This window comes from Desulfonatronospira thiodismutans ASO3-1 (assembly GCF_000174435.1).
In the GTDB taxonomy this organism is placed as follows: domain Bacteria; phylum Desulfobacterota; class Desulfovibrionia; order Desulfovibrionales; family Desulfonatronovibrionaceae; genus Desulfonatronospira; species Desulfonatronospira thiodismutans.
This window is the reverse complement of record NZ_ACJN02000004.1, coordinates 57,672-115,342: the sequence shown is the minus strand read 5'-3', so window position 1 is coordinate 115,342 and position 57,671 is coordinate 57,672. Positions and strand designations below refer to the sequence as shown.

The following is a 57,671-nucleotide window of genomic DNA, read 5'->3' as shown; positions in this document are numbered from 1 at the left end:
TGCTCATATCCGTGCCGGTTTTAAAGCGCCATTCCCTGGCCGGGGTTACCCTGGCCATGAAAAACCTCATGGGGCTGGCTCCGCCAAAGCACTATCAGCAGGGTGGCAGCTGGAAAAAATCTTATTTTCACAGCCGGATGCAGCGCAGCATATTTGATCTCAACTGTTACCGCAAACCGGACCTGTCCATTGTGGATGCCAGGGTGGGCCTGGCTCAGTATCATCTGGGCGGTGCAGAGTGTTCCCCGCCGGTAAACAGAATACTGGCCGGTTTTGATCCCGTGGCCGTGGATGCGGCCGGGGCAAAGCTGCTCGGGCTTTCATGGCAGGATGTGGGACATATCCGCATGGCACACGGGGTGCTGGGAAATGCCCAGTGGTAAGCCACCAGGCTTTTTACACGGCCCTGCGCGAAAAAAGAGGTCCCCTGGGGGCAAATTCCGAAAAAGGATGGGATTTCATGCAACCACCCCCGGCCTTAAGAAGTATGGAGGGGAATTAATACCGTGCCCGTAATCCCATACCAAGTAGCAGACAGGGCATCAGAAATCAGCTGCCCAATGTTGTTTTGAAATTTTTGCTAAGGGCCTCACATGAAAAGCAGCTTATGCAGGTTCGCTTTTGAGACGCGACTGCAGAAAGTCTTTTTTGCCACGCGTCTTCGCGTGACAGGAATCAGTAAAAACAAAGAGTGATATAATTGGTTCGTTCCTGAATTCCTGATTGCCTGACTGTTTGCAGGCGTATCATGGCAGGCAATCTTTGCAGAAGCGTTCACCTAACCATCTCTTGGTGAACCGAACACGGCCATCCTGCCAGTTTTTGCATTCCATGCGGCCAGGGCCAGCCAGAGCAAAGGCACAGCCAGAAAAAACAGAAATGACAGGGGCCAGCCCATGAGTTCAGGCAGAAAAAAAGCCTCTCCCAGGAACCCGGCAGGCTCAAACTTCTGTACCAGGAAAAAACCAAGAGAGCTGAACACGGCAAAGGCAAGCATGCTGAGCATCACCCGCACATGCCCCTCGCCTGCACGCCACAGAGTGCCTGTTGCGCAGGTTCCGGCCTGCAGCATGCCAAAGCCGAAAATTACTCCCCCTGAGAAGCTGCCCAGCCAGAAAGGATGCTGCACTCCTGCGGACTCCGGCTGAATAAGCGCCAGTTTGAGCAGGCCGGCACCCAGACCGTAAATCACCAGGCTAAACGCGATGACTTTGACCATGGCATAATCGCCGTTTATGAATGGCTCCCTGAAGGCCTGGGCAAAGCAGAGCCTTGAACGCTGCAAAGTTATGCCTATCAGTGCTCCCAGGAGCAGAAGACCTGCTTCCCGGGCATGTCCCTGGAAAAGATAGTATAGAAATAGCCCTGCCAGAAAAAAGACAAAACACCATCCCGCCAGGACGCCCAGAGATGAAACCTGCTCCGGCGCATTGTCCGACTTGCCCTCTGTCTTGCACGGGCACTGTGCCCTGAGCCTTGTTGCAATATTATAAAGCTCCCAGCGCAGAAATCGTACCCCCAGGTAACCGCCAAGGATCAGTCCCGGCAGCATGGCGTATCCACCCAGGGAAAACATGGCGGTTGCATTGTAAAAGCCGCCGACATTGCACCCTGCAGCCAGAGCAGCGCCGATCCCCATCAAAGTCCCTCCTGTGAGGCTTTTGACATACCCGTACCATGAAGAGCGCCTCAACCTGATCCGGCCGGATAAAAACGCAGCCGCCACGGCCCCTGCCAGCAGACCGGCATTGGTTATGGACCCTGGATGCAGCCAGACTTTCTCGGGGCGTTCCGGGTAAAGCCCGACACCGTAGAAAAACCAGTCCCCCCAGTTGCGGAATCCGGCTGTTATCCCCCACATGTCATGCCAGACGAAAACGCCCAGGGCCAGCAAAGCCAGAAGAACTCCTCCGGTCCATACAGACCAGTCCCGGATAAAAAATCCTTCAGGAAGGAAAGAACCTTTGAGTTTGCTCATATCTGCTCCTTTCTTGCAGCAATAGTCTGAAGGGCTTAAAATTGACAGTTTCTACCCAAAAGTAACAGTAAATATATTTCTTGCAGGCCATGGACCCCAAAAATGCTGACAATGCCTGCTGACTGTTTCAGACAGCAACGCCTGTGCCACCTGCTTATGGGCATTGCCGCATCCATGCAGGCAGATCCAAGGTATGCAGAATCAATGGTGTTTATCTGCAAACCCCCAATTATTTAAACGACTGTTTAAACACATCCACAGTCTTCTCCCGCAAAACGATTTCTTGCTGGCACACCCAAATAAGGCCCTGCCTGCGGTTTGCAAAATAATCATTACATTATTATCATGGATACATGGACGATAATTTCATCAAGGCAGAAGAAGATCGATTGCAGGATGTCTGCCGCATAGCTGACATATATGCCCGGAGCCGGCTGGAAAAAGCATCTGAGTTTGCTGAAGAAGTAAAACAGCTGGAGGAAGAAAGACTCAAGTCTCAATCCTCCCTGGAAAAAGACCGTCTGACCAGAGAGATCAGGCAGCGAGCACCCCTTGATCCATCCAGATTCAATCCTGCATTCGAGTACCCGGATGCACCCTACCTGGCCGGACTGGTCATAAAAGACGACGATGCCAAAATCGGGCGTAGACATTACCTCTTCGGTAAACAGGGCCTTGCCGACGTGCGCACCCAGGCCCAGGTGGTGATTGACTGGCGCGATGCCAGGATATCCCGCCTGTACTACGAATGGGAAGAAGGAGAAGAATACGAGGAAGATATAAACGGCAAAGAGCGCACCGGGGTGATCCAGAAAAAGATCTCCTACGGCATCAGGCAGAGAGAGCTTTTGTCCATCAGGACCGGCCGGGAATTCATAGAAAAAAGAAACGGCTCCTGGAAACCGGAAGACGGTGAAAACATCTCCATTACCAGGAAGGAGGAATCCGGGGATCACCGGCTCACGGATATAATCTCGCTTATCTCTCCGGAACAGTTTTCCCTGATCACCAGGGAACATGAGGGCTGCTTTTACCTTACCGGCGGGGCTGGTTCAGGCAAGACAACCGTGGCCCTGCACCGGCTGTCCTATCTTCTGTACAATTACCCGGACAGGTTCAGGCCACAGCGCTGCTTAGTGGTCATGTTCAACCGCAGCCTGCGGGACTATATCGCCCAGACATCAAAAGACCTGCTTACGGACAGGATGCCGGTGGAGACTTTTCACTCATGGGCGGACAAGGCGCTCAAGGCCATGGGAATCAAGGTCAATTTTTCATCCAGGGAAGGCCAGGGACTGAGCTACATCAAAAAATCAGCCTCTTTTTTCCAGGCGCTCTGCGCGCACATTGAACAACAGCCTTTCCCCGGAGACTATCTGCAGGACCTGGGAATGTTTCTAAAGAACAGGAGCCTGTTGCAGCAGCACCTAAAGAAGTCCAGGCGGCTGGATGAGCTTGTCCGGGAGGGAGAAAATATCCTTACAGGCACGAGAAAGGCTCTTTCCTTTGATGATGCCGGGATTCTTCTTTATCTGGCCGGCCAGAGAAATAAAGAAAGCTGCATTCCCGGTGTGCTTGGATGGTATGACCATGTCCTGGTGGACGAGGCCCAGGACCTTTCCCTGACTGAACTTAAGGCCTTGTCCATGGCTTCGTCCAGTTCCCGGAGCATGACCGTATGCGCCGACAGGAAGCAAAAGATCCTGGATTTCGTGGATTCCGGCGGCTTCGATGCCTTTCAGCTTGATCTCAAGAAAAATAACCTCCTGTCCGGGGAACTCAGCGTCAGCTACCGCTCCACCGCCCAGATCATGAAGCTGGCCTCTCAGGTGTCCGGGTACAACCCCGGCCGTATCGCCCACGAGGGTCCGGAGCCCAAATTTCACTCCTTCCCTGACGAACAATCCGCACTGCAATCTCTCAGGCGGGGCATGGAAAATATTGTCCGCTCTGAACCCGGAGGTCTTTTTGCAGTGATCTGTCGCTACAAAAAGGAAGCCCTGACCGTAATCAAGGCCTTGCAGGGCATACCCGGGGCCAGGCTGCAGACCCAGGAGCCCAGTTTCAAGCCGGGCATCCTGGTTACCAACGTCCATCAGGTCAAGGGGCTGGAATTTTCAGGGGTAATCATCTGGAACCCGCATCAAAAAGCCTACCCGGATACACCAGCCGGGCGCAACCTGCTTTACGTGGCCCTGACCAGGGCCGGCAAAAAGCTGGCCGTATATTACTACCAGCCCCTTGCTACTTTGCTGTTGCCGCATTGACAGGTCGCGATACCCGACTTTTTGCAGGTGCATCGAGTCAGGAAACAGGTGACAGGAATCCCTGGTGAAATCTTTTCGGGAACTCCAAGGAGTTATTTCATCACGCCACAGACGTGACAGGCAGTTAAAACAAAGAGTTATAGAATTGTTTTTTTCTGGATTTTAAGTGCCTGACTTTTTGCAGGCGTATCAGGCGTAACCATTCAGGGGGTCCTTGGTATTGATTGCTGGCACCAGGCTTGGGGACTGTCCCCCGCTAAGTACTAACTGTGCACGTTCACAAAACTTCGCGTCTGTAATTTTTGCATTTGTGCAGAAAAGGTGTCGCGGGGACTGTCCCCAGGCCGATTGAGGCATCCCCTGAATGGTTACTATCAGGCCAAGTGCTCTGAGAGTCTAAACCAGTTCCCTGGGTATGTCTTCATCCCAGCTTTTGCTGAAGATCCTGGCGTCTCCCTCAAAAGCGTCCAGAGTGGCTGTGATTTTAAAATGTGTTCTGGTGGAGGTCAGTACCGTCCTGGTTATGGTTGACATTTCCAGACCGTCTCTTTGAAAGCTTCTCCTGGAAACCACCTCTCCCCGCACTGTATCGTAGTTGTTGCTGGAGTAGGAGAAAGCTTCGTGGACATCCTTCTGTATGGCGAGGTTGATGGGTTCCAGTAGTATTTTGGGGTCGTTGTTGATTACGTTTACCTTGACTGTATTGTCGGCCAGGTTGTGCGTCACGGTCCATTCCCTTTTTGCCGGCACCAGCAGGGTTGTCTTTATGCCCTCCAGGGCAGGCGGAGGATCAAAAGGGACAAGGGTCTGATCCAGTTTTGAGGGCTTTCTTGCAGGCAGGACCAGTCTGGAGCTGCCCGGATAAAGGGCTATTTTCACCGGTTCCGGAGAGGGCCAGGCCACAGGCCAGTAGGAAGTGGAGACCGACAGCCTGATCCTGTGTCCGGCGGGAAAGCTCTGGGCTATAAAATTCATGGGGACTTGAACCTGGTATCGCTGATCCGGCACAAGCTCTTCCGGGTTTTCATGGCTTTTTCTGTGGGTCAGGTTCAGCAGGCCGAAGGTTACCCTGGTTCCTCTGCCGTCGTTGCCAATGTCCGAGAGCCTGACAGCCACCATGGCCTGGGGCTTATTTGAGGACAGCTCCAGCAGGGCTACGGGTCTGCCCAGGATCTCGGTCCTTTTTTCGAGAGGGGGTGTCTCGAAGACCAGGGCTCCGCCGTCTTCTTCGCGCTGGTCCCAGGGCAGGTCGGTGGATTCAGAGTAAGAGCACCATTTGCCACCGAAGAGACCCACACTCAAAGGGCTTTGTATCTCCATGCAGCGGTCGCGGTTATTCATGCCGGGCTGAGTTTCCAGCCCGTAAGAGGTGATGCACAGTTCAAGGTTTTCGATGTCTGGTGAGGGCCATTTTTCTTCAGCCACCCATCTCCCGGGCCTTTCGGAAACCAGGGGAGAAACTGTATCCTGCATCCAGACCCGCAGTGGTGGTTCGTCCATGATGCTGGTTTCAACGCCTTTCAGCCATTTGTCCCACCACCTGAGGCATTCCCCGGGAAAATCGATTTCCGGACCCAGTTCGACCATGTGCGGGTATTTGTGTCCCCATGGTCCCACAAGGCCCTTGACCGGAGATGAAAGGTTCTCAAGCAGCCTGAAGACAGGGTTGGAATAGCCGTCAGCCCAGCCGCTGACTGCGAATACAGGTATCTTGATAGAACTGTAATCTTGACATATGGATGCGTGTTTCCAGTAGGAGTCCTTCTTCTGGTGGCCCAGCCAGTTTTTAAGCCACAGTCCGCTACCCTCCAGCCTTTCCATCCACCTGTCTTTCCAGTTTTCTCCGGCTATCTGCGGGTCAGGAGGACAGGAGTTGTAGGCGAACATGGTGGAGGCCCAGGAGAGCTGGTCCGTAAGCAGGCAGCCGCCCATGTAGTGGATGTCGTCGGCATACCTGTCGTCCGAGGAACAGACCGAGATCACGGCTTTGAGCTGAGGAGGCTGCATTGCGGCGATCTGCAGGGCATTGAAGCCGCCCCAGGAAATACCCATCATGCCAATGCGGCCATTGCACCAGGGCTGAGAAGCAATCCAGCTGAGAATTTCCAGCCCGTCGTCGAGTTCCTGTTTCAGGTATTCATCCCTGAGAACTCCTTCCGAATCGCCACTTCCACGCAGGTCGGCCCGGATACAGGCGTAGCCGTGTCCGGCAAAAAAACCGTGTATCTGGGAATCACGCCTGGCCTTGATATCTCTTTTTCTGTAAGGGATGTACTCCAGGATGGCTGGTACGGGGTTTTTTCCGGCTGATTCAGGCAGCCATATCTTGGCTGCTATCCTGCAGCCGTCGCTCATGGAAATCCACTGGTTTTCAATTACATGAAATTTACTTGTCTTGTTCAATCAGGTACACCCAAGTATTGCCGGCTTTTTTGGCAGAGTTTAATAAATTCGGATATTATAAAACTTTACCATTACTTAAGTAAATGCGTTTCTTATTTTAAGCGCATACCTTTGTTTGTCAAGCAGAATACCATGTACTCATGGTTGTAAAATGATAAAATTAAAATAGATTGCAATCCATAAAGCAGCGCCGGCCATGGTGGATGCTCCAGCAAAGAGTCGGCTTTGCAGGTGCACCATGCTTGCCAGGCCAAGAGGTGACCTGATATGTAATGACTATTCGGACAGGAAATAAGGAGGAAGTTGGATGGACGAAAATAAGGAAGAATATATCAGCAGGCTCAAGGCCAAGATGGACGAATTGAACAAGGACCTGGACAAATTGACCGATGAAGCCGCCCAGGCCGAAGGTGGACTCAAGGAAGAGTATCAGCAGCAGATGCTGGACTTGCGCAAAAAACTGAAAGAACTCGAAGGCAAGCTTGCTGCTGTGCAGGACTCGGGCGAATCCGGCTGGGAGGACCTGAAGCAGGGCATGGAAAAATCCTGGGCCACCTGGAAAAAAAGTTTCTCCAGAGCCAAGGAGGAGTTTGAAAAAGCTTACAGGGAAGGACCCGGGAAAAAGTAGTCTGCCATACAAGCACCCCCGGCTCCTCCTTGGCTAAGGAGGGGAGCTGCACCGCGGCTTGGATTTACACAGGGGGATAAGTTCGATATTTGCTGAGGAAAGTCTCTTTGCGGTCTGCATCAGTATGGACAGTTTTTTTGTGCTTTGCATCTTTATCTGGAGGTTTTGATTTCGCATACAGTTAACTGCCTGCTACAGAGTGCAGCCATGCCTCGATCTGCTCCCCTCCTTGGCTAAGGAGGGGTCGGGGGTGGTTCGTTAATCAGCTTCTCACCTTAATATTTGCTGACCGCCTGATTTACTTGAAGCGTTCCCTGGCGGATTTTGCGGCCTGGACCATGGAGTCAACAGCCATTTCCACCCCTGACTTCATGTCCTCCCAGGCACCTTCCCCAGCTTCCTGGAGTTGTTCCATTTTCTGCAGAGCATCATCGCGGTGTTTTTTTATTTCCTCCACCTGCTGCAGGTATTCCATTTTCGCTTCTGCCCCAACCTGTTCAGCCTTGGCGTTCAGACGATCAATTTCAGCGTTCCACTCGTCGATTTTGGCTTTTAGTTTTTGTACAAAAGCATCTCTTTGTTCACTCATGATATCTCCCTGGATTTGATAGTGTAAATAAGCACCCTTTACAATGTCGGCCTCATTGCGCAAACTCAAGTTTAATACGGATGAGCATGCAGCTGCCCATGCTGTTAAAATGTAAACCTGAATTAAAAAGCTCAGCCAGTGTAAAAGCTGTTTTTACTGGATAGCATGCAGAAAATCCCGCAAGCGTTCTGTGGGGGGATTTTCATACAGTTCTTTGGGATCCCCGTCATGTACGACACTTCCGTTGTCCATAAATATAAGCCGGTTGCCTACATTCAGGGCAAAACGAATCTCGTGGGATACTACTATCATGGTCATGCCTTCTTCAGCAAGGGAGCGCATCACCGATAGAACTTCACCTTTGAGTTCCGGGTCCAAAGCGGAGGTTGGCTCGTCAAAGAGCATGAGCTTGGGTTTTACTGCCAGTGCCCTGGCAATGGCCACCCGCTGCTGTTGACCGCCGGAAAGCTGCGAGGGATGATAATGGGCTCTTTCTGCCAGGCCCACCTTGGTCAACAGTTCCATGGCCTGGTCATTGGCCTCCTTTTTATCAGTACCCCTGACTTTTCTTGGACCAAAGGCCACATTTTCCAGGGCGGTCATCTGGGGAAAAAGGTTGAACTGCTGAAAGACCATGCCTGCTTCCTGGCGTATGTGTCGAAGATCGGTCCCGGGATCCACCACGCTTTTACCATCCACCAGCAGATCGCCGGATGTAATGGTCTCCAGGACGTTGATGCATCGAAGCAGGGTGGATTTGCCGGAGCCTGAGGGGCCCAAAACGACCACTACTTCCCCGGAATTTATGGACAGGTCGATATCGTGCAGGACCTGGGAGTCTCCAAAGCTCTTGCACACCTTTCTGCATTCTACGATTTTCATATGATCTTCATTCTCCGTTCGAGCCAGCGAAGTGAAAGCGCCAGAACAGTTGTCAACACGAGATAAATAATGGCCACTGCGGTCCAGACTTCCAGGGCCCTGAAAGATGAAGCCATAATTTCCTGCCCCTGGCGGGTCAGTTCTCCGACTCCTATAACTATAAACAGGGAAGTATCCTTGAGTCCGATAATAAACTGGTTGCCCAGAGGAGGAATCATCCTGCGAAAGGCCAGCGGGCCTACAATGTACCGGGTTACCTGAAACCTGGACAGTCCCAGGGCCAGACCGGCATCAACATAACCTTTATTTATGGACAGAACCGCTCCCCTGACGATTTCCGCAATATAGGCCCCGGCGTTGATGGCCAGAACCAGAATGGCTGCATATACCCCGGTCATTCGTATGCCCATGGCCAGGGGCAGGGCGAAATAGACGAACATGGCCTGGACAACAATGGGCGTACCCCTGACAATCCATACATAAATGGCACCGGCATAATTGATAACAGGTATCCTGTAAGCCAGGATAAGGCCGGTAAGAACTCCAAGCGCCATACCACCCAGAAGACCGTAAACGGTTATGTGGATGGTCAGCTTGACTCCCTGCATCAATTGCGGGAGAGTGGAAAGGACGAATTCGTATTGAAAATCCATAAGTCAACCATAAGGTAAAAGTGGTATTAAAATGAAAGGGAAACTCTATAAGAAACCGGTGAGGGGAAAGCCCCGCAGGAGATTTAACGTAACCATTCAGGGGATGCCTCAAACGGCCCGGGGACAGTCCCGCACTTATTTTTTTCTGATGAACAATTTACAGATGTGAGCGTTAGAAAAATAAGTGCGGGACAGTCCCCAAGGCCTTGTGCAAGTAATCACCACCGAGGAACCCCCTGAATGGTTACGCGGGGACTACAATTGACTACCTCCTGAATGCTTACGATTTAACCTGCGGGGCTCTATGTTATCTGGGGTTGGGGGCTTCACCGAACCATTTTTTGTATATCTCGGCGTATTCACCAGAGTCTACCAGCTCCAGAAAGGCGACATTAACATCGTTTCGCAGTTCGCTGCCCAATGGAAATCCGATGCCGTAGGACTGGGACTGCATGCGGGGTCCCACAGCCTTGACCTGGTCGTCACCAGCAGTCTGGATATAGTACAAAACATTGGGGGTGTCATGCATGGCTGCGTCCACCCTGCCGGCGCGTACTTCCATGTATGCAGCTTCGATATTGGGGAACTGGACAATGTCTGCCGGGTTGAGCCTGGGAGCATGGTCTGCGCTGGTGGTCCCGGTACGCACAGCAATTGTCCTGCCCTCTATGTCTTCAGGTCCCTGAATTTCGTCATTGTCCTTCATGACCATAATGCTTAAGCCACTGTCGTAGTAAGGATGTGAAAAATCTACAACCTTTTCACGTTCTGCAGTAATGGTAATTCCTGCCAGAGCGGCATCTACACTGCCTGTCTGCAATGCCGGAACAATGCCGGAAAAGTCCATGGGCTGCAGTTCATATTCTACGCCAAGTCTATCAGCAATAGCATCCCAGAGATCAATATCAAAACCTACATATTCACCTGTGTCAGAGTCTCTGAATTCAAATGGTACAAATGCTGTGTCCACTGCAACAGTAAGTTTTTTAGCATGCAGCGAAGATGCAAACATACTCATGAACATAAAAACACCTAACAGCAGGCATAAAAAAAATCCACTCCTTTTCATCGATACCTCCATAAAGTAAAAGATAAACACACAACCTAAAGCAGACTAAGAACAAAATCTATAAACAAAAATGATTTAACTGTTTAGACATTTGCATGTGGCATGGGACTGACTCTCACAGCATTTTTTTGATTATTATTTCGCAAAAATATAACAAAGCGGCTGCGGTAACTGCCATCTTCTTTAATTGTAAGTGGTTAGATTGTTGCAAAATGCTGACAAGTGAGGGTGTGCTAAAATTGAATGCCGGCATGTTCATTAAATTATATATTTTTATTATATACCTGGAGCATCAGGTATTTAAAAAGATACAGTAATGGAATGGTTGTGTGAAAAAATGATACTGTTTTTTATCCGACGGTTGGATAACTGTCAAATATTTTTTAATGAGGAGGATGTCCGGGACAAAAGTGGTCAGGAGACAGGTGAGATGTGACTGCAAAAAGTTATTTTTGCAGTCAGAAAAGTCAGAGATCAGTAAAAACAAAGCGTTATGTAGATTGTTGGCTGCTGAATTCTTAATTGCCTGACTTTTTGCAGGTGCATCGTGAAGTTGAGAGGTTAACTCTTTTTTGCAGGCATGGCACTGTTACCTGTATATGAACCCTTGCCTATCGGGGCTATATCTGCCAAAAGGTGCTGTACCCGGGGGGATAATATTTTTTTCAGAGGATGTCCAGACAAAATGAAAAGCTTGATGCGCAACGTGCTTAACTTGAGACAGCACAACAGGGTTGTGGTTACGGGCATAGCCGGGGGCGGCAAGACTGTTTTTCTGACCTCGCTCATTTCTCATCTCATGGAGTTCGGCCAGGGGCAGTTCCATGTGGGCAGGGGAGTGGACATCTCCGATTTCAGGGAGCTTTCCGGCAGGGAGAAATGGCCCCCTTATTTTCCTCATTCCACCTTTCGCGAGGACTTGGCCCGGGGCGACTGGCCGGAAAAGACCACCGACTGTTCCGAGTTTGTATGTCAGTTCAAACGTTCGGACTGGATGCTGCATGCCCAGAAGATGTCTTTTTTTGACTTCCCCGGTGAACGTATATCTGATGCGGCTGTTGCGGCTTTTAACGACTACGGGCAGTGGTCGGATCACATTTTGTCCCACTTTTCCCGTCATCATGACTACGCCAGGGCGGCCGGTCCATATCTTGAGTATATCCGCAGGGAACAGCTGGATCTGGACATACTTCTGTCTCTATACCGGGAGACCCTGGCCCGGCTTATCCTGGACTACAAGCCCCTTGTCACTCCCTCGGTCTTTTTACTGGACCAGCATGGCAGTACTGCTGAACCCGGCAGCGTGGAAGAGATTGCTTCCCGCAGGATTGCAGGCCTGGCTGAAAACCGCCAGTTTGCACCACTGCCTGAAAAGGCCCGCCGGGACAATCCGGAGCTGGCCAGACAATTGGCAGTGGAATATAAAATATACAGAAAGCAGGTAGCCCTGCCGGTTTTTGACAAGATTTCCAGGGCCGGTTCACTGGTGGTGCTTGTGGATATACCGTCTCTGCTTGCCGGAGGGGTGGGGCGCTACAATGACAACCGCCAGATCCTGCTGGATCTCTTCGAGGTAATGAGACCCAGCTCTGATCTGGGGACAATGCTTTTGCGGTATCTGAAATTCTGGCAAAAAAGCTTGAACCGTGTTGCTTTTGTTGCAGCCAAGGCCGATCTGGTGCACCCCATGGACATTGAAAACAGACGTCTTATTGGTCTTTTGAAGATGATGACCGAAAGGGCCAGGAGGATGCTTCCTCATGTAGAAAGCCAGTGGTTTGTGTGCAGCGCCTGCCATTCGACATTCCCGGTAGAGGGTGTACGCAGGCTCAAGGGAAAAATCGCCAGGGACAACCCGGACAGGGAATTCAAGGAATACAGCGTGCCTGAGCTTCCCCGGTCCTGGCCGGAAAACTGGTCTCCAGGGGACTATCCCTTTTTCCGTGTCTATCCAGATGCCCCGGAAAACTATCTTATTCCTCCCAGACATACAGGTCTGGACCAGGTGTTTGAATTTATCTCCGGGTAGAAAAAGGGTAACCATTCAGGGGGTCCTCGATGTTGATAACTGGCAAAAGGCCTGGGGACTGTCCCGCACTTATTTTTTTCCTGATGAACCATTTTCAGCTTTTGGCGCTGGAAAAATAAGTGCGGGACTGTCCCCAGGCCGATTCCGGCACTGAATGGTTACGGAAAAGGTATGCTTTACGGTCCGGGCAGGAGATGCTCTGGTGCTTACCCCAGCCTTGATATTTTCTTTGATTGTTGCCAGTATCCTTACCTTTTCAGGGTACGTGAGTAAAAAGTTTTTTGCCGGCTGCCAGGGCCTCACCCGGGCTCGTTCCGGGATGGAACCTGCGAGCAGCTGGATAGTGGTTATTCATAAAAAAACAAGAGTTAGAGGAGAATGTTATGCATGTAGTGGCGTTTAACGGCAGTGCCCGCAAAGACGGCAACACAGCCGGACTTGTCCGGATGGTCTTAAATACCCTGGAGCAGGAAAACATCACCACCGAGCACATTCAACTGGGCGGCAGCCATATCCAGGGCTGTATCGCCTGTTCCAAATGTTTCAAGAACCAGGACAGGCATTGTTCCGTCAAAGACGACATGCTCAATCAGTACATCGACAAAATGCTGGATGCAGACGGGATAATACTTGGTTCTCCTACATATTTCGCCAATGTAAGTACCAATATCAAGTCCCTTATAGACCGCGCAGGCCTGGTGTCCAAAGCCAACGGCGATATGCTGGCCCGCAAGGTGGGGGCAGCTGTGGTGGCGGTACGCAGGTCCGGGGCCATACACGTTTTCAACTCCATCAATCATTTTTTTCTGATAAACCAGATGATTATTCCCGGGTCCAGTTACTGGAATAATGGCCTTGGGCTGCACCCCGGGGAAGTGGAGAAAGACGATGAAGGCAGGCAGACCATGTACAACCTGGGTAAAAACATGGCCTGGCTGCTGGGCAGAATAAAAGATTAGCACGCATCGTTTGATGCAGCTGGTTGCATTCAGGGCGCGAACAGGTTAATGGTGCGAATTGGACGTGTTGCATGCGATATTTGTCCGGGTTTGATCCCCGTTTTTAAGGCCGGAAAAGAATGCACCTTATAGCAGAGTGGTTTAAACGACATTTTGGAAACCAGCAGGTTGTGATCCTGGTTGGTCTGCTCCTGTTTTTTTTCGGAGTCGTTTATTTTTTCGGCCAGATGCTTCTGCCTTTCTTCGCCGGCTTAGTTATTGCGTACCTTCTGGACGGTATGGTCAAGATGATGACCAAATACGGGATCCCCAGGCTGCTGGCGGTTATCCTGGTTTTTCTCGGGTTCATGCTCATTATGTTTTTCAGCTTTTTCTGGCTGGTGCCTATGCTCATCAAGCAGGTGACCCAGCTGGTGCAACAGCTGCCCTCAATGATCTCCGAGGCCCAGATGCACCTTCTGCAGCTGCCTGAAAGATATCCGCACCTGGTTTCCCAGGAACAGATTCAGGAGGTCATTTCTGCCCTGCGTACGGAAGTGGCCCAGCTGGGCCAGCAGATACTGAGTATTTCCGTGGCATCGGTGGTGGGGCTTATCACCATACTTGTGTATCTGATCATTGTCCCCCTGCTGGTTTTTTTCTTTCTAAAAGACAAGGAGATGCTTCTGGCCTGGTTTACGAGGTTCCTGCCCCGGGAACGCTCCCTGGCTGTTCAAGTCTGGGAAGACGTTAACCGCCAGATTTCCAACTATATCCGCGGCAAGACCTGGGAGATCATTATTGTCTGGGGGGCAACCTTTGCAGTGTTTTCTTTTTTCGGGCTGCAATATTCTGTTCTGCTGAGCCTTGCAGTAGGACTGTCCGTGCTTATTCCTTATATCGGGGCTGCGGTGGTCACGGTTCCCATTGCCCTGGTGGCTTATTTCCAATGGGGATTTGGTTCAGAATTTGTATGGATTCTAGTAGCTTATGCCATCATACAGGCCCTTGACGGCAATGTCCTTGCACCACTTCTTCTTGGCGAGGTGGTAAACATCCATCCAGTGGGGATTGTTGCGGCCATATTTGTTTTTGGAGGTCTCTGGGGTTTCTGGGGCGTTTTTTTCGCCATTCCTCTGGCAACCCTGGTCCAGGCTGTCATCCGGGCCTGGCCCAGGGCAGAGGATGTGAAAAAACAGGCCATTGAACCTCCGGGGGATCCCGGGCAGGTTTGAGCCTGCCGGGTTTAAAGAGGTCAGTAGTCAGAGATCAGAGATCAGAAGTCAGAGGTCCCCAGTGAAATCCCTTCGGGAACTCCAAGGAGTTATTTCACGGGGCAGGCAGTAAAGACAAAGAGTTATGTAGCTTATTGATTCCTGAATTGTAAGATTCACCATGATAATTGGTTTTATCGGGGTCGGTATCGAAATCGGTGTCGGTATCGAAGCTGTTGGGGAACGACCCACGCAACTTTGTTTTTCGGTTTTCTGTCGAACCTCTCCGAGCTGTAGACTCTCCGAGCCGGAAGCCGATACCGATCCCGACCCCGACACCGATGGCCAGAACAAGAGTACACACAAAATGTGCTGAACAGTTACCCTGAATTATTCATTTTTCGACTTTTTGCAGGTGCAGCTTTAAATATCATAAAAGGTTTTCATGGAGAACATACATATGACATTCGAAGGAACTACGATTCTGGCTGTTAAAAAAAACGGCCGGATCGCCATGGCTGGAGACGGTCAGGTGACCATGGGCCAGTCCATAGTCATGAAGCATACGGCCAGAAAAGTGCGTCGCATGTATAAGGACAGTGTCCTGGCCGGTTTTGCCGGAGCCACTGCAGATGCTTTCACCCTGTTTGAGCGGTTCGAGGCCAAACTGGAGGAATATCGCGGTAATCTTCTCCGGGCCAGTGTGGAGCTGGCCAAGGAATGGCGCATGGATAAGTATCTGCGGCGTCTGGAAGCCCTGCTTGTGGTGGCGGACAAGGAGAATGTCCTTATCATCAGCGGCACAGGTGATGTGATAGAGCCGGACGACGGCATAGCAGCCATTGGTTCCGGAGGTCCGTATGCCCTGGCTGCTTCCAGGGCCCTTGTGGACAATACCGAGCTGAGTGCTGAAGACATAGTCAATCAGGGCATGCAGATAGCAGCCCGGATATGTGTTTATACAAATAATAATATCGTCACGGAAAAAATCGATTAGAAAGGAATTAAGTTAATGAGCACAACACTCACGCCGAGAGAGATAGTACACGAACTGGACAGGTATATAATCGGCCAGCAGGATGCCAAGAACATGGTGGCCATCGCCCTGCGCAACAGGTGGCGCAGGCAGCAGCTGGACCCGGAACTGCGCGAGGAAATAGCCCCCAAGAATATAATCATGATCGGCCCCACCGGGGTGGGCAAGACCGAGGTGGCCAGGCGGCTGGCCAAGCTGGCCGGGTCTCCGTTTTTCAAGGTGGAGGCTTCAAAGTTTACAGAAGTGGGCTACGTAGGCCGCGATGTTGAATCCATGATCCGGGACCTTATGGAGATCGGGGTCAACCTGGTTCGTTCCGAGGAGCGCGAAAAGGTCCAGGCCAAGGCCGAGGCCAATGCCGAGGAAAGACTTCTGGATCTGCTTCTGCCGCCCAAAAAGGCCCCGGAAGGCCAGCAGGGGGGGCAGGGCCAGCAGCAGGTCGCTTTTCAACTGGAGTCCACAGGACAGGCCGGCGATGGCTATTCGCAGGACCAGCAGTCTCAGGCCGACGAAAACAGGACCCGGGAAAAGCTGCGCAAGCTCTGGCGTGACGGCCGGCTCAACGACCGCACCGTGGAGGTGGAGGTGCAGGCCGGTTCCAACGTGGAGATCATGTCCATGCCGGGTATGGAGGACATGGAGATGCAGTTCCGGGACATGTTCAGCCGTGTTTTTCCCAAGAAAAAGAAGACAAAGAAGGTAAAAGTAAAAAATGCTTACGAGATCCTGCTTCAGGAGGAGACCGAGCGACTGGTGGATATGGACAAGGTGACCGAGATAGCCAAGGATCGCGTGGAGCAAAGCGGGATCATATTTATCGACGAAATAGACAAGGTATGCGCCAGCGACAAATCCTCCAAAGCGGACGTGTCCAGGGAGGGAGTCCAGAGAGACCTTTTGCCGGTGGTGGAAGGATGCGTGGTCAACACCAAGTACGGCATGGTCAGAAGCGATCATATACTCTTTATCGCCGCCGGGGCATTTCATTACGCCAAGCCCTCGGACCTGGTTCCGGAACTGCAGGGCAGATTTCCCCTGCGCGTAGAGCTTTCCGCCCTTACCGGCGAAGACTTTTACCGTATTCTCACTGAGCCCCAGAACGCCCTCACCAGGCAGTACAGGGCCCTCCTGGAGACCGAAGGCATTAGTCTGGAATTCGATAACCAGGCTCTTGAAGAGCTGTCCTCCTTCGCCCAGAAAGTCAACGATGAAACTGAGAATATCGGGGCCAGACGTCTGTACACCATCATGGAAAAGCTTCTGCAGGATCTGTCCTTTAAGGCCCCGGAACTGGCCGGTCAAAAGATTACCGTGGACAAGGAATATGTCCGGGAGCAGCTAAAAGATGTGCAGGAAGACCGGGACCTGACCAGGTATATACTCTAGTCCTGGGCGGTATCCCAGAGATAAAAATATGTTAACTGTTCGCCATAATGATAATGAGTTCCAGTGATCCGGAAATTCGGCAAACAGGACGTAAAAACTCACTCCAAGGAAGCGTAAATCAAAACCTATACACGGGTTTAATAGTCAGGATATATCCTATAAGATGCTTTGAATCAAATTCGGCGTTGAACGGTTTTGATTAACGCTTCCTACGTCGTTCAGATCCCGCACTTACTTTCTGGCAAATCTTGCTCTGAAAATTGGTTGGACATAGAAAAGTAAGTGCGGGACCCAGTTTGCCGAACCCCCGGACCCTGGCTTTTCGTCCGCAGGTGCTGAGTAGTTACAAAAATATGGCCCGGCGTGCATACCGGATACAGGAGCAGCATGGAAAGCGAAGCCAATAAGGCCAAAATTCTGCTTGAGGCCCTACCATACATCAGGGAGTTCTACAGTGAAACCGTTGTGGTCAAGTATGGCGGTCACGCCATGATCGATGCCAACCTCAAAAAAAGTTTCGCCCTGAACATTATCCTGCTCAAGTATATCGGCTTGAATCCAATCATTGTCCATGGCGGCGGACCCCAGATAGGCAGTATGCTGGAACAGCTCAAAATAGACTGCCAGTTCCGGGAAGGCCTGAGGATAACCGACCAGGCCACCATGGACGTGGTGGAAATGGTCCTGGTGGGAAAAGTGAACAAGGAGATCGTCAGCCTGATCAATCAGTGCGGTGGCAGGTCGGTGGGCCTGTCCGGCAAGGATGGCCCTACCATAATGGCCCGCAAAATGGAGATGGTCATAAACCGCAAGGACGCTCCACCGGAGATCATCGATCTGGGCAAGGTGGGGGAAGTGGTAAATATAAACACCGGTCTTATTCAAGCGGTGCAGGCCAGGGGTTTTATTCCCATCATTGCTCCCGTGGGAGTGGATGAAGAAGGGGAGACGTACAATATAAATGCCGATTCGGTGGCAGGGGCCATGGCCTCGGCCCTGAAGGCCAAAAAGCTCATACTTCTGACCGATGTAGCCGGTGTGCAGGATCCTTCCGGGGAGATTATCTCCAGCCTTACCCGCAGGCAGGCGGCCCAGGTGATGGAGTCGGGAGTGGTGGCCGGGGGCATGATCCCCAAGCTCAAGTGCTGCATGGAATGCGTGGAAGAAGGAGTGCAGAAGGCGCATATAATAGACGGCCGGGTGGAGAATTCCATCATCCTGGAGATTTTTACCAGGGGCGGTATCGGCACAGAGGTTGTGCTTTAGTTTGAAAAATAGACCCGGGAATATTTCAGCAAAGGGCGATATTTTCTGTCAGGAGCCGTTAGTTGGGTGAAGAGCTTTTGTTTACGGTTCAGGAGTCCCAGGCCGGGTCCAGGCTGGACCGGCTGGTGATGCAGAATATTCCCCGACCCGCTCCTTCCAGGTCCAGGGTGCAGGACTGGATCAGAAAGGGTAATATCCTTCTTGACGGTACTGTCTGCCTGAAGCCGGCGCATAAGCTTAGTGCAGGCCAAACAGTCCAGGTTCTTGCCCGGGAGGAAAATGAAGATCTTGAGCCTGTAGCCGGAAAGCTGGACATTGTATACATGGACCGGGAGATGGTAGTTTTAAATAAACCTGCAGGCCTGAGCGTACACCCTTCCTCCTCGGACCCCGCTCCCACTCTGGTGCATTACCTGCTTTATGCCTGCCCAGGACTGCGGCTCATGACGGACAGACAAAGGCCCGGTATAGTGCACAGGCTGGACAAGGATACAACCGGACTCATGGTGGCGGCCCTGAACCAGGAGGCCAAAGAAGACCTTGCCGGGCAGTTTGCCGGACGCCGCGTGCATAAAACTTATCTGGCCCTGGTCTGCGGGGCCTTGAAACAGGATGAAGGCATAATCAATGTTCCCCTGGCCAGAGACCAGCAGAGCAGGGCCAGGGTGGCACCAAGCAGAGAAGGACGCAGCGCAAGAACAGCCTATAAAGTGCTGAAGCGTGATCCCAGTGGGCTTTGGAGTCTTGTGCAAGTGCAGATATTTACGGGACGCACGCACCAGATCCGGGTTCATTTTTCCCATTTGAACCATCCCGTGCTTGGGGACAGGATTTACGGCGGCACAGATTGGGACAGGTTTGGCTGGAAAAAAAGGTTTCTTTCCAGGCTGGCTAAAAGGCAGTTGCTGCATTCATCGTGCCTGGGGATCATGCATCCTGTAAGCCGACAATGGCTGGAATTTATCAGCAGGCCTCCCCGGGATTTCATACGCACCCTGCTGTGGCTTGTCAGGAAGTGTCAGAAAGTAGTCGTTACAGGGTCTGCGGGATGCGGTAAAAGCAGTGTGCTGGAATATTTCAGAAGTCTGGGTTTTCCTGTCTTCAGCGCGGACAAATGCGTTGATGATCTGTATCAGCCAGGCAGCGACGGATGGCTTATACTCAGGAAACGTTTCGGTTACCGTTTTACTCCACAGGATGACCAGCCGGTGGACAAAAAAAAGCTGCTTGCAGCAGTTATGCAGGACTCTGGGCTCATGGATGAGATTGCACACCTGATTCACCCACTGGTGGGACACAGGCTTGAAGAGTTCTGGGAGAAACACGCGGATAAGCGTCTGGCCCTGGCTGAAATTCCCCTGTGGTTCGAATCCGGCATGGCCGGAGACCGTGACTGCCTGAGTGTAGGGGTGTTCTGCCCGGATTTTCTGCGCAGAAACAGGGTCTGTTCCAGCAGGGGGTGGAGCCCGGATGTTTTTGAGAGCCTGGATGCCATGCAGTTTTCACAACCGGAAAAAATTAAGCGCTGCCAGATGGTGGTGGACAACAGCCGGGATTTTCAAGGGCTGATGGATCAGGTGACGGCACTGCAAAGGCTTTTAACGGGGCTTCGAAGAAAAAAAGCCGGCGTGGATTATAACCATTTTAAAAATATGGCCTGCAATCCTTGATACCGTTAAAAGACAGTATTCCCAATGTGTACAGGCCTTACATGGTCATGGGCCTTATCGGGATAAACGCCCTGGTTTTTTTGTACACAGTAAGCCTTGGCCCGGAAGGGATGAACAGGATTTTTCATCTCTACGGCCTGGTTCCGGCCAGATTCACCCAGCCAGAATGGGCCGCCTGGATGGGTTATCCAGAGGCAGGATTCTACACGGCGATAACCTATATGTTCCTGCACGGGGGATTCTGGCATTTTCTCATAAACAGCTGGATGCTTTGGATATTTGCTGTAAACATCGAGGATGTCATGGGCTCCTTGAGGTTTCTGCTCTTTTACCTGGTGTGCGGGGTGGCGGCCCTGGGTACACACATCATCTTCAACCTGACCTCGCCAATACCTGTAGTGGGAGCATCCGGCGCAGTGGCAGGGGTGATGGGGGCATATTTTCTGCTTTATCCCCACTCCTGGGTGCTCACCTTTATACCCCCTGTTTTTGTGTTCCGGATTCCGGCGGTGATTTTTCTGGGGATATGGTTTATTATCCAGATAATGTCCGCCATCGGGGCGGGTATTTTTTCCTCCGGGTCAGGAGTGGCCTGGTGGGCCCATGCAGGAGGCTTTCTGGCCGGAATGATTTTGCTGCCTCTTTTCAAAGATAATAAAAGGTGTTATTATTGTTATCAGGCTCAGAAAAAGGATGAATTTTTTCTGGAGTAGCTGTAGCCTGCGCAGAATTTTTCCATATCCAGGCTGACTTAACATCATTGAACAATGTAATTATACACTAAGGAGTGGTCATGCTTACCATTGAAGATCTGTTCGTCAAGGTCGGGGGCAGGGAGATCCTCAAGGGGATAAACCTGCAGATAAGCGATGGAGAGAACTTTATACTTTTCGGTCCCAACGGGTCCGGCAAGACCTCCCTGCTTATGACTCTCATGGGTTTTGACGGCTATGAAATCGTGAAAGGCAGAATTTACTACAATGACCAGGATATCACCCACATGCCTGCTTATGATCGTGCAAGACTGGGTATCGGCATGTCCTTTCAGCGTCCTCCCACGATTCACGGACTCAAGACCAGGGATATGGTCAAGCTGTGTGCCGGGGGCAGGGAGGTTGACGTGGACGAAATGGCCAAGGAGGTCAATTTTACAGAGCTTCTTGACAGGGATATCAATGCAGGATTTTCAGGGGGGGAGATAAAAAGGTCGGAGCTCTTGCAGCTCATGGCTCAGGATCCCGGGCTGGTCCTTTTTGACGAGCCGGAGTCAGGTGTTGATCTGGAAAACATGAACCTTATCGGCAAGGTCATAAGAGGGATTCTGGACGGTCCTCTTGAGCCCAGAAACGGTATTTCCATGAAAGAGCTCAAATCCAGACATCAGACATCCGGGCTGATTATAACCCATACCGGATACATACTGGATTACATCAATGCGGACAGGGGGCAGGTGCTTTACGAAGGAAAGCTGTGCTGCACTGCAAGGCCCAGAGATATTCTGGATCATATCAGCAAATACGGATATAAGGAGTGTGTAAGATGTCTCAACTAAACGAAAGTGAAACACCCCGGGTGGATCTGGGCAGGTACAGTTTTGACCAGCAGGAACAGCCGGCCCTCAAAGATCTGCGGCAGCTGAGCGAAGCAGACCGTAAACAGCTGCTCATGGCCGGCGTGGATACTTCAGAGGCCCAGAGAAGCGGCTCATATCTGCATGTCAACCATTCCAAGGTGCATTGCAGTTCATGCCAGAAAGGTGTTGAGATCCTGGATATAAAGGAGGCTCTGGACAAGTATGACGGCCTGCCTGAGTATTACTGGCAGGCCGTGGACAAGGATAAGGACGAGTTTACCCGGGCCGCCGCGGAAAAGGTGCACGGAGGTTACTTCATCAGGACTGAAAAGGGGGCCAAAATAACAGATCCGGTCCAGTCCTGCCTTTTCATTAAGGGTGAGAATGTGGGCCAGAATGTACACAATATAATTATTGTGGAAGAAGACTCGGAACTGCATGTCATAACAGGCTGCACCACTTCGGCAGATGTGACCTCGGCCCTGCACCTGGGCATCTCCGAGATCTATATCAAGAAGGGCGGCAAGCTCACCTTTACCATGGTGCACAACTGGGGCAGCGAGGTCATGGTCCGGCCCCGCACCGTGGCCATAGTCCAGGAAGACGGGGTTTTCGCCAGCAATTATATACTGCTGCGCCCGGTGAGGTCTGTACAGTCCTTTCCAGCGGTGTTTCTAAACGGAGAAAGGGCCGTGGCCAGCTTTAACTCCATTCTCGTAGCCCCAAAAGGATCCTATATTGATTCCGGCAACAAGATAGTGCTCAATGCCCCCGATACCAGGGGAGAGATAATATCCAGAACCATCACCACCGGAGGGACCATAATCGCTCCCGGGATCATAGAGGGCAATACCGCCCCTGCCAAGGGTCACCTGGAATGCAAGGGCCTTGTTTTGTCTGAGGGTATTATTCACGCCATTCCAGAATTAAAGGCCACGGTTCCAGGTGTAGAGCTCTCCCATGAGGCAGCCGTGGGCAAGATTGCCCAGGAAGAAATCGAGTATCTCATGGCCCGGGGGCTGGACGAGGAGCAGGCGACTTCAACCATTGTACGCGGTTTCATGAATGTGGATATCATGGGTCTGCCGGCGGAGCTGCAGGCCAGCATAGAGGAAATAATCGACGAGACAGAAAAGGATATGTTTTAAATATTGATTGATAGATTGAGGGATTTGATATTGAGGGATTCAGGGATTAAAGAATTGACGGCTCAGCACTGCAGAGGCAGGAAAGAGCAGCAAATACTTTCTTAAAAAAAGGCTCCGGGAACTAAAAAATTCCGGAGCCTTTTGGATTAGAGCGTGTGAACCTGGGCCTTATCTAACCCTTTAATCCATAATTCACAATCTTTGAATTCCTCAATCCCTCAATTCCTGAATCCCAGAATCCCAATCCATAATTCTTGAATCATCTGCCTTTTTTCTGAGCCCGCATATCCATCCTGGCCTTGACGTCAATTACTTCTTCCTTTTCGTCCTCTCCCGGGATTTCCGGTCTCAGTTTCAGGAGAATGGAACTGGCCACGAATACAGAAGAGAATGTTCCCACCAGAACACCTACCAGCAGGGCAAAGGCAAAATCGTGGATTATGCCCCCGCCCAGGATGAGCAGGGACAGAATTACCATAAGTGTAGTTCCGGAGGTGACAATGGTCCGGCTCAGGGTCTGGTTCAGGCTTGTATTGATGGTCTGAGTCAAAGACTCGCTTATTTTCTTGCGCATGTTTTCCCGGATGCGGTCATAAATGACAATGGTATCGTTCAGGGAATAGCCGATAATGGTCAGCAGGGCGGCCACTATGCTCAGGTCGAATTCCTTGTTTAGAAGCGAGAAAATTCCCACAGTAATGAGTACGTCATGTATCAGGGCCAGTACCGCCCCCAGGGCAAAGCTCAGCTTTAAATACCATGTGAACATGATTGATATCAAAAGGGCGGCCAGGATGAGAAAGACCAGGGGGGCCCCCAGGATTTTCAGCAGATACACCCCAAGTCCCAGGCCTGCAGCCATGAACCCGGCAATAAACCACTTGTGCTCAAAGCGACCGGATATATAAATGGATATGAGCAGTACGGCAAAGAAAAGAGCCTGCAGCGCATTTTCCCGGAGCTCCTCGCCCACCCTGGGACCGACCATTTCCAGCCTCTGAAAAGTGAACTCGTCCTCCTGAAATTCTGCCTGCAGGGCCTGGCGTGTCTGCTCCCGTACATCACTGGTGGTCAAGCCCTCGGCTGAACTGCGCACCAGGTATTCATTGTCTCCGCGGTCCCCGAATGTCTGCAGGGACATGCCCGGGAGCTGGGCCTCCTGCAACAGGGATTCGAGCTTGCCCATTTCCACTTCTGATTCAAACTGGATCTGGAGAATCACCCCGCCTGCAAAGTCTATGCCGTATCTCGGCCCCCCTTTGACCAGAAGCGAAGCAAGTCCCAGAAACAAAAGGACCAAAGATATTGTCAGGGCAATCTTTCTTTTGCCCATGAAGTCAAAGCTGGTATCCGGTCTGATTATCTGAAAACCCATTATGGTTCTGCCTTGAAGGGTTAGATGTTAAGTGCTGTCTGTGGTTTGCGGCTGGCGATCCAGATATCGAAGATCACCCTGGATACAAATATGGCCGTAAACATTGAGGCCAGTATCCCCAGGGTCAGGGTCACGGCAAATCCACGGACCGGCCCGGTGCCGAACTGGTAAAGGATCATGGCGGCGATGACTGTGGTCACATTGGCGTCCAGAATGGTCAGAGTGGCCCGGTTGTAACCCTCCTGCACAGCTGCCCTGGGAGACAGCCCCCGCCTTAGCTCCTCCCTTATGCGCTCAAATATGAGCACATTGGCGTCTACAGCAATGCCTATGGTCAGGATTATGCCGGCTATTCCCGGCAGGGTCAGGGTGGCCCCGAATCCGGCAAGACCGGCAAGTATGAGGATTATATTCAAAGCCAGGACTGTATTGGCCACAACACCGGCGAAGCCGTAGTAAAAGATTATAAAGGCCACCACTAAGGCGCCTCCGATGAGGGCTGAGTTGACCCCGCGCTCAATGGATTCCTGGCCCAGAGAAGGCCCCACTGTTCTTTCTTCCATGATATGCACCGGAGCAGGCAGCGCCCCTGCCCTCAAGACGACAGAGAGGTCATGGGCCTCCTGCACGGTGAACTGGCCGGTGATGCTTGCTCTGCCGCCTGAAATTCTCTCCTGGATAACCGGAGTGGAATATACTTCTCCGTCCAGGACTATGGCCAGCCTTTCCTGGATGTTCTCCCCGGTGATCCTTTCAAATATGCTGGCCCCCCGGGAGTCGAAGGTCAAAGAGACGTAAGGGTTGTTGCGCTCGTCAAAGGCTGTGTGGGCGTTGGTGATATGTTCCCCGCTCATGAGGGTGTCGTCCTTGAGCACAATGGGCTGCTTGCTCTCAGTGTCGTCGGGGCCTTCTGTCACCTGGTAGTAAAGCCTGCTTCCAGGCGGAACAACACCGTCTTCCTCTGCCCTGCGCACATCAGCATCCTCGTCAACCAGCTTGAACTCCAGGTGGGCGGTCTGGCCGACGATTTCTATGGCCCTGTCGGGATCATCCATGCCGGGAAGCTGGACCTGAACACGGTTTTCCTCCTGCTTCCGGATATCCGGTTCGGCCAGGCCGAACTGGTCGATGCGGTTGCGGATGGTTTTCACCGCCTGGTCCATGGTCATTTCATGCATCTCGTCTTTGAGTTCCGGGACATAATCCATGATGTAGCGTATCCTGTCGTCCTCAAGGGCCTCTGTATCCACTATCTGCAGGTTGGGATGCCTGTCCGAGAGCAGTTGCTCCAGCTCTCCCTGCTGCTCACTGCGAAGCAGGGTGAACTCCAGCTTTGTATCCTCGTTCACCGAGGGCCTTAGAACATGGATCTGATTTTCTCTGGCATCGTCACGGATATCGAGTCCGGCCTGGGAAAGAGATCTTTCCATGGCTTTTTCGACCTCAACGTTGAGCAGGAGATGGATTCCGCCCTGCAGGTCCAGGCCCAGGTTCAGCTGCCTGTCCGGAAGGTACTCACCGATCCTGGAATCCTTAACCTTAGAAAAAGTGGGCAGAAAAAAAGCCAGGCTGACGAGCAGCACCAGTAGTATGATGGGGATTTTCCAACGCAGGTTGGCCTTCATTAGTAAATGTCCTGAAGTTAGTTTTTTTGTTGTAACTATTCACCATGGCAATGCTTTTGTCAGGTCCGGGATCGGGATGGGAAACGAAACGTCTAAGGGGCACTTCCCGCATGACCTGGCCATTCGTTTTCCATTTCAACCCTCTTCCGAACTGCAGGCTCTCCGAGCCGGAAGCCGATGCCGAACCCGACTCCCAATTTTTAGAATAAGAGTAGACGCAGGGTATGCTGAATAGTTGCTTTTTGTTCTCAGCAGACCAGGCCCTCCAACGGTCCCGGTCTACTCTCTTTTGACTGCGTCCTGGTTCGGATCTGCCAGTCCGGCAATATAATTGCGGTTGGCCTTTATTGTGGTTTTGTCGCCAACCTCCAGGGTGAGCACATCGTTTTGAATGTCCGAGATGCGCGCATACACTCCCCCATTGGTGAGAACGTTGTCCCCCCTTTTGAGGTTGGCCAAGACATTGCGGTGTTCCTTGGCCTTTTTCTGCTGAGGACGGATCAGCAGAAAATAGAAAATGGCAAACATTAGTATAAGTGGTACAAAGGCTGCCAGGGGGTTGCCTGCCCCGCCTTCCGGGTCGGCCCCCATGGCAAAGATCATGGTTTCCAATAACATGTGTCTCCTCCTGAGTATGAGTTACTGTTGTTTAAGGGAAAAATTCTCACAGCCTGACTATGCAACCGGTGCAGCAGCTTAAAGTTGGCGAACGTAGCCTAAAAAGCCGTAATTGTCTATGGTTGTAAACGAAGGTACTGCGGTCGATGAGTTTACAGGCAGACAGTTGGAAGCAGACTGTAAGCCGGTTTTGGCAAAATAGTATCTGTTTAACGCTTTGCATGTGGCATGGAAACTGGCTCTCCCCGCACTTATTTTTAAAATTCCGTCAAACATCCTTCAGAAAAATAAGTGCGGGGGTGCCTGTCCGCTGCTTTCCTTAAAAGCGCTGACATGATTGAGCTGGTAAACCGACGGCAAAGAGAACTATTATTCTGCAGTAAGCTTTCAGGATCAAGAGGGTGTAACTGCAAGAAATCACAGAATTATATAAAAAATAAGCCCTGTTTGCTGGTCAGTCAACTGCTTAATTATTCTGTACTTTGTATTCAAAAAACCTCATGAGGTTTTTTTCCAGAACTGCACCCTCTGTTCATAAGCTTTTTCCAGTTCCTTGACCTTTTTCTCCTGTTCCGCGGTTTGGGCCGCCGCCCTGACCCTGTCCATATGAAAGTCTGCACGGCTCCTCTGGTTGTTGTAAATATGAGCATAGGCCATGTGGGTGTGGGCCATAAAATTGTCACCCTGCTCCCCGTAAGTGCGGGCCATGAATTCATGGACCCTGGAGTTTTCCGGCATTTTTTTCAGAGTTTCCCGGAAGTAGCTTATGGCTGTGTCAGTGTCGCCTTTCTCCGCCAGGACCCTGGCATAAAAAAGCAAGGCAAGGCTGTCGTCGGGATTGAGCATTGCCGCTTTCTGCAAAAGCTCTCCCGCCTTGTCCAGGCGGTCGTACTGAAAGTAAAACCGGCCGGCTTCCCTGAGAAAAAGGGGATCCTGGTCGCTTATGGACAGAAGTTTTTCAAAATTCTGCTCGGCATCCCGCACCCGGTTCATACGGCTGTTGGCTATGCCCATGCCCAGGTTGGCCAGGCATTCATGCTCTGATTGCTTGCGGAAGTGTTCCAGGGCCTTGGATGGGTCATCGTGCCTGGCCCGCAGCAGGGTCTGGACCCTGTAGAGCCTGGTGTTGTCGTCCTCGCGTTTTAGAAGTTCGTCATCAAGGCGCTCAATTCGGTTCCTGAGATAGCTGATGCGCTCATCAACGCCGGGATGGGTGCTCATGTAGGAGGGGATGTCTCCCCCGGAGAAGAACTGCAGACGCCTGATTTTCTGCATGGCGGAAACCATGCCCTTGGGATTGTAGCCGGCCTCGATAAGGTAGTTCATACCTACATGGTCAGCCTCGCGCTCGTCTTCCCGGGAATAACTTAGAAAGGCGCTTTGCGCCCCGGCCATGGAGCCCACCGCCATGGTTTCACCGGCTTCAGCGCCCACAAGTGCCCCGGCCAGTATGCCCAGCAGGGCGCCGGCGCTTATTTTCTGGGAACGTTCAATATTCCGGGCCACATGCCTCTGGGTAATATGGCCCAGTTCGTGGCTCATGATGGAGGCCAGTTCGGATTCGGTCTCCATTCTGGTGATCATGCCTGAAAAAAGTACCATATATCCGGCTACAGTGGCCATGGCATTGAGAGATCTGTCTTCAACCACGTCCACCTGCAACGGAAAAGGCTGGGGAGGCGCTGCTTTTTCCAGGCGGGAGGCAATGTCCTGAATGTAGCTGGTTATTTCCGGATCCTGGACCACATGGTAGTTGCTGCGGATAAGACTGTGTACCTTTGTCCCCAGTTCAGCCTCATCAGTGATGGTGAACTCGCTGAAAATAAAGGCTTTGGCCTGCGTAGCAGGTACCATCAAAGCCAGGATCAGAAAAAAACAAACAAAGGTCTTCAGGCGTTTTAGGGTCTGCATGGATTGTTCTTCTGCCCGGTCCCCAGGGCAGGACCGCGGTTTTTTCAGGGCACACGGCCCTGAGTGATGCCTACTTGTTCATCATGTCCAAAAACTCCCTGTTGCTTTTGGTTCCTTTCATCTTATCAAGCAGAAATTCCATGCTGTCAACACTGTTCATGGGGGCGAGCACTTTTCTCAGGATCCAGACCTTGTTGAGTACGTCCTCGGACAGAAGCAGGTCCTCCTTGCGAGTGCCTGAGCGGTTGATGTCTATGGCCGGGAATACCCTCTTGTCGGCCAGATGGCGGTCCAGGTATATCTCCATGTTGCCGGTGCCCTTGAATTCTTCGAAAATGACCTCGTCCATGCGTGAACCGGTGTCGATGAGGGCGGTGGCGATAATGGTCAGGCTGCCTCCTTCTTCGATGTTTCTGGCGGCTCCGAAAAACCTCTTGGGTCTTTGAAGGGCGTTGGAGTCCAGTCCGCCTGAAAGAACCCGGCCCGAGGAAGGGGTGATGGTGTTGTAGGCCCGGCCGAGCCTGGTTATGCTGTCCAGGAGAATTACCACGTCTTTTTTCCTCTCCACCAGTCTTTTGGCTTTTTCCAGGACCATTTCCGCCACCTGCACGTGCCTCTGCGGAGGTTCGTCAAAAGTGGAGCTGACCACCTCCGCATCGACAGTCCTTTCCATATCCGTTACTTCTTCGGGGCGCTCGTCTATGAGCAGGACAATCATGAAAACGTCCGGGTCGTTGGCATTGATTGAGTTGGCAATGGACTGCAGAAGCACTGTCTTTCCGGTACGCGGCGGAGCAACAATCAGTCCTCTTTGACCAGTGCCCACAGGGCTTAAAAGGTCCAGGACCCGGGAAGAAAGGTTTTCCGCACCGTTTTCCAGGACAAAGCGCTTGTCGGGGTAAATAGGGGTGAGGTTGTCAAACAGCACCAGGCTCTTGGATTCGGAAGGTTCTCCAAAGCCGACCTGGTTGACCCGAAGAAGGGCGAAGTAGCGCTCGCCTTCTTTTGGGGGACGGATCTGTCCGGAAACAACGTCTCCGGTGCGCAGCCCGAATTTGCGTATCTGGGATGGTGATACATAGATATCATCAGGCCCGGGCATATAGCTGTACATGGGTGAGCGCAGAAAGCCGAAGCCGTCAGGCAGAATTTCCAGAACGCCTTCGCCCGAAACTGTACCGTTTTGAGAGGCGCAGGACTGCAGAATGGCAAAAATAAGTTCCTGTTTGCGCATTCCGCTGGGATTTTCAATTTCGTACTCCTTGGACAGCTGCATCAGTTCTTTCATGGATTTGGTTTTAAGGTCCGATAGGTTCATGAACATCTTCTCCTGAAAAGATAATTAATAAGTAAAAAAGATAAAATAAATGAATCAATGTAACAGGTTAGCCATTTTCATGTAGCATGGGTGCTGTCCAGAACTTATTTTTCCATATCCAACAAGTAAAATTGTTCATCAGAAAAATAAGTGCGGAAAAGTCCCCTGCTTTCATTAAAAAAGGATAAACTGTTACGAAACAATGAACTTTATAGTCCGGCATGAACTCGCATTGCAGTGAAATCTAGCGCTGCGGATGCATGTTTTGCCGAATATGTTTGTTGATAATTCTGACACGCTTATAAAATTTATAGTAAGGGTATCAGGACATCCTGGTCTGGATGGATAAAAAGGGCAGAATAATAAAGATCAATGGTGCGCATGCATGGCCTGAAAAAGGGTATATTGGGCGGCAGCTGCACTTAACACGTAACAAATGTAAAAAAGAGATGTATACATCCTGCAGCAGGTTGTGACAGGATTCTACTTGCTGGATGCCGGCCGGTAAAATGCTTGATACAACGTTATTCAACGATTATCAACACAAAAATACAACTGGAAATGGCTGGCAGTGACCTGGTTCCGTGCATTTATTGTTTTCAATAAAATTAAGTACTTGTTTATAAAAAATAATTGTGGTGTGCCTGTCCTGAAGGCTGAAAAAGCGGCCTCTTCGGGGCAAAAGAGACTGCCCACGGAATACACGGAATTTCACGGAAGATGCGTTGCTTCGAAACTCTTTAAAAACTTCCTTGCCTTTCCGTGCCTGCCCCGTGTATTCTTCTTTAATACACTGGGGTGTTCCGTGGGCAAAACCTCCTGGCTTTCTTTGAAAATGAAACAACACGTTGGTTTGAAATTTGTGCAAAGAGCCTAAATATCTTCCTGGTCATCATGTTCTTGGACTTCCGGACTCAGGATGTCTGCAAAAAGAGCCTCCACCCTGGACTTGGCCTCTTCCTGGTCTATGCTCAGGGCATAAGACAGCTCCATGGATATGAGCCCCATGGCCTGCTCCATCAATCTGCGCTCTCCAAAAGACAACTCTTTGTCCCTGCTGATGAGAAACAGCTCCTTAAGAACATAGGCGACATCCTGCAGGTCTTTGCTCTTGAGTTTGTCTGAATATTCCCGGTAACGCCTGTTCCAGTTCTGCCCGGAGTAGCCGGTGAAATCCGAGCGATCCTCCAGGAAGGATAGAATTTCCTGTCCCTGGCCCTTGCCGCTGACAGGTCTTAGACCCACGTTGTCAGCATTGTTTACCGGGACCATCAAGGTGACGTTGTTGCTGAGAATGCGTACTATGTACAGTACCGCCTTGGCTCCGCCCAGGTCCTGTTCTTCAATCTTTTCAACCCTTCCCACGCCCTGCGCGGGATAGACAACCAGTTCGCCAACTGAAAACACTTTAGGCCTCCTAAACCTGATTCGGTTCCATGCGATGCCTTGTATCTCCCGTAGCCGGATAATGATCCGGGCGGTAAAACAGGTCGCAGCCGGCAGGTCCATATTTTGGAATGAACAGGGGATTGGAAGTGGAACCCAGAGGTTCACGGCTGTAAAAGCCTCTTCTTCGCCTGTTGGAGTAATTGTAGCTCAAAGGGTTTAAATAGTCCATGAGTGATTTCAAATTTTTAAATATTGTGTGCCTGGTCGCCTCCAGGAGAATTTATGTGCTGAAGGGCAGGCTGTTTCCCGTGTGTGAATAAAAGGCGTAAGGCGGCTACGGATCTGTCCAGAGAGTCTTTCAGGTCATTCTGCTCTTCCGGAGTAAACTTCTGCAGCACATATTCAGAAAGAGAAATCTGGTCTTCAGGGCGACCAACGCCTATCCTCAGCCTGGCAAAATCCCTGGATCCAAGATGATCTGCTATGGAACGCAGGCCATTGTGTCCTGCAAGACCGCCGCCGAATTTGAGCTTGACCCTGCCCAGAGGGAGATCCACTTCATCATGCACAACCAGAATACTCTCCGCCAGGATGTTCAGCCGGTCCGCCACACGGGCCACGGCTTTTCCGCTTCGGTTCATGTAGGTCATGGGCTTGAGCAGATACCTTGCAGCCGGGTCCTCAGGCATGGTCCACTCCCAAAGGGTGAACTCATTTTTTTCATCAAGACAGCGGACATGCTCCCCTGGCTCCCACCGGGCAGAATCCATAGCGTGATCCAGGACCAGAAAGCCCATGTTGTGCCTGGTATTTCTGTAGCGGTTGCCAGGGTTGCCAAGCCCGGCTATCAGCCTTGGCCCGGTTATCCGGCCTGCTGGATTGTTCAGGTTGGGCATTGCGGTTTTAAAATCTCTTAGACCTTTCCCCAGGGTTCGATCTGCAGCAAACAGGTTTTTTACTCCCTGGACTGTACCCCTTTGAAGGGCGGTCCAGGGAGAGCACTTTTGCTTTGAAGCTTTGTTAGAAACACTTCAGAATGGAAGCCCCCGGTCAAGTCAAAGCCTAGCCCTGCAGGTGCTGCAGAACGTACATGAATATGCAGGTCTTGAAATGGTATATGCTGGTGTTTTTTTGGCTTGCCCTGCAAAAATGGCCGGGAAAATATCAGCAGGGCTCCCAGGGACAGGCTCGTCAGCTGGCCGGCTCTATTCTTCTGCAGCCTCTTCTTCAGAAGCCTCCCGGGCACCTTCTTCTTCCGAACCTTCTTCAGCCTCAGCCTCGGGTTCTTCCTGCATGGGCGGAACCAGACCGACAACGGCAAAGTTTTCCTCAAAGGTGACCTTGGCTCCGGCGGGCATTTTCAGGTCTTCAATGTAAATATTGTCCCCGATGTCCAGCTTTGAGACATCAATGGTCACCTGGGAGGGGATGTTGGCCGGAAGACAGGTCAGGTCCAGTGTCTGCCGGAATATGCGCATGATTCCGCCGTCTTCCGCCCCCTTGGGAGTGCCTTTGACCTCCACCGGTACGGCAATAGTGACTTCCTTGGTCAGGTCCACACCGTAGAAATCAACATGCATGTATACTTTCTTGTAGGGATGGCGGTCTATGGACCAGATGAGGCATGGCTTCCTGTGAGTCTCTCCGCTGTGGGTATATTCCAGTTCCACAACATTAGTGGTGCCCACCTGGTTCCAGGCCTTGTAGAAGGGGCCGTTTCTAACCTTCAAAGGCAGAGTCTCGCCGGAAGAGTCATAATAGACTCCGGGTACATAGTCGTTTTTGCGCAGTTTCCGGGCTGCAGATTTGCCTTTTTCGTTACGTACTTCGACTTTAAGATTGTAAAGTTCGGACATTTTTATTTTGCTCCTTGATGCAGATCCGGCCGTTTTTGCCTGCCGGTAAATTTTTAATTTGTAAGTGTTTAACGTCCGGTTATTAATGCGAAAAAAGAACGCTGACAGAAGACTCTGTGTGAATGTTGTGGATGGCCTTGGCTAAAAGGCTGGCCACGGAAATCACCTGGAACTTCCCGCTGGCCCTGGCTTTTTCGCTCAGGGGTATTGTGTCAGTGACCACTATTTCGGAAAAGTGGGACTGTTCCATCCTCTCGATGGCCGGTCCGGACAGTACCGGATGGGTGGCACAGGCAAGCACTTTGCTGGCTCCTTTTTCAGACAGCACCTTGGAGGCCTCCATCATGGTGCCCCCGGTGTCGATCATGTCGTCCAGGACTATGGCCACTTTGTCTTTGACATCGCCTATGACCCGCATGGCCTGGGCCGTATTGGGAGTGTCGCGGCGCTTGTCGATTATAGCCAGTTCCGCACCGATTCTCTTGGCGTAAGCCCTGGCTCTCTCTGTACCTCCTGCGTCGGGGGAGACCACAACAGCCTGATCCCCGAACTGCTTCAGGTAGGTCAAAAGTACTTCAGCAGCAAAAAGATTGTCCACCGGGATATTGAAAAAAGCCTGAATCTGCCCTGCGTGCAGGTCTATAGTCAAAATGCGGTTTACGCCGGAAACGGAGATGAAGTCGGCAACCAGTTTGGCGCTTATGGGAACCCTGGGGACGACCTTGCGGTCCTGACGGGCATATCCGTAATAGGGTATCACTGCAGTAACCCGGCCAACACTGGCCCTTTTGAGGGCGTCCAGCATGAGACAGAGCTCAAGAATATTGTGATTGACAGGGGCACATGTGGGTTGAACCACGAAAACGTCATCACCCCTGACATTGTCTCCGATTTCGACCCTGCTTTCTCCGTCGCTGAAAGTGCAGACCAGGGTAGGACTAAGCGTCATTCCCAGGTGGTCACATATTCCTCTGGCGAGTTCAGGGTTGGCGTTGCCGGTTATTATTTTCAGTTCCCTGTGTCCAGGCATGGACATGGTCCTTTTTGTTGGCTGGGGCGGAAGGATTCGAACCTCCGAATGACGGGACCAAAACCCGTTGCCTTACCGCTTGGCGACGCCCCATCAGTTGATTCTGGAATAGTAAAAGGAAACATTCTGACGGTCAAGGGTGTGGCAGGCCTGCGAAAGATACTTTCTTTCGCGGAAAAAGGCGCACAGGCTTGACCCCGAGCCGCTCAGAACACAGCCGCTTGCACCGGCCTGAAGCATTTGTGTCTTAATGCTTCCAAGCCCTGGATACTCAGCAAATACTGTTTTTTCAAAACAGTTGCTGAGAATTATCCGTTCAAAAGGCGATCTATTATCTGTTAAGGGTCCGGTTGTCAATACTGAGTCACCAGGTGGGCGGGAGTCCCTGGTTTTCTGGTCATGGGCCTGATAGGCCCTGGCCGTATCTATGCTTACTTCCGGGCAGATGACAAGCAAGTGCAGTCCATGCAGGCCTATATGCACCGGCGATACGATTTCTCCCTTGCCCGTGACCCGGGCTGGCCTGTTGTAAATGAAAAAGGGCACGTCCGCCCCCAGCTCTGAAGCCAGTTCAAAAAGTTTTTCCCTGGTAAGGGCGGTGGCCCTGTTTAAGCTGTTGAGAAAAAGCAGAAAAGAAGCCGCGTTGGAGCTGCCCCCGCCGAGTCCGGCCCCCACGGGAATGTTTTTGCTCAGGTAGACCTTGAGTCCGGGGCGAAATCCGGTTGCTGCGGCAAAAAGCTTATAGGTGTTCAAAAGGATATTGCTGCTTTTTTCCAGGCTCTTGGGGCAGGCGCGCAGGGAGATCCCGGAGCCGGGTACAAGAATGACATCGATATAATCCCCCGGCCTGGACAGGGGATAAAAAATGGAATCCAGATTATGGTATCCATCCCGGCGTTTGTCCAGTATTTTCAGGTAAAGATTTATCTTGCAGCCGGACTTTATGCTGTAGGTTTTGCTCATGGGCTTTATCTTTGCCGGCGGCATGTCCGGATGAACATGCCGCCTGTCATATGTTTTCAGGTGTTAATCCCTGAGCGGTATGGTCCTGAAGATATTCTGCCCCTGCCTGTTTACCAGCAGCATGAGCACCTGCTTGGGCTTGGCATCTTCTTCCAGGATGGTGAAGAAATCATTGGTACTGTCCACCCTCTGACCGTTGGCCTGCAGGATCAGATCTCCCGGGGCGATGTCTGCGCGGTGGGCCGGGGACCTTGGCTCAACTTCGGTTACAAGCAGGCCCTGGGGCTCGCTTAAGCCCAGCTGCTCAGCCTCTTCCTGTGAAGGGGAACGAAAAGACATCCCCAGGTCAGCCTTTTCGCTCTCCGGTTCCGGTTCGGGACGTTCAGCCAGGCCTTCCAGGTCTCTTTCCCCCAGGGTTACGGTGACATCTTTTTTCTCACCGTCTCTGTAGAATCCAACAGTGGCTTCAGAACCGGGGGCCAGTTGTCCAATTTTCCTGGTAAGGTCGGAAGAGTCTTCAACAGAGTCGCCGTTCAGGGAGACAATAACGTCACCGGCTTCCATGCCGGCTTCTTCAGCGGGATCGCCGGGAGTTACGCCGGCAACCAGGGCACCTCTGGCTTCCTCCAGGCCCAGGGCGTCAGCGATATCCTGGTCGACATTCTGGATGGTTACGCCCAGCCAGCCGCGGCTGACTTTCTGATCCGTCTTAAGCTGGCTGATGATGTCTTCAGCCATGGTGCTGGGTATGGCGAATCCGATTCCCTGTCCTGCGGCTACTATAGCCGTATTGATCCCTATTACCTCGCCCTGCATATTTAAAAGAGGTCCGCCGCTGTTGCCGGGATTGATGGAAGCATCGGTCTGGATGAAGTTGTCATAAGGGCCGGCACCTATTACCCGCCCCTTGGCGCTGATTATTCCTGCGGTAACAGTGTGATTGAGTCCAAAGGGGTTGCCTATGGCCACAACCCACTGCCCCACCTTCATGTCTTCGGAGTTGCCGAACTCCAGGGTGGGCAGTTCCATATCAGTATTGATCTTTATAAGGGCCAGGTCGGTCTCAGGGTCAGTACCGATTATCTCTGCTTCAAATGTTTTTTCTTCGTCTTCCAGTCTGAAGGTGGCCTTGATTTCCTCCGCCCCTTCAACCACGTGATTGTTGGTCACTACGTATCCGTCCTGGGAAATGATAAAGCCAGAGCCAAGGGAACGCTGCTCTCTGGGCTGACGCTCCCTTTCACCGAAAAATCTTTCGAACTGGTCAAAAAACTCCTCAAAAGGGTGCCCGCGATCCTGGAAACCGCGGAAAAAATCCCCCATCTCAGGCCTTTCTACTTTTTTCACAGTGCTTATGTTGACTACCGCCGGGCCTGCCTTTTCAGCCAGATCTGAAAATTCCGGCAGGGAAGCCCCTGCAATGCTGCCGGACCAAATAAAAAATAAAGTCAGCAATAAAAAGGTTTTGATATATAATCGCATTGTTCCTCCAAAAAATAGGTTTGCCGGTTTTTATAAAGTGTGTTCACGAGGAGAGGTCCTTGTTTTGAGGCGAAAAAGCCTGCTGGAATAAAAAGCAAAATAACACCTGCTGCTTGATTGTAAAGGTTAAAAAGACCTGTCCATCCAAACTTTTTTGTTTTTTAAAGCCAGAACTCTGCAGATGATCCTGGTGCCTGTCAATGAAAGTATTCAGGCATCAGGGAAAAAAGGAAATTTTCAGGGACGAAAGTTTAAGTTGATTTAAAAAGCTGTTTTTTTTAGACTGACTCCGTTTGCCCGGGATAAACATAATTTTTTGGCACTAACAATTTCGTTGCCCACTGGCGGCTTTGCCGCTCACGGCTGGAGAGTACGCCTGAAGGCTGTTCCGGTTGGTGGTGACCGACGTCCCCTGCATGGCTGAAATTGTGTTATCCCCTTGCTTATATTGGATCTCTTTATCGGTTAGTATCTTTTAGCGCTTTGCATGTGGCATGGGGACTGGCTCTCCCCGCACTTATTTTTAAAATTCCGTCAAACATCCTTCAGAAAAATAAGTGCGGGGGTCCCTGTCCCCTGCTTTCCTTAAAAGCGCTAAACAGATACAATCGGTTACAAATTTTTGGTGTCTACTGTATTGTCTTCATAAATAATTGCTGTCAATTTTGTTGAAAAACAAAAGGCTGGATACATGATTAAAACGGATATACCAAGACCCTGGCTGGAATACTACGACAGTGAAGTAAGTTCTTCTCTGGATTACGAAGATATACCCGTATATGAATACCTGGACCGGGTAGCATCTAAGCATCCCCGGCGCAGGGCCATAATTTTCAACAACTGGAAGATAAATTACAAAAAGCTCCAGGAACTGACAGAGAATGTAGCAGCCAATCTTCGAAGCTACGGTTTGAGTCCCGGTGACAGAGTGGCCATTATGCTGCCCAATCTGCCCCAGACAGTCATCACCTACTGGGGAGTGCTCAAGGCTGGTGGCACGGTGGTCATGACCAATCCTTTGTATATGGAAAAGGAGATCCTGCACCACTTCGGCGATTCTGAGTCCAAGTTTCTGATTACCCTGGATATGCTCTGGCCCAAGCTTTCAGAGCTTCTGCCAAGGCTCGGCCTGGAGCGCGTTTTTGTGACCAGCATCCCGGATTGTCTGCGTTTTCCGCTGACCTGGCTTTATCGTTTCAAGATGCACCGGGAGAAAAAAGCAGTCGACATCCCTTATGATGAAGAAAAGATTCTTCCCTGGACATCACTTATCCAGAAGGGTGAAGTTTTTTTGAAATATACTCCGGAGCCCAGGCAGGACCTGGCTGTACTGCAGTATACAGGGGGTACCACAGGGATGTCCAAGGGGGTCATGCTGACCCATTACAACCTGGCCGCCAATGTACGCCAGGCCATGTCCATGCTGCACAATATACAGCTGGGGGAGCACACTGTACTGGGTCTGCTTCCCTATTTTCATATTTACGGCCTGACAGTATGCGTCAATTTCGCCACGGCCATCGGTGCCACCCTGGCCCCGTACCCCAGGTTTGTCCCCAGGGATGTCCTGAAGGCCATCCACAAAATCAAACCCACCATTTTTCCCTCTGCTCCGGCTGTTTTCCAGGCGCTTTTGCAGCAAAAGGACATTGACAGTTATGACCTGTCCTCCATTGACTACTGCATTTCCGGGTCCGCGCCCATACCGAGAGAGTCAATCGAGAAGTTCAACAAGACCACCGGGGCCGAGATCATCGAGGGCTACGGCCTGACCGAAGCTTCACCCATCACTCATTTCAATCCACTGCGGGGCAAGCGCAAAATCGGTTCCATAGGGCTGCCTTTTCCGGATACCGATGCAGCCATTGTAGACATGGACAGCGGAGAAGGACCTCTTTCCTCCAATGAAACCGGAGAGCTCATTGTAAAAGGCCCTCAGGTAATGAAGGGATACTGGAATCAGCAGGAGGAAACCGCCCAGACCCTGCGGGACGGCTGGCTTTATACCGGGGATATTGCCTATATGGATGAAGAGGGTTATTTTTATATAGTAGACCGCAAGAAAGACCTGATCATCACCGGAGGTTACAATGTGTATCCAAGGGAGATAGATGAAGTTCTTTACGAACATCCAGGTGTTAAGGAAGCTGTGACTGTGGGCATTCCCAATTCCACCAGGGGTGAGGTGGTCAAGGCGTTCGTGGTGCCAAAAGAGGGCCAAGAGCTAACCAGGGCGGATATTGTCTCCTTCTGCAAGCAGAAGCTGGCCAGTTTCAAGGTGCCCAAGCAGATAGAATTCCGGGAGGAACTGCCCAAGACCATAGTGGGCAAAGTTCTTCGCCGGGCCTTACGGGAAGAGGAAATGGCCAAAAGAAAGGGCGGTGATGGAAACAACAGCTGATATATTCAGTGCTTCAGTCAGGTAAAGGAGGTACCCAATGTTTTGCACCAAATGCAGTTATACCTCTTTTGATCACTTGGACCACTGCCCCAAGTGCGGTTACGACTGGGCCGCAGAGCGCAGGATTTTCAATGTAGAGTGGGTGCAGGCCCCGGGTGATTCCTGGAATTTTTCCAGTCAGGAAGATGAATCCCAAGAAGCAGAATTTTACGGGGATGGTGCTCTGGATGGTTCCAGGATGGAAATATCCGGCCGGTCAGATGAAGAGGAACATTCTTCCATGGATTTTGAAAGCCGGGAGACAAAAGGGGATGATACAGAGTTCAGCCTTGATCTGGGCAAGGAGCTGGAAGCGGATGATCCGGAAACGTCTGGCCACAACAGGACCGGCCAGAGAGCGAGAGTGGAAGAGGAGATAGAGTTTCCTGACCTGGATCTTGGTTTTCCTGAGAACAATAAAAAATAAAACTTGACTTGTTTACCTGAAAGTACTTATATTTTCTTCTTTGCGCGCCCGTAGCTCAGCTGGATAGAGTGCCTGACTACGAATCAGTAGGTCGCAGGTTCGAATCCTGCCGGGCGCACCACAAATTTCAAGGGGTTAAGGTAAAAATCTTAACCCCTTTTTCTTTCTGGGGTCCCAGAGGACACTAAGTATCCAGACGTCCGAAACAGGAGCAGGACAACCCTTAACCCCCTGTCTCTTTGTGCGGGACTCCGGGCCTGTATATTGATGTGTGAAGTGGAGTGGTCTGTGGCCTCTGACGGGACTCCTGCTAACGTCTTAGTAGATCATCACGTAACCATTCAGTCGGGCGGCTTTGACGCTCACGGATGAAGAGGGGTGCCTGAAGGCTTCGAGTGCCAACAAATCTTATTCCCAGAATGCTCCTGCCCACTGGTCAGGTTCGTAGGTGCTGTCCGGGTCGCGGGGGCGGAAAAAGCGCTGTCTGGCTTCCCCGGGGAAGAGGTCCACGGCCTCGAAAAAGACCCTGCCCTGCACAGAATACAGGTCCACGCGCATGAAGTCATAACCCTGGCCAAGCTTCTGGGCCAGGTCTATCATTTCCTGTAGATTTTCCGGTTTGTCCTGAACCGGTCCCTGGGGCAGGTCCAGGCACAGGGGCAGAATCTCCCAGTCCGGAGAGTAAAGGGTGCGCTTTGGCTCTGGAAAGGGGTGATCCACCTGGATGAAGCGGCACTGTCCGTGGAATACGAAAAATCCGTATGACCTGGGCAGCATGGCGTGGCTGTCCAGGTAAAGCCCGGTGAACATGACCACCGGCTGCACAGCCCTGCCAGGAGTTTCTCCGTCAGTCTTTGCGTGGCCGTTTAACCACTGCCTGCAGAGCTTTTCTACATCCCGGGGGTTTATGCGGCTTTTGTCCGGGATAAGGCGTACCTGGTTGTTGAAGCTGGTCTTTATGGCAAAGCTTTCAGGCAGTTCATCCCAGCTGATCTGGTCTGCACTGGAAACAGCCTGGTAAACCTCAGGCAGGACGCTTTCGTCTGCGCGGTCCTGCACCCACCGGCGCACCTGCCACCTGTCCTGCAAAGTTTCGGCGTCCGTGACCTCGCCCAGGAGCCTGCGCCGGGCCATCTTTTCATTGAAAGTGACCGGGGCGGTTAAATCCGGGTTGTATCCCAGGGCTTCTTTTATTTCCTGCATTTCCCGGCTTATTTCTTCTGGCTCAGGTCGGCGGTTGGCTGAGCTGTTTACGATCTGATCCGGGGTCGGTGGGTCCAGCTGCTGCCGGGGAGCTTTTTGTTCTGCACCGGTTGCCTTACCCTGGTGATCCGTCTCCACTCCGCAGCACTTCTTGGCTTTTTTGCCGGAGCCGCAGGGGCAGGGTGCGTTGCGGGAGAGTTTTTCCCCTCTTTGCACAGGGGTGTGGGCCGGGGTTTTCTGTCCCGGCTCCAGGGGCGGGAGCAGGTTTTCGCCGTCGGCAAAGGACTCGAAGCGCTGGATTATGTCCTTTTGCATTACATCGCGGTGGAACATGGCCCCGCATTCCAGGGCGCGCCTGGTGGAGTCCCGGTAGAACTCATCATCGTCCATGAGCCGGTATATGGTGTCCAGCCAGGGCCGGACTTCGGCCTCGGAGGGCACCCGGCTGTATTTCTGGCGGTACTTTTCCGGGATATCAAAAAGAAAACCTCCGCCGTTCAGCTGCTCGGGCATGCCGGCGTGGTTGGAGGCCAGGACAGGGATACCGCCCAGCTGGGCCTCGGCGATGCTGCGGCCCGAGGCCTCGTTCCAGAAGGAGGGAAAAAGCAGAATGGATGTGCGGGCATAGATGGTGCGCACGTCCTCCTGGTTGGGGATCCACCAGATATTTTTCATGCCGGCCAGGTCGATACCTGCTTCGGCCCACTGATCACTGCTCATGCGGCTTTCCACGGCCAGGAAAAGCAGGTCCGGACGCTCGCGCAGGGCCGTGCTCACCAGCCTGGCGAACAGGGTGGCCCCCTTGGCCATGGAGGGGTTGATCATGGTGATAAATCCTTTCCTGCGCATCTGCGGGGCCTGGGTGGACAAAACTTCCTGGGGGCTTATCTGGCTGCCCTCGGGGATCATGGTGCGCAGGACAGAGCTTTTGATGCCGATCTTTTGCTGGTAATAATCGCTTTGAAACTGCGAAGGCACCAAAACCTGGTCAAAGGGACGGAAAAGTTCGGGGTCATCGTAGCTGGGGTTGGCCAGGTAAAAGATAAGGGTTGTGCAGTTTTTCCGGGCCACCTTGATGAGTTCTTTGCACAGGCTGGAACTGCCGTAGGTCAAAACCACGTCCGGCTTTATCTGCTCCAGGGCCCTTTTGGCGTGCTGGAAAAAATCCCTGGCTTCCTCTTTGGTCAGGTTCTTGCCGTAGCTGCTTCTGGTATAGAAGATGTTGTGCTTGACCCCGTCACGCTTGATCTTGAACACCTTGCCGTAATTTTCCGGAACAGCGCGTTTGTCTCCGATGATGCTGCCCACTGGGTATTCCTCCTGGCCGTCGCACAGGGTCATGTTCACGGCGTAGGCGTCCCATCCGGCTCCGGCCAGGGTGCAGAGCACGGAGCGCATCTGGCAGGCGGCTCCGCTGCGGCGGTCCAGGGCGCACATGGGGGAGAGCCACATGATTTTCTTGGTCCGGGTCCGGGCAGAAATTTCCGGTTCTGTCTGTGGCTGATGCTGTTCCTGATGCTGAGCTTCAGGCTCACTGGAAGGAGAAGGTTGCGGGGTAGAGGCCCGGGCCGAGGCGGCCTTGAGGGCGTCAATTTTTTGCTTGAGTACGTCCAGGCGGGCCTTGGTCTCGGCCCAGTCCTCCCTGATCCTGGCGATGTCAGCATACTCGGTGAGCATGCTGATGCTGTCCGGGTAGCCTGTAAGGCCCTGCTGGATAATTTTTTCCGCCCTGTCCAGCTTGTCCTGGCCGCGCAGGGCCCTGGACAGCAGTATATATGCCTCGTGCGGAGTGTTTTTTTTGTGGCGTAATAGGATGCTGTTCAAAACCTTGACGGCGGTGGACCAGTCTTCGTTGTCCAAGGCCTGCCTGGCCTGGGCCAGGAGTTCTTCAGGATCGTGGCCGCGTCCGGCTGAAGGGGATTCGTTGAACATGGGCTTCTCCTTGCGTTGTTGCTATTTGGCTTTGAACTTTTTGTGGGGTTTTTATGCAAGGGGTGTGCCGGGAGTTTGATTAAGGGGTACAAGAGTTGGATGGAATTGAGGGATGCAGGAATTGGTATTTGCGGACAATCTCCTGGGGGTCCAGCTCGTTCCATTCCTTGAGGCCAAAATTAAGGGTGGCTTGGTCATTACGGAATAAAGGATCAGGAACTGTTTTCGGTTCCCTGTTTCGCTGCTTTGGACGCAGGGAAAGAAAGGCCTTGCATGCTGCTTGAGTCTGGCTTATAAAATATGAGAGAAGGAGATGTCCATGTCCAGCGAGCCTTTTACTCATTACCATTATCCCTGTTGCCCGAAAAAAGCTTGCCCAACGTGGTGTTGAAGAGAGTATGGTTTTTTAAACTATACAAAAACCTGATCAAATGGTTGAGAGGACAAAGGGTTGAGCTGTAGCTCAACGCAAATATTTTTTTGATGACAGTAGTTATCTACTCAGGTTGCTATACGAGGAAGAGGACAATCAACTTTCAGTGATTACAGGCTGTTTTACGTCCCAGGTCTCCAGATATTGAGAGGAACAACAGTATGAAGATTGATTATGATTCAAAGTACGATCTGATGAATATAGAATTCCTCCCTGGGGAGCCCATTGTGGATTCTTTAGAGATTAACGGAGTTGTTATTGATTACGGCAAAGATGGCAAAATTGTATCCATAGAGATAATTGATGCCTCTGAGAGGACTCAAAAAGGACCGCTGGGAAAGCTGGATTGTAACTCTTCAGGGGGGAGATATGCCAATTTGCCTGTCTTCCAGGCGGGTAATGCCTTGCTGGGGATCTTTTATTCTTCAAAACCGTGTGTGCGGAGCACCCGTGAGAAGCCTGAAGGCTTCCCGTGCCTAAGAAGATTTTTTTGGCACGGGCAACTTCGTTGCACATCCCAGTGAAACCAGCTACGCTGAAACTACGTTTGTTTCACGGGACAGGCGGGCGGCTCTGCCGCTCACGGCTGGGGAGTACGCTTCAAGTCTATTCCCGGTGGCGATTGCTGGCACCCCCTGAATAGTTACGCTGGATTTTACAATTATCAGAGACGCTGTAGCTGTTTAACAGCTTATCCATAAAATAATGCCAGTTTTGCCAAGCCCCGGATACACACCTGTTCACCTGTTTAGAAACGGCCATGTCCACACTGTATATCCCGCCCTGTTTCGCCCTGTACCGCACACTGATCCTGACCGGGAAAGAATAGACACTCCGGATGGGGATTTCCTGGATATTGACTGGCATATGAGCCGGCGCTCAGATAAAAGGACGGCCGTGGTCATAAGTCATGGCCTGGAAGGAAATTCGCGCAAAAAATATCCTCTGGGCATGGCCAGACATCTTACCCGGCTGGGAATGGACGCGGTGTGCATGAATTTCCGGGGCTGTTCGGGCACTCCCAACCGTCTGCCCCGCCTGTATCACAGTGGCGTGACTGATGACCTGGACACGGTAATCCACCATGTAATCAGGCAGGGATATGAAAATGTTTTCCTTGTGGGTTTCAGCATGGGAGGCAATCAACTGCTCAAGTATCTGGGCGAAGATCCCGGGCAGGTCCCTTGCCAGGTCCGGGCAGCCTGCTCCTTTTCCGTGCCATGCGATTTATCCGCATCATCTGCCAGGCTGGACTCAACCGTAAGCCGCATTTATGTCATGCATTTCATGCGCAGTCTCAGGGCGAAGATACGTCTGAAGGCAAAGATGTTCCCCGGGATTTTTGATGCAAAGGGCCTGAATATTACATGGAGTTTTCACGATTTCGACAACCGTTACACAGCGCCCCTGAACGGGTTCCGGGACGCGGAAGACTACTATGCCAGGGCGTCCTGCCTGCAGTTTTTGAAAAACATCCGTGTTCCAAGCCTTTTGGTCCAGGCCGGGGACGATCCCTTTCTGACTCCTTCCTGTTTTCCCCTGGAACAGGCCTCGAAAAATGATCATCTTTTTCTGGAAATCCCTGAGTACGGCGGGCATGTGGGCTTTCACCTTCCAAACAGAGAGAACATCTACTGGTCGGAGTACAGGGCAGGAGAGTTTCTGCTTGAGAAGAAGCAACCCTGAACCCCTGATAGGTTCTTCCCTCAGCGCTTTTCAGATCCTTTGGGTCTGCCCCACGGGCAGGCCGAGACACATACGCCGCAGAGATATGGAGGGATGTGCTTTTCCTGCTCATTGCTGCGGAGCTGTCCAACGCAGGCATCAAGATCAAGGGCCTCTGAACGCAAGTCATAGTGCAAAGCCGTAGAAGCATTTTTAATCGCCCCGGCAGGGCAGGCCTCCACACAGTAAGTGCACTTGGCGCATTTATTCTTGATGGGCTTACCCGCAGGCAGGACCAGGTCTGTGAGCACGGTTGTCAGGCGCACCCTGGGGCCGAACTGAGGAGTAACCAGAATCGTAGGTTTGCCCTGCCAGCCCAGTCCCGCCTGAATGGCCACGGCCTTGTGCGATATGGCAGCTGTAAAGCGTTCTTCACTCAGGATATGGCTGGCCGGGACAGGCAGGGCCTTTCCACCCCAGGACTGCAGCAGGCCTGAGATGCGGATGGCAATATGATCAAGAAGGGCGTTGACGTTCTGGTAATGCCTGGCATAGAGCGGCGTGGGCCTGCTGGTGATGTGGTCCATGATCCCGTCTGCCAGGTGCACTGCTATGGAGACTGCCCGGGGGTAACCCTGCAGGAGATCCGAAGGATCCGTTTCGATGCCTTCCAGACGTGATGTGTCCGCCACAGCCACCAGATCGGCTCCCCAGTACCGGGCTGCGTCATGAAGGGGCTTTGCGTTGGGGAGAGGTGATTTTTGCATGTATCGAACCTATGGCAAACCTGCTTAGACTGCAAGGGTTAATATTGGGCTGTTTTCCGCCATCAACGGATAAATGTTCCCTGGTGGGCCAGAACCATTTTTATCTGTCCGTAGTTGACCTCATCACCCAGTTTTTCTTTTATGTCCTTGAGGGAGTTTCCCTGAACCTCTGAAATGGCCTGTTCAATACTTTTTTGCAGTTCAAAAGAAAGAAGCTCGTCAATGCGCAGTTCTTGCTGATGGATCAGGTAGGCCAGATGGGTGTCTATGGTGGACCGGGTCAGGCCCCTGTTTTCGGCAATACTGTCCGGGCTCTGGCCCTGTCTGAACAGGTCCAGGGTCACCTGCCTGGTATCCCCTGCCTGAATCTTTTTGCTGGGCTGCTCTTTTGACTGCGAACCGGGCTTCTCCGGCAGGACCACCTTCTCTATGCCGTGTTTGCGGCGATAATCTGCGACCATATCCAAAAGTTCCTGTCCAAACCTGGCAATGGTCTTTTCCCCCACCCCGCGTATCTTCTTCAGCTCGGCCCGGGTCGCTGGCAGAGTGACTGCAATCTGGACAGCCACCCGTTGATGCAGTATCTGATACGGGGCAAGATTTTGCTCCCTGGCTTTGGCCTGACGCCATTTTTTCAAGGCCTGGAAAAGCTCTGGGTGGGCGATGTCCGATTCAGTCCACTCCGAAGCCTCAGGCTTTTTCCTGCTCCGGGGTGTAAACTCCACTTCCGCCCTGGCCACTGCCTGCAGGTACCCGGCTGAAGAAAAGCCCTGCTCACAGCTTTTAATCCCGGCCAGCTTGACGGCCAGATCCTTTTGCAGGTTGTTCAGGGCATTGACGATCCTCTTTTTTACTTCAGCATTATCAGTTTCCACCCCGGTATCCCCCAGGGGCCCGGCCAGGTTTTCCAGCCTGCCCTGAAACCACCGGGATCCCTTGCGAACCCTTTCCTGAATATAACTGTCAGATTCCGGCAGCCGCTCCGGGCTGAAAATACCGCCAAGCTCCCGCAAAAAGACCCGGCTTACCTCAATGACCTCACCTGCAAGGCCTTCCAGTTCCTTGATATCACAACCACCTGTAATCCGGACCAGGCGGCTGTTGTCCTTGAACAGACTCAACAGATACTGCAGCCGGCTCTCAAGCCGACCCATATCGAAACATTCAAGCAGCAACTGCTGCTGGTAAGCGACCCTGGCCTGATCCAGATGCTCTTTGCCGGGGGGATTCTGTCTGATCTCGCGGTCAAAGCCGAGGATAGCCTCATCCATGCCCACCCCCCGGGCGGCAAGCGGCGAGCCAAGGACCATTCCCTCCATGGTTTTGCAGCGGCTCAGGGCCACATAGACCTGGCCGTGGGTGAAGACATTCTGCACATCTATGATGGCCCGCTCAAAGGTCAATCCCTGGCTCTTATGGATGGTTATGGCCCAGGCCAGCTTCAGGGGGTGCTGAGTAAATGAACCTGCCACCTCTTCCTGGATTTCCCTGGTATCCTCATTTATGGTATACTTGATGTTTTCCCAGGTCAGCGGTTCCACTTTGACCGGTTCCGGTTCCCCTGGACAAAGAACCTGAATTTCATCCCGGGAAATGGAGGTGATCCTGCCGATCTTGCCATTGTAGTAGAGTTTTTCCGGGCCTGGATCATTGCGCACAAACATGACCTGGGCCCCTTTTTTGAGCACAAGAGAAGCAGCTGTTGGATATATCTGTTCCGGAAAATCGCCCGATATTTTAGCGGAAAACAGGTACTCCTGTCCCGGAAGTTCCTCCAGCCTGCACTTATTGATATTTTCGGCCTTTTTGTTGTGGGAGGTAAGGGTAATGTAGCCCTGCTCCGTGTCCGGGACAAAGTCCGGATCATAGCGGGTATTAAGCGCCTGGATGGATTCCGGTTCCAGCCTGTTGTCCCTTACCTGGTTTAAGATCCGGATAAAGCTGTCATCAGACTGCCGGTAAATGTGCTCAAGCTCAATACTGATGAACCTGGTTCTGGACAGGGCGTGACTGTCGAAAAAATAGACTGAATTGTAACAGCCCTGCAGAAGCTCCCATTCATGGGACCTGGCCACAGGGGAAAGCTGGTGCAGATCGCCGATCATAAGCAGCTGCACTCCGCCAAAGGGCTTATCACTGCGGCGGTGACGTCTAAGGGCCGCATCCACGGCATCTAACAGGTCTGCCCGGACCATGCTGATTTCATCAATTACCAGGAGATCCAGGCTCTGGATGATATTCTTTTTCTCCCTGCTTATTCTGAACCGGCGCTGCTGGTCCCGCTCAAAGGCCTCGCTTCCAGGCACAAAAGGCCCGAATGGCAACTGAAAGAAGGAGTGCAGAGTAACTCCACCGGCATTCAGGGCCGCCACCCCGGTGGGGGCAGTGGTGATCATCCTTTTGCTGGAAGTCTCCTGCAGCTTTTTCAAAAAAGTAGTCTTGCCGGTACCCGCCTTGCCGGTCAAAAAGACATGATGCCCGGTCTTTTCCACATAGCCTTCAGCCAGTTCCAGTGCCTCATTCGTACTCCACTCAAAGGACATGCCATCCACCCCCGACATCTCAATAATTCCCCCAAATTTCTCCTGTTCCCGGTAATTTTTCCAGCGTTACCATTTTTACGACATACAATCCAGGAGACCTTTTCTGGCTGCTATTAAAAGTTTTCGGCGGGTCAATCTCAATCTGAATGGTTTTGCCGGGGCTGGCAGGCGTCCGGGCGGAGGATGATTTCCAGAACCTGCTGTGATGGGACCCCTGAACGGCTATGGACTACCAGGATTTTGGAAACAGCTGCCTGTCAGGGGTCTGCTTAGATTCCGGGCAGACCCCTGACAGGTAGTAATCAAAAAAAGAATATCAGTTTACTGTTGCTTCGGAGGAGCTGCAACGCCAGCTGTTTTCCTGTCCGGTAAGCACCCTGTGGATATTTTCCTCATGTCTCCAGAAAACAAGGGCCATGATTATAAGCGATACCAGGATATAGCCGAAGTTGCCGGTGAGCAGAAACAGAACCGGAGCTGCGGTTACCAGGGCCAGTGAGCCCAGGGCGACGTAACCGGTCAGGTAGACGATGGCCAGGCAGATGCCCAACGCCCAGGCAGTAACCGTGGTTGAAAGGGCCAGGAACACGCCCACAGTCGTAGCCACACCTTTTCCTCCCTTGCCGTAGAGAAAAACCGAATACATATGCCCGATTATTACTGCCAGGGCGGTCAGAGAGATAAAGATAACAGACGTGGAAAACTGCATGGCGACCCACACCGGAATAAAGCCCTTGAGCAGGTCAAGCACAAGGACCGTGATTCCGTACCTGAAACCGCAGAGCCTGGCCACATTGGTTGCCCCAACGTTTTTGCTGCCCTGATACCGGGGGTCAATCCGGCAGAAATTAGTAGCCACAAGGACGCCAAAGGGTAACGAACCCAGAAGATAACATAACCCAAGCCAGATTATGGAAACCATTGCACACTCCTTCTCAATTGTGTTTTCCGGATAAAAGGTGACCTGCAAGCCCGTACCTTGAACTGATAGGACTTGAATTCGAACGCTTGAACAACTTAATGAGGCTATATAACCTGAGCCGGGATAAAAGTAAATTTGAAATTTTGGAAAAAAAGACTTGCAAAAAATAACAGTCTCAGATAAATAATTATTTCTTTAAGGGGACAAGCCGAGGTAGCTCAGTCGGTAGAGCAGGGGACTGAAAATCCCCGTGTGGGCGGTTCGATTCCGTCCCTCGGCACCATAAATTTCAAGGGCTTACATCGATCTTGGTGTAAGCCCTTACTCTTTTCAAGCCATGTACTCACTATGTACTCATCAGAAAAAATCTGCCCAATGTACTCACTCTGTCCCCTGTCTAATATCCACCATGCCCATTACTCCCACCATCGTGTTTCACGATAGTGCTTTGAGCCTTCCCTGTCCAATACCCTCAATACCCATTACTACCCCCTCCCCCATATCCGCTTTGAATTCAAGGGCGGGGGGCCAAGTTCTAACAACCCCCATCTATGATCAGACATTTCCAGGCAGTTTTCAGAGCCATTTTGTAAGTCAAAAACAAGGGCAAAATGATTCTCTCCGCCAAGTTGAATGCGCAATGTATGCCTTTTTATCTATAAATGTCAGCATGTTATCTGTTAGCCGACATTTTCAAACGTAATCCTCATGAGTACCTCAAAGCTGTAGCAAGTCTTGGTTATCCGTCCCCATGAAGTAGTACGCAATTTTTTTCAGTAATGATAATCTTTGTTACAGTATTTCTTAACTCTCACTCAAGCTCGGATAGCGATGATGCTATTGCTTTCTTTTATGCTTAACTACTTGTAATAGAACGATAATTTCATAATTTAGCCGAGATAAAAACCGATTACATGAGCAGGCCTGTAGAAAGTTTTACCTGTTACCCCCTGGGAAATCGCATAATTCCATCCAAAAAATGCTTGCATTGCGGGGAATTTTTGCGTACTATATCTTATATACTGTCAAGGCGATTTTGGACCACAATTGCGTACTACTTTGGGTATATAGATATGGTACTCACAGACACTGCTCGCCAATACTTTTTGTCCATTCAGTTCAGGATACGACAGGCTGCTGTCAGGTCACCTGCATCAGTGCCTTTTACTTATGAAGACGAACCATTCTTCTCTGCCTATCAGGCCATCACCGATGTATGGAAAAATCGAAAACCACAAAGGGTTGTGGCTGAATCTTTCAACATCAGTCGAAACACCTTGAAAGACTGGGATCACTCATTTGCTCTTTATGGGACCGTGGCTCTTTTACCGGAGATATCTCATGAGCAGGTTGACCCGGCTCTGGAGCGACTGGTTATCCTGGTCAAACTTTCAAGACCACATGAACGTGCCAACCATGCCTTACGACTCGCCAAGGCCCTGGGGATTGAAGACGCCTCCTTGGAACATATCCGCCAGATTCAGCGTTCTTATGGCTATGGCCAGCGAATGGATGAAGCAGACATTTGTTTTTGGTCCGGCCTGCAACATATCCTGGAATCCGTAATCAAGCAAAAAGAAAAACCGCCTGCCAGGCCAGTTCATAACCTGCACGACCGGCCTGGTACTTTTTTCAATTATCAGCGCGACCACCTTCAACATCGAGTTGAGCTATTCAAGGCCTTATCCAAGCTTGAAAAAAAACGCCAGATTCGCCCAGTGCTTCAAGAATTCGGCATGGCCCCCAATCGGTTCTATGTGTTGAAAAACCGGTATATGCTCTATGGGGTCTGGGGCCTGGCTGATCTTGTCCAAAAGGGGCAAACCGGTGAGAAGATTTCCCCCCAGCTGGAGCTTCAAATCATAGAAGAAAGACTGATGGATCCGTCCCTGTCCACAGCCAAGATGATAAAAAAGCTCAATTTGAAATGTTCCCGGGCCAATGTCCAAAAGATCTATGCTCGATGGAAACTCTCACGATTCAAAAAACCCGTTGCCATCCGAGGTGTTATCTCCAGCCCGGTTCCGGCTCAGGTGACTGAGAAACAGTCACCGGTAGAAGCCTCGGCCAAATCCCGATTTCCTGATCTCGTTGATACCTCCGGGCTCAAAGTGAACCGTTCTTTCCTTCAATTCATCAAGCACCTGGCCTACCGCAAGGTGGTTATCAGCAACCCAGGAACTTTGATCGTGGCTCCTTTCCTGGATCAATTAGGGGTCATTGAAGCATGGCACACCTACGGCCCAAACAGCCTGCGCACTTCTGAGATCACCAACAATATTATCGTGAATGTCATGCGCATTATCGCTGGTTTTCCCAGCATCCATGACTTTACACTCAATGCTGACCGCTCTGTAGCCGTGGCTTCAGGACTGGTTCTCAACCCAGGAAAAACCAGATTCTACGATGCATTCGATGAGATTCGCTTCAGCCATTTGCAGTTCCTGCGAAACGATGCCTCTTGCCGGGCCAGGGAACTGGGGATCATTGAGGGCAAAGAGATTGCCATAGATTATCACTGTGATCCCTCGGATAGCCGGTTTCCTGAAGACAAAGCATTGAGCAAGGCTCCTGATAAAAACGGTGATATGACGTACGCTCACAGGCCGCAGATCCTCTGGGACAGCATGACCAACACCATCATTAATATCGCCTACTGTGAAGGCAAGTCCAGGGCTCCGTCAGCCCTGTACCGCTTCTGTGAACGAAACCTGTTTATGATCATTGACCCTGACGTTATCAAGGAAATTTATGCAGATTCCGAGTATACCGGAGAAAAACAGCTGATATATTTGACTGTTCGTTCGGAATCGGACATTACCATGTGCCTCAAACAAAACCCCAAGATCAAGCGTTGGAAAGAGGCAACCATCCAGCAAGGGGTCTGGCAGGATTACCGGGAGCAATATCGCATTGCCAGTAAGGACTTCATTCTCCCAGAAACAAAAAAGCCCTTTCGTTTTGTGGTCAAGCAAAACAAAGAAACCAGTGAGATCCGCTGCTTTGGAAGTACACATACAGACTACAGCCCGACCAAGATCCTGGATGCCTACCACATCCGCTGGCCGGTGGAAACTGGCATCAAAGATCTTATCGAGAACTACTTCCTGAACAAACCCACAGGCACGTCTCCAGAAAAAGTGGAGGCTCATTACTATTGCATCATGCTTGCTCGGCTCGCTGTTGATTATTTTCGGTCCCAGCTATGTATACCTCAGTGGCAAAGCCCTGAAGACTGGAAATGTGTCTTGTCCACCATCCGAACCAGCATATTCAGCAATCAAAACTGCGAACTGAGCCTTGATGACTCCGGCGACCTCCTCATTACATATCTGGACGGAGATCGTCAGGGGATTAAAAAGAGACTTGCCGAACTTCTTACCAGCAGAAAAGAAACAGGCCTCAACCGCGTTTCCTGGTGGGGAAATCGAGGCGTTCAGATTCAGGTCAAAGATCAGTATGCCATATGATTTTGGCTCTCAAATTGGCCTATCTTTATGGCTCTCAAAAACGGGTGGAAAAGTCTGATGATTAAACCAATTTTTGGATTGCCCCCTAACCTGGGAGGAAATAACCCCTTACGCCAGAGGGGGGTTTGGAAGCTGAAATGGCTTCCAGAGAAAAATATGGGGAGAGCATGGGCATACAGGTTTTCAGCCAAAATATTGCCTAGATATGCCCGTACAATCATGCTTTTAAAACGCCCACCCCAGAAGAATCCCTGACGTCTGTGCTTTTTGTTGTAATACCTGGTTCACCCGGTTAAATCCCCCGCACCAAAAATGAGATAGCTAAAAATAGAAGGAGGTTACATATGATGAGGAATTACATGAAGTGTAAGGAGGGTGATGTGCGGGGTGCTGCTACCGCAGCATTTAACCGGGTTCACCCGGTTAAATCCCCGCACAGACAATGGGTTTAGCAAAAAAAATAGAGAGAGGAAATATATGATGAGGTACTATGAAGGGGTAGGGAGGATGGTGTGCGGGGGCCGCTACGCGGCATTTAACGCGGCATTTAACCGGGTAAAGTTCTGCTTGATGTCCTTCGCATAGGCACCAAGGCTGCAAAGCCTCTTCTTGACCTCAGCCATCCGGTCAGCAGGTATCTCGACCTTGTCACCGTAATAGTCCTGCCACCTCTTGATGACATCTGAATTGGAAATCTCATCATCAGGGTGCATCCGGGCCACTAAGTGGAAATGATTCCCCATAATGGCACCGGATATGCCAGCAATAAGCATCGGGCTATCTTTGATCACTACTCACCTGCCTTTTGGATTGCAAGTTCATAGACATCCTTGCTGAGACGAAAGCCACCTTTTTGTTGCAATAAATCCAGTTCCTGGGATAGATTTGATAACAGGGAGTTTCTTTTGGCCCAGATCAAAACACCAACTGTGCCTAAAACTGTGTACTGCAGTCTTACAGCGATACTTCGAGCACTTTTTTCATCCAGCAGTAAAATATCAGCGTTGATTTCCTGATTCAGAGCAATAACTTCAGCTTCTCCGCGGTCAAGAGATACCTGAAGTGAAAGACTGAAAACCTTATTTTGTACCTGCTGGGTGGTAATCCACTCTGCACGGGCGACCTCTTGAGCACCAGGCAAACCATGGCCGGTTTCAACCACTTCCTCCCAGACTGCCCAAGGAACAATTATTCCTTGCGGAAACCTGTTGTGCAAAATGCTTAACCTGCCGATGGAGCTAAGCCCTATGAGAACAGACGAATTGGATATGGCCTTCATGGAAGAGAATCCAAGGTAGACAGGTCTCGATCCAGCTCTTTTGTATCGTACTGCCTGGGTATGCCTTCCCGGGACAGGAGCAAAAGAAATTCCCACTTATCCATGCCAGCCATGTGGCGGGCTTTTCCCAGAGAAAGAAGCCCTTTTTCATAAAGCCGTAAGGATAGTTCCCGGCGAAGCCTGCTTTCCTGTTCTTCCGGGGGTATGCGCAGGGCATCCTGCAGATCGTTGTCGAGTTCCAGACGTATGCTCATTGAAGTAGCCTCCTAAATCCAGATAAGGCTATCTTATTGAACGCTGGGTCTGAAGTAAAGCCTGTTTCTAATCATGTGAGTCGTAGACGTCATACCCGTGGTCATTGCACAGCTTATCCCGCCTGGCAAGGCTTAGGTCATGAAGAACATCTCTTTTACCATGTCCTGAAAGGATATCTCCGGGGTCCAGCCAAGCTTTTCCCTGACTTTGGCCGGGCCTCCAAGCAGGGACTGCACTTCTGTAGGTCTGAAATAGCGGGGATCGACATGAACCCGCACTCTTCCCTGCTCATCCTTTCCCATTTCATTTACGCCCTGCCCATCCCAGTTGAGCTTAATCCCAAGCTCTGCAAAGGCCAGTTCGCAGAAGTCCCGCACGCTGTGCTGCTCTCCCGTAGCTATTACAAAATCCTCCGGCTCATCCTGCTGCAGCATCAGCCACTGCATGCGCACGAAGTCCCGGGCATGGCCCCAGTCTCTTTTGGCATCCAGGTTACCCAGATAAAGCGTACCCTGAAGGCCCAGGGCTATTCTGGCGGCTGCCCGGGTAATCTTGCGGGTTACAAAGGTCTCGCCTCTAATGGGTGATTCGTGGTTAAAGAGAATCCCGTTGCAGGCATACATGCCATAAGCTTCCCGGTAATTAACCGTAATCCAGTAGGCATAGAGCTTGGCTGCTGCGTAAGGGCTTCTTGGATAAAAAGGGGTTTTCTCGGTCTGGGGAGTCTCCACGGCCTTGCCGAACAGCTCTGATGTTGAGGCCTGGTAGAACCTGGTCTTGTCTGTCAGGCCCAAAAGTCTGATTGCTTCCAGTATTCTAAGCGTACCTAGGGCATCGGCATTGGCGGTTTATTCGGCAGTCTCAAAGGAAGCCTGCACATGGCTCTGGGCTGCCAGATTGTAGATCTCGTCCGGCTGCACCTGCTGGATTATCCGGATCAGATTTGTAGCGTCTGTCAGGTCGCCGTAGTGCAGGATGAAGTTTCTGTTTTCAGTGTGTGGATCCTGGTACAGGTGGTCCACACGGTCAGTGTTGAAGCTTGAGGCCCTGCGCTTGATGCCGTGGACTGTGTAGTTCTTGTGCAGGAGCAGTTCTGCCAGGTATGCTCAGTCCTGGACTGTTATGCCGGTGATGAGGGTTTTTTTCATAAGCTGTTTGTCCTAGTCAAGGTTACAGGAAATACCGATAATCAGAAACACTCAGGGCCTGGGCAAGCTTGCGGGCTCGTTCTTTACCAATCCCTCTTTTGCCGTTTTCCATCTCACTTGTCTGATGCTGGGGAATTCCGGTCTTAAGCGACAGCTCCTTCTGCGTCAAACTCTCTCTGGTTCTGTAGGCCCGAAGAGCTATCTGGGGGTTTTTGTCCATATATTCAGGAAAAACATCAGCTACAGAATAGGCAGGCTTGTCCTCGTCTTCCAAAAACTGAGCATATTGTTTAATCTTGCCTGCAATACTGCGTCGAACACGCAAATTCAGCGTGATTATTTCTTCATCAGTATGGGGCTTTTTCATGGGTTCCGACATAAGCTATCTCCACCACCTTGACTTTTCCCTGGACTTCCCTCCAGACAGCCACATAAGTTGGTTTACCTTTCTTCAAATAGCAATGATGTTCGTTGTCTGAAAGTTTTGAATAATTTGGCCAGTCTCCACGGACAAAACCACTAAACTCGATTTCCTGCGTCAACTGAAACAAGACCTCTCGAACTCTGACAGGAAGTTTTTCCGTTCTTATTTATCGGGTAAACGGTGGTTTGGTCACTACAGATAAAACGGGCTACGCGAGGTAAGGAGGGATATCACGGGATACTGGCAACATAACTTCATCCAGTTGAACAGACCGAAGGTCTACGGCACAGCCGTCCAGTTGAATGGAAGAAGATTTAACCGGATAAATGTTCAACCGGGTAAACTCGCAACATAATGTCCCTGTTTTTCCAATGAAGGGCATGAAATTAAAATACAGGGTCTAAACCTGCCTGTTTACACAGTTCGTTGGCTGTAATTCTGTCCAGTTGCCGATGTCTTTTTACCGGGATCGCCTTGGTTCCATTTGTATAAATGGAGTGATTTGCGCCTTCCCTGAGAAGTTTAAAACCGTTTTGTTCAAAATATTTGACCAAATCACGCCGTTTGACCGACATTTTTGATCTCCACAGGCAACTGTTCAATCAAAGCATTTCCCGGAGGGAATTCCTTGCCTAACTGCTGGTAAGCCAGCATCATCTCATTAAGGGCATCCCGAAGCATAACTCTACATTCTTCAATGTCCTTGCCTTCGGTAACTACTTCAGGCCATTCAACGATTTGGCCCATATAGCCAGAGCCGATTTTTACATATTTTGCAGTAAAGGATATCATACAAACAACTCCATGGCGTAATCTATTTTTTCAGTATTAATAAAACATAAAATGCATGAAGGTTTACAAATTTAAGTGAAAAATTATTTTAATTGTAACACCCCAGAGGGGACCCCGGTTACACGGGGCAGGCGGAAGGCACGGAAAAGCACGGAAGCTATATGTCTGGAATCCGAAGTGCGAAGTCCAGGGTCCGCAAGCTTTAATACACCTCATCATGCGTACCCATTGTTTCTAGAAAAATGGCCTCTTGCCCTTCATACCGACCGAGATGAAAGATAATCCTGAGATCATATCCGACACAAGATGTCCATGATCCTGATAACCTGCCTTGAAGCTTATGTGCTTTCAGACTTGGATGGAAAACATCGTTCTCAAAGTCAGTGCCTTTCGTATGTCATCGCCACATTCAGGACGCTTTTTGATAAACCGTTTGGCGGCACGAACAAAGGATGGAGAACGAATCAGAAGTCGCTTCATTTGACAATTTCGTCCATCAGGTCGTTTACACTTACGGGATAGCATTCTCCCGCACTATATTCCGCTCGTGCTTTCTGTATTTCATCAAAAAGCTGATTACGTCGGCGTTCCATGAGTCTCTTGGAGAGAATTTCCTTGAACATATCCTGTTCTTCAAGTGGCAGTTTCTCCACCTCTTCCAGTAGGCCTCCAAAAGTCATTGTTTGAGACATATCAATTTCTCCTTTTGAACTCGGGTTCCGGGGACTGATCCAGAAAAAGAGTTTAGCCCACGGAATACACGGAATAGCACTGAAAAGAAATCTTTAAGTTCAGTGTCCTTCCGAGTGTTCCGTGGGCAGGATTCTTTTTATGGCTTCTACCACTCTATCCTGGTCTGCCTCACTCATAGCAGGAAAAAGAGGCAGGGTAAGGGCCTCCTGGTAATATTTTTCCGCCTCTGGAAACATGCCTGTCCTGTCGTATAGCGCTTGGCGTTTGGCGGTTGGCGTTCTACCCTCTGTGTCTCGTTCTCTTGTTTTTGCCCCATGCCCCATGCCCCATGCCCCTGTAGTAGGGCTGAGTGTGTACCGGAATATAATGAACATTAACGCCTATACCCTTTTCTCTCAAATAATCAAAGACATGTCTACGGCTTAAGCCTGACTTGCTGGTCTCAGAGACCTGGCCCAGCAACCGGGTAAACTCGCAACATAATGTCCCTTAGCTCATTTACATCCGCTGGATGCCCTGGCAACATAACTAAACTGGCAACATAATGTCCCTATTCTTCCATTTTCAGAAAACGTTGATGGCTCAGCAGGAGGAATTCACCCGTGTTGTGGTGTCTCCCTGGCAAGCTTCTGAGCTACAATGGCATTTAATGAAATGCCTGCTTTGGCGGCCTCAATGGCCAGAGCCCGGTGCAGCCTTCTGTCAATGCGAATATTAAAACGCCCAGTGTACTCCTTTCGTGCAGGAGCAACAGGAATAGGTTCCCCGTTTTTTTGATAGCTTTCTTTCACGCCTTCCCATGCAACCTCAAGTTCATGAAGAGCCAGTTCCGGGGTTTCAGCAAAGGCAGAGATATTTGGCATTTCAAGAAAATGGGCAATGTATTCGCCGTCATCATCCAGAAAAACGCTCACGCTGAATCCATCAAATCGATCATGTTTCTCCATCAGTCTCCTCCATAAGGGCAACTAAAAATTGTTCA

General features: G+C 51.2%; 51 protein-coding genes, 3 tRNA genes and 1 pseudogene (2 of these 55 cut by a window edge). 20 read left to right on the top strand and 35 right to left on the bottom strand.

From position 1 onward, the window contains the following. A protein-coding gene (locus tag DTHIO_RS17670) for a DUF362 domain-containing protein (protein WP_144311572.1) crosses the window boundary here: on the top strand, positions 1-383 show its end. 400 nt of this gene lie to the left of the window's left edge; 383 of the gene's 783 nt are visible here — the last part of the coding sequence; the start codon falls outside the window, past its left edge; it ends in the stop codon at positions 381-383. A gap of 395 nt (positions 384-778) precedes the next feature. On the opposite strand, the gene DTHIO_RS17665 is transcribed toward DTHIO_RS17670, so the two are convergent. Then, positions 779-1,978, bottom strand: a complete 1,200-nt coding sequence (locus DTHIO_RS17665) for a YeeE/YedE thiosulfate transporter family protein (protein WP_008871610.1) — start codon at positions 1,976-1,978, stop codon at positions 779-781. Positions 1,979-2,331: 353 nt separating this feature from the next. On the opposite strand from DTHIO_RS17665, the gene DTHIO_RS17660 reads away from it, so the two are divergent. Beyond that, positions 2,332-4,245, top strand: a complete 1,914-nt coding sequence (locus tag DTHIO_RS17660) for a UvrD-helicase domain-containing protein (protein ID WP_008871609.1) — start codon at positions 2,332-2,334, stop codon at positions 4,243-4,245. Positions 4,246-4,641: 396 nt separating this feature from the next. Here DTHIO_RS17660 and DTHIO_RS17655 read toward each other — a convergent pair whose 3' ends face one another. Next, positions 4,642-6,648 (bottom strand): CocE/NonD family hydrolase, encoded by a 2,007-nt coding sequence (locus tag DTHIO_RS17655; RefSeq protein ID WP_008871608.1) that lies wholly within the window; start codon positions 6,646-6,648, stop codon positions 4,642-4,644. Between the two features lie 307 nt (positions 6,649-6,955). Between DTHIO_RS17655 and DTHIO_RS17650 the strand changes: the two genes are divergently transcribed. After that, a complete protein-coding gene (locus tag DTHIO_RS17650) occupies positions 6,956-7,276 on the top strand; it encodes a sll1863 family stress response protein (protein ID WP_008871607.1) in 321 nt (106 codons plus the stop codon). Positions 7,277-7,574: 298 nt separating this feature from the next. Here DTHIO_RS17650 and DTHIO_RS17645 read toward each other — a convergent pair whose 3' ends face one another. From DTHIO_RS17645 to glnH, 4 genes are all read right to left on the bottom strand, one after another. Beyond that, positions 7,575-7,865 (bottom strand): sll1863 family stress response protein, encoded by a 291-nt coding sequence (locus DTHIO_RS17645; protein ID WP_008871606.1) that lies wholly within the window; start codon positions 7,863-7,865, stop codon positions 7,575-7,577. A gap of 153 nt (positions 7,866-8,018) precedes the next feature. Further along, positions 8,019-8,747: a glutamine ABC transporter ATP-binding protein GlnQ gene (gene glnQ / locus DTHIO_RS17640; protein ID WP_008871605.1), complete on the bottom strand. Its 729-nt coding sequence runs from the start codon at positions 8,745-8,747 to the stop codon at positions 8,019-8,021. Beyond that, positions 8,744-9,400, bottom strand: a complete 657-nt coding sequence (gene glnP, locus DTHIO_RS17635; RefSeq protein ID WP_008871604.1) for a glutamine ABC transporter permease GlnP — start codon at positions 9,398-9,400, stop codon at positions 8,744-8,746. Before glnP ends, glnQ begins: the two co-directional genes overlap by 4 nt. A gap of 307 nt (positions 9,401-9,707) precedes the next feature. Continuing rightward, on the bottom strand, positions 9,708-10,418 hold the full coding sequence (gene glnH, locus DTHIO_RS17630) for a glutamine ABC transporter substrate-binding protein GlnH (protein WP_244156406.1): 711 nt from the start codon (positions 10,416-10,418) through the stop codon (positions 9,708-9,710). A 736-nt stretch (positions 10,419-11,154) separates the two neighbouring features. Between glnH and DTHIO_RS17620 the strand changes: the two genes are divergently transcribed. The 10 genes from DTHIO_RS17620 to DTHIO_RS17570 all read left to right on the top strand — a co-directional run bounded on the left by DTHIO_RS17620 (position 11,155) and on the right by DTHIO_RS17570 (position 22,729). Further along, complete coding sequence (locus tag DTHIO_RS17620; RefSeq protein ID WP_008871600.1) at positions 11,155-12,498, top strand: YcjX family protein; 1,344 nt, start codon at positions 11,155-11,157, stop codon at positions 12,496-12,498. A gap of 383 nt (positions 12,499-12,881) precedes the next feature. Further along, positions 12,882-13,457 carry a flavodoxin family protein gene (locus DTHIO_RS17610; RefSeq protein WP_008871599.1) on the top strand — a complete coding sequence of 192 codons (576 nt, stop codon included), beginning with the start codon at positions 12,882-12,884 and terminating at the stop codon, positions 13,455-13,457. Between the two features lie 119 nt (positions 13,458-13,576). Next, a complete protein-coding gene (locus tag DTHIO_RS17605; RefSeq protein WP_008871598.1) occupies positions 13,577-14,671 on the top strand; it encodes an AI-2E family transporter in 1,095 nt (364 codons plus the stop codon). 439 nt (positions 14,672-15,110) lie between these two features. After that, complete coding sequence (gene hslV / locus DTHIO_RS17600; protein ID WP_008871597.1) at positions 15,111-15,647, top strand: ATP-dependent protease subunit HslV; 537 nt, start codon at positions 15,111-15,113, stop codon at positions 15,645-15,647. Positions 15,648-15,662: 15 nt separating this feature from the next. Next, entirely contained in the window at positions 15,663-17,072 is a 1,410-nt protein-coding gene (gene hslU, locus DTHIO_RS17595) for an ATP-dependent protease ATPase subunit HslU (protein ID WP_008871596.1), read from the top strand. 387 nt (positions 17,073-17,459) lie between these two features. Further along, a complete protein-coding gene (argB, locus tag DTHIO_RS17590; protein ID WP_008871595.1) occupies positions 17,460-18,338 on the top strand; it encodes an acetylglutamate kinase in 879 nt (292 codons plus the stop codon). 62 nt (positions 18,339-18,400) lie between these two features. Next, complete coding sequence (coaE, locus tag DTHIO_RS17585) at positions 18,401-20,008, top strand: dephospho-CoA kinase (protein WP_008871594.1); 1,608 nt, start codon at positions 18,401-18,403, stop codon at positions 20,006-20,008. Then, on the top strand, positions 20,005-20,721 hold the full coding sequence (locus DTHIO_RS17580) for a rhomboid family intramembrane serine protease (protein ID WP_008871593.1): 717 nt from the start codon (positions 20,005-20,007) through the stop codon (positions 20,719-20,721). Before coaE ends, DTHIO_RS17580 begins: the two co-directional genes overlap by 4 nt. Positions 20,722-20,801: 80 nt before the next feature. Further along, on the top strand, positions 20,802-21,560 hold the full coding sequence (locus DTHIO_RS17575; RefSeq protein WP_008871592.1) for an ABC transporter ATP-binding protein: 759 nt from the start codon (positions 20,802-20,804) through the stop codon (positions 21,558-21,560). Next, positions 21,548-22,729: a SufB/SufD family protein gene (locus DTHIO_RS17570; protein WP_008871591.1), complete on the top strand. Its 1,182-nt coding sequence runs from the start codon at positions 21,548-21,550 to the stop codon at positions 22,727-22,729. Before DTHIO_RS17575 ends, DTHIO_RS17570 begins: the two co-directional genes overlap by 13 nt. Positions 22,730-22,988: 259 nt before the next feature. On the opposite strand, the gene secF is transcribed toward DTHIO_RS17570, so the two are convergent. The 13 genes from secF to DTHIO_RS17500 form a co-directional block, all read right to left on the bottom strand. Continuing rightward, on the bottom strand, positions 22,989-24,104 hold the full coding sequence (gene secF / locus DTHIO_RS17565) for a protein translocase subunit SecF (protein WP_008871590.1): 1,116 nt from the start codon (positions 24,102-24,104) through the stop codon (positions 22,989-22,991). A 20-nt stretch (positions 24,105-24,124) separates the two neighbouring features. After that, positions 24,125-25,729: a protein translocase subunit SecD gene (gene secD, locus DTHIO_RS17560; RefSeq protein ID WP_008871589.1), complete on the bottom strand. Its 1,605-nt coding sequence runs from the start codon at positions 25,727-25,729 to the stop codon at positions 24,125-24,127. 279 nt (positions 25,730-26,008) lie between these two features. Continuing rightward, positions 26,009-26,347, bottom strand: coding sequence for a preprotein translocase subunit YajC (gene yajC / locus DTHIO_RS17555; protein ID WP_008871588.1), 339 nt, complete (start codon positions 26,345-26,347; stop codon positions 26,009-26,011). 498 nt (positions 26,348-26,845) lie between these two features. After that, on the bottom strand, positions 26,846-28,258 hold the full coding sequence (locus DTHIO_RS17550; protein WP_008871587.1) for a M48 family metalloprotease: 1,413 nt from the start codon (positions 28,256-28,258) through the stop codon (positions 26,846-26,848). Positions 28,259-28,328: 70 nt separating this feature from the next. Then, entirely contained in the window at positions 28,329-29,576 is a 1,248-nt protein-coding gene (gene rho / locus DTHIO_RS17545) for a transcription termination factor Rho (RefSeq protein WP_008871586.1), read from the bottom strand. An 873-nt stretch (positions 29,577-30,449) separates the two neighbouring features. Next, entirely contained in the window at positions 30,450-30,983 is a 534-nt protein-coding gene (locus tag DTHIO_RS17535; protein WP_008871585.1) for a CarD family transcriptional regulator, read from the bottom strand. 10 nt (positions 30,984-30,993) lie between these two features. Further along, positions 30,994-31,194: a hypothetical protein gene (locus DTHIO_RS17530; RefSeq protein ID WP_008871584.1), complete on the bottom strand. Its 201-nt coding sequence runs from the start codon at positions 31,192-31,194 to the stop codon at positions 30,994-30,996. A gap of 16 nt (positions 31,195-31,210) precedes the next feature. Next, entirely contained in the window at positions 31,211-31,861 is a 651-nt protein-coding gene (gene pth / locus DTHIO_RS17525; RefSeq protein WP_008871583.1) for an aminoacyl-tRNA hydrolase, read from the bottom strand. A 309-nt stretch (positions 31,862-32,170) separates the two neighbouring features. Continuing rightward, positions 32,171-32,821 carry a 50S ribosomal protein L25 gene (locus tag DTHIO_RS17520; protein ID WP_008871582.1) on the bottom strand — a complete coding sequence of 217 codons (651 nt, stop codon included), beginning with the start codon at positions 32,819-32,821 and terminating at the stop codon, positions 32,171-32,173. A gap of 82 nt (positions 32,822-32,903) precedes the next feature. Further along, on the bottom strand, positions 32,904-33,851 hold the full coding sequence (locus tag DTHIO_RS17515) for a ribose-phosphate diphosphokinase (RefSeq protein WP_008871581.1): 948 nt from the start codon (positions 33,849-33,851) through the stop codon (positions 32,904-32,906). A gap of 18 nt (positions 33,852-33,869) precedes the next feature. Continuing rightward, positions 33,870-33,944: transfer RNA gene (locus tag DTHIO_RS17510), tRNA-Gln, on the bottom strand. Beyond that, the gene (gene ispE, locus DTHIO_RS17505) at positions 33,945-34,814 is read right to left on the bottom strand and encodes a 4-(cytidine 5'-diphospho)-2-C-methyl-D-erythritol kinase (protein ID WP_040419412.1); all 870 of its coding nucleotides are present in this window, start codon (positions 34,812-34,814) and stop codon (positions 33,945-33,947) included. Positions 34,815-34,877: 63 nt separating this feature from the next. Continuing rightward, positions 34,878-36,296: a DegQ family serine endoprotease gene (locus tag DTHIO_RS17500; RefSeq protein ID WP_008871579.1), complete on the bottom strand. Its 1,419-nt coding sequence runs from the start codon at positions 36,294-36,296 to the stop codon at positions 34,878-34,880. A 691-nt stretch (positions 36,297-36,987) separates the two neighbouring features. Between DTHIO_RS17500 and DTHIO_RS17495 the strand changes: the two genes are divergently transcribed. The 3 genes from DTHIO_RS17495 to DTHIO_RS17485 all read left to right on the top strand — a co-directional run bounded on the left by DTHIO_RS17495 (position 36,988) and on the right by DTHIO_RS17485 (position 39,284). Continuing rightward, positions 36,988-38,697, top strand: a complete 1,710-nt coding sequence (locus DTHIO_RS17495) for a long-chain-fatty-acid--CoA ligase (protein ID WP_008871578.1) — start codon at positions 36,988-36,990, stop codon at positions 38,695-38,697. 37 nt (positions 38,698-38,734) lie between these two features. Further along, positions 38,735-39,163, top strand: coding sequence for a hypothetical protein (locus DTHIO_RS17490; protein WP_008871577.1), 429 nt, complete (start codon positions 38,735-38,737; stop codon positions 39,161-39,163). Positions 39,164-39,207: 44 nt separating this feature from the next. Beyond that, positions 39,208-39,284: transfer RNA gene (locus tag DTHIO_RS17485), tRNA-Arg, on the top strand. Between the two features lie 287 nt (positions 39,285-39,571). Here the strand turns inward: DTHIO_RS17485 and DTHIO_RS17480 are convergent. Next, the gene (locus tag DTHIO_RS17480) at positions 39,572-42,298 is read right to left on the bottom strand and encodes an ATP-grasp fold amidoligase family protein (RefSeq protein WP_008871576.1); all 2,727 of its coding nucleotides are present in this window, start codon (positions 42,296-42,298) and stop codon (positions 39,572-39,574) included. Between the two features lie 594 nt (positions 42,299-42,892). Here DTHIO_RS17480 and DTHIO_RS20705 point away from each other — a divergent pair. After that, the gene (locus tag DTHIO_RS20705) at positions 42,893-43,255 is read left to right on the top strand and encodes a DUF2283 domain-containing protein (RefSeq protein ID WP_008871575.1); all 363 of its coding nucleotides are present in this window, start codon (positions 42,893-42,895) and stop codon (positions 43,253-43,255) included. Positions 43,256-43,436: 181 nt separating this feature from the next. Continuing rightward, positions 43,437-44,417 (top strand): YheT family hydrolase, encoded by a 981-nt coding sequence (locus tag DTHIO_RS17470; RefSeq protein WP_008871574.1) that lies wholly within the window; start codon positions 43,437-43,439, stop codon positions 44,415-44,417. Positions 44,418-44,437: 20 nt separating this feature from the next. Here the strand turns inward: DTHIO_RS17470 and DTHIO_RS17465 are convergent, their stop codons facing one another. The 3 genes from DTHIO_RS17465 to plsY all read right to left on the bottom strand — a co-directional run bounded on the left by DTHIO_RS17465 (position 44,438) and on the right by plsY (position 48,628). After that, positions 44,438-45,163, bottom strand: a complete 726-nt coding sequence (locus DTHIO_RS17465) for a 4Fe-4S double cluster binding domain-containing protein (protein WP_008871573.1) — start codon at positions 45,161-45,163, stop codon at positions 44,438-44,440. Between the two features lie 62 nt (positions 45,164-45,225). Continuing rightward, positions 45,226-47,706, bottom strand: coding sequence for a helix-turn-helix domain-containing protein (locus tag DTHIO_RS22765; RefSeq protein WP_040419406.1), 2,481 nt, complete (start codon positions 47,704-47,706; stop codon positions 45,226-45,228). A gap of 316 nt (positions 47,707-48,022) precedes the next feature. Next, a complete protein-coding gene (plsY, locus tag DTHIO_RS17455) occupies positions 48,023-48,628 on the bottom strand; it encodes a glycerol-3-phosphate 1-O-acyltransferase PlsY (RefSeq protein ID WP_008871571.1) in 606 nt (201 codons plus the stop codon). A gap of 207 nt (positions 48,629-48,835) precedes the next feature. On the opposite strand from plsY, the gene DTHIO_RS17450 reads away from it, so the two are divergent. Further along, positions 48,836-48,911 (top strand) — tRNA-Phe (locus DTHIO_RS17450). Positions 48,912-49,785: 874 nt separating this feature from the next. Next, positions 49,786-52,098, top strand: coding sequence for a transposase (locus DTHIO_RS22150; protein ID WP_208596352.1), 2,313 nt, complete (start codon positions 49,786-49,788; stop codon positions 52,096-52,098). Between the two features lie 524 nt (positions 52,099-52,622). Here the strand turns inward: DTHIO_RS22150 and DTHIO_RS17435 are convergent. From DTHIO_RS17435 to DTHIO_RS17390, 12 genes and pseudogenes are all read right to left on the bottom strand, one after another. After that, positions 52,623-52,871, bottom strand: coding sequence for a hypothetical protein (locus tag DTHIO_RS17435; RefSeq protein WP_244156405.1), 249 nt, complete (start codon positions 52,869-52,871; stop codon positions 52,623-52,625). 17 nt (positions 52,872-52,888) lie between these two features. Next, the gene (locus DTHIO_RS17430) at positions 52,889-53,377 is read right to left on the bottom strand and encodes a PIN domain-containing protein (protein ID WP_008871570.1); all 489 of its coding nucleotides are present in this window, start codon (positions 53,375-53,377) and stop codon (positions 52,889-52,891) included. Beyond that, positions 53,374-53,631 carry a UPF0175 family protein gene (locus tag DTHIO_RS17425; protein ID WP_008871569.1) on the bottom strand — a complete coding sequence of 86 codons (258 nt, stop codon included), beginning with the start codon at positions 53,629-53,631 and terminating at the stop codon, positions 53,374-53,376. The genes DTHIO_RS17430 and DTHIO_RS17425 overlap by 4 nt, the downstream gene beginning before the upstream one ends. 67 nt (positions 53,632-53,698) lie before the next feature. After that, positions 53,699-54,732 (bottom strand): annotated as a pseudogene (gmd, locus tag DTHIO_RS17420) (GDP-mannose 4,6-dehydratase). 70 nt (positions 54,733-54,802) lie between these two features. Beyond that, positions 54,803-55,159 (bottom strand): helix-turn-helix domain-containing protein, encoded by a 357-nt coding sequence (locus DTHIO_RS17415; protein ID WP_008871568.1) that lies wholly within the window; start codon positions 55,157-55,159, stop codon positions 54,803-54,805. A 431-nt stretch (positions 55,160-55,590) separates the two neighbouring features. Continuing rightward, positions 55,591-55,779 (bottom strand): type II toxin-antitoxin system HicA family toxin, encoded by a 189-nt coding sequence (locus DTHIO_RS23035; protein WP_008871567.1) that lies wholly within the window; start codon positions 55,777-55,779, stop codon positions 55,591-55,593. Next, positions 55,760-55,996 carry a type II toxin-antitoxin system HicB family antitoxin gene (locus DTHIO_RS17405; protein ID WP_008871566.1) on the bottom strand — a complete coding sequence of 79 codons (237 nt, stop codon included), beginning with the start codon at positions 55,994-55,996 and terminating at the stop codon, positions 55,760-55,762. Before DTHIO_RS17405 ends, DTHIO_RS23035 begins: the two co-directional genes overlap by 20 nt. A gap of 476 nt (positions 55,997-56,472) precedes the next feature. Then, the gene (locus tag DTHIO_RS17400) at positions 56,473-56,688 is read right to left on the bottom strand and encodes a hypothetical protein (RefSeq protein WP_008871565.1); all 216 of its coding nucleotides are present in this window, start codon (positions 56,686-56,688) and stop codon (positions 56,473-56,475) included. 99 nt (positions 56,689-56,787) lie between these two features. Continuing rightward, positions 56,788-57,057 carry a DegT/DnrJ/EryC1/StrS family aminotransferase gene (locus DTHIO_RS22145; protein WP_337833172.1) on the bottom strand — a complete coding sequence of 90 codons (270 nt, stop codon included), beginning with the start codon at positions 57,055-57,057 and terminating at the stop codon, positions 56,788-56,790. Next, complete coding sequence (locus DTHIO_RS22815; RefSeq protein WP_083804044.1) at positions 56,969-57,151, bottom strand: DegT/DnrJ/EryC1/StrS family aminotransferase; 183 nt, start codon at positions 57,149-57,151, stop codon at positions 56,969-56,971. The genes DTHIO_RS22145 and DTHIO_RS22815 overlap by 89 nt, the downstream gene beginning before the upstream one ends. 134 nt (positions 57,152-57,285) lie before the next feature. Next, positions 57,286-57,636 (bottom strand): type II toxin-antitoxin system HicB family antitoxin, encoded by a 351-nt coding sequence (locus tag DTHIO_RS17395; protein WP_008871564.1) that lies wholly within the window; start codon positions 57,634-57,636, stop codon positions 57,286-57,288. Next, a protein-coding gene (locus tag DTHIO_RS17390) for a type II toxin-antitoxin system HicA family toxin (protein ID WP_040419400.1) crosses the window boundary here: on the bottom strand, positions 57,623-57,671 show its 3' end. 200 nt of this gene lie beyond the right edge of the window; the window shows 49 of its 249 coding nt (coding positions 201-249); the start codon falls outside the window, past its right edge; its stop codon occupies positions 57,623-57,625. The genes DTHIO_RS17395 and DTHIO_RS17390 overlap by 14 nt, the downstream gene beginning before the upstream one ends.

Coding starts and splice junctions, on each gene's coding strand:
- DTHIO_RS17665 (WP_008871610.1), bottom strand. CDS start 1,978: ATGAGCAAACTCAAAGGTTCTTTCCTTCCTGAAGGATTTTTTATCCGG.
- DTHIO_RS17660 (WP_008871609.1), top strand. CDS start 2,332: ATGGACGATAATTTCATCAAGGCAGAAGAAGATCGATTGCAGGATGTC.
- DTHIO_RS17650 (WP_008871607.1), top strand. CDS start 6,956: ATGGACGAAAATAAGGAAGAATATATCAGCAGGCTCAAGGCCAAGATG.
- DTHIO_RS17645 (WP_008871606.1), bottom strand. CDS start 7,865: ATGAGTGAACAAAGAGATGCTTTTGTACAAAAACTAAAAGCCAAAATC.
- glnQ (WP_008871605.1), bottom strand. CDS start 8,747: ATGAAAATCGTAGAATGCAGAAAGGTGTGCAAGAGCTTTGGAGACTCC.
- glnP (WP_008871604.1), bottom strand. CDS start 9,400: ATGGATTTTCAATACGAATTCGTCCTTTCCACTCTCCCGCAATTGATG.
- glnH (WP_244156406.1), bottom strand. CDS start 10,418: ATGAGTATGTTTGCATCTTCGCTGCATGCTAAAAAACTTACTGTTGCA.
- DTHIO_RS17620 (WP_008871600.1), top strand. CDS start 11,155: ATGAAAAGCTTGATGCGCAACGTGCTTAACTTGAGACAGCACAACAGG.
- DTHIO_RS17610 (WP_008871599.1), top strand. CDS start 12,882: ATGCATGTAGTGGCGTTTAACGGCAGTGCCCGCAAAGACGGCAACACA.
- DTHIO_RS17605 (WP_008871598.1), top strand. CDS start 13,577: ATGCACCTTATAGCAGAGTGGTTTAAACGACATTTTGGAAACCAGCAG.
- hslV (WP_008871597.1), top strand. CDS start 15,111: ATGACATTCGAAGGAACTACGATTCTGGCTGTTAAAAAAAACGGCCGG.
- hslU (WP_008871596.1), top strand. CDS start 15,663: ATGAGCACAACACTCACGCCGAGAGAGATAGTACACGAACTGGACAGG.
- argB (WP_008871595.1), top strand. CDS start 17,460: ATGGAAAGCGAAGCCAATAAGGCCAAAATTCTGCTTGAGGCCCTACCA.
- DTHIO_RS17575 (WP_008871592.1), top strand. CDS start 20,802: ATGCTTACCATTGAAGATCTGTTCGTCAAGGTCGGGGGCAGGGAGATC.
- DTHIO_RS17570 (WP_008871591.1), top strand. CDS start 21,548: ATGTCTCAACTAAACGAAAGTGAAACACCCCGGGTGGATCTGGGCAGG.
- secF (WP_008871590.1), bottom strand. CDS start 24,104: ATGGGTTTTCAGATAATCAGACCGGATACCAGCTTTGACTTCATGGGC.
- secD (WP_008871589.1), bottom strand. CDS start 25,729: ATGAAGGCCAACCTGCGTTGGAAAATCCCCATCATACTACTGGTGCTG.
- yajC (WP_008871588.1), bottom strand. CDS start 26,347: ATGTTATTGGAAACCATGATCTTTGCCATGGGGGCCGACCCGGAAGGC.
- DTHIO_RS17550 (WP_008871587.1), bottom strand. CDS start 28,258: ATGCAGACCCTAAAACGCCTGAAGACCTTTGTTTGTTTTTTTCTGATC.
- rho (WP_008871586.1), bottom strand. CDS start 29,576: ATGAACCTATCGGACCTTAAAACCAAATCCATGAAAGAACTGATGCAG.
- DTHIO_RS17530 (WP_008871584.1), bottom strand. CDS start 31,194: ATGGACTATTTAAACCCTTTGAGCTACAATTACTCCAACAGGCGAAGA.
- pth (WP_008871583.1), bottom strand. CDS start 31,861: ATGCCCAACCTGAACAATCCAGCAGGCCGGATAACCGGGCCAAGGCTG.
- DTHIO_RS17520 (WP_008871582.1), bottom strand. CDS start 32,821: ATGTCCGAACTTTACAATCTTAAAGTCGAAGTACGTAACGAAAAAGGC.
- DTHIO_RS17515 (WP_008871581.1), bottom strand. CDS start 33,851: ATGCCTGGACACAGGGAACTGAAAATAATAACCGGCAACGCCAACCCT.
- ispE (WP_040419412.1), bottom strand. CDS start 34,814: ATGAGCAAAACCTACAGCATAAAGTCCGGCTGCAAGATAAATCTTTAC.
- DTHIO_RS17500 (WP_008871579.1), bottom strand. CDS start 36,296: ATGCGATTATATATCAAAACCTTTTTATTGCTGACTTTATTTTTTATT.
- DTHIO_RS17495 (WP_008871578.1), top strand. CDS start 36,988: ATGATTAAAACGGATATACCAAGACCCTGGCTGGAATACTACGACAGT.
- DTHIO_RS17490 (WP_008871577.1), top strand. CDS start 38,735: ATGTTTTGCACCAAATGCAGTTATACCTCTTTTGATCACTTGGACCAC.
- DTHIO_RS17480 (WP_008871576.1), bottom strand. CDS start 42,298: ATGTTCAACGAATCCCCTTCAGCCGGACGCGGCCACGATCCTGAAGAA.
- DTHIO_RS20705 (WP_008871575.1), top strand. CDS start 42,893: ATGAAGATTGATTATGATTCAAAGTACGATCTGATGAATATAGAATTC.
- DTHIO_RS17470 (WP_008871574.1), top strand. CDS start 43,437: ATGCCAGTTTTGCCAAGCCCCGGATACACACCTGTTCACCTGTTTAGA.
- DTHIO_RS17465 (WP_008871573.1), bottom strand. CDS start 45,163: ATGCAAAAATCACCTCTCCCCAACGCAAAGCCCCTTCATGACGCAGCC.
- DTHIO_RS22765 (WP_040419406.1), bottom strand. CDS start 47,706: ATGTCCTTTGAGTGGAGTACGAATGAGGCACTGGAACTGGCTGAAGGC.
- plsY (WP_008871571.1), bottom strand. CDS start 48,628: ATGGTTTCCATAATCTGGCTTGGGTTATGTTATCTTCTGGGTTCGTTA.
- DTHIO_RS17435 (WP_244156405.1), bottom strand. CDS start 52,871: ATGCTTATTGCTGGCATATCCGGTGCCATTATGGGGAATCATTTCCAC.
- DTHIO_RS17430 (WP_008871570.1), bottom strand. CDS start 53,377: ATGAAGGCCATATCCAATTCGTCTGTTCTCATAGGGCTTAGCTCCATC.
- DTHIO_RS17425 (WP_008871569.1), bottom strand. CDS start 53,631: ATGAGCATACGTCTGGAACTCGACAACGATCTGCAGGATGCCCTGCGC.
- DTHIO_RS17415 (WP_008871568.1), bottom strand. CDS start 55,159: ATGTCGGAACCCATGAAAAAGCCCCATACTGATGAAGAAATAATCACG.
- DTHIO_RS23035 (WP_008871567.1), bottom strand. CDS start 55,779: ATGTCGGTCAAACGGCGTGATTTGGTCAAATATTTTGAACAAAACGGT.
- DTHIO_RS17405 (WP_008871566.1), bottom strand. CDS start 55,996: ATGATATCCTTTACTGCAAAATATGTAAAAATCGGCTCTGGCTATATG.
- DTHIO_RS17400 (WP_008871565.1), bottom strand. CDS start 56,688: ATGTCTCAAACAATGACTTTTGGAGGCCTACTGGAAGAGGTGGAGAAA.
- DTHIO_RS17395 (WP_008871564.1), bottom strand. CDS start 57,636: ATGGAGAAACATGATCGATTTGATGGATTCAGCGTGAGCGTTTTTCTG.